Genomic DNA, 43,342 nt, shown 5'->3' with positions numbered 1-43,342 from the left:
GGGAGGAGCGGCTCGCGACGCTGCGGTCCGGCGCCAAGGCCGTCCTCGCCGCCAAGGACGTGCGGCGCTGCGTCCTCGTCCAGCGGGAGCCGGGCGCCGCCGGGTTCGCCAAGACGCTGCACCTGGAGGCGCCCTGGGTGGCGACGACCGTGGTCACCGCCGATCTCGACGACCCGGCGGCCCCGGACCTGGTCGCCGCCGAGGCCGCCGCGACCGACCGGTTCCGCGAGGTGGAGCACGACGGCGGCGTCCGCCGCGAACCCGTCCTCACGCCCGTCGAGCCGAACGGCACCGACCTGCCCCTCGGCCCCGGCGACGTGCTGCTCGTCACCGGCGGCGGCAAGGGCATCTCCGCCGAGTGCGCCCTGGCGCTGGCCCGGGAGAGCGGCACCCGGCTCGTCCTGCTCGGCCGGTCCGCGCCCGACGGGGACGCCGAACTGGCCGCCAACCTCGAACGCATGGCCGCCGCCGGGGTCACCGCCCGCTACCTGCGCGCCGACGTCACCGACGCGGCCCGCGTCGCCGCGGCCGTCGCCGAGGCCGAGGCGGAGCTCGGTCCGGTCACCGCCGTCCTGCACGGCGCGGGCGGCAACGTCCCCAAGCTGCTGGAGGAGCTGACCGACGAGGACTACGCCCGCACGATCGACCCGAAGGTCGCCGGTCTGGAGGCGGTGCTCGCCGCCGTCGACACCGCGCGGCTGCGGCTCGTCGTCACGTTCGGCAGCATGACCGGACGCGCCGGGCTGCGCGGCGAGGCCCACTACGCGGTCGCCAACGAGTGGCAGAGCGACCTGGTCGAACGGCTCGCCGCCGAGCTGCCGCACTGCCGCTTCCGCGCCGTCGAGTGGTCGCTGTGGTCCGGCGTCGGCATGGGCGAGCGGCTCGGCTCGGTCGAGAACCTGTCCCGCGCGGGCGTCACCACCATCACCCCCGACCAGGGCGTGCGGATCCTGCGCGACCTGGTCGCCGACCCCGCCGCCCCGGTCGTCGCCGTCGTCACCGGGCGGTTCGGCGAGATGCCCACCGTGTCGTTCGGCGCGGGCGAGCTGCCGCTGCTGCGCTTCCTGGAACGGCCCCGCGTCAGCTACCCCGGCGTCGAGCTGGTCGCCGACGCCGAGGTGAGCTGGGGCAACGACCCCTACCTCGCCGAGCACGTGTTCGGCGGCGGCACCGAGGCCGTCCTGCCCGGCACCGTCGGCATGGAGATCATGGCGCAGGCCGCGGCGGCGCTGCTCGGCCTCGACCCCGAGGGGGACGCGGCGCCGGTGCTGACCGGCGTGGAGTTCCTGCGGGCGATCGCGGTCCCCGAGGACGCCACGGTCACCGTCCGGGTCGCCGCCCTGCGCACGGCCCCGGGACGCGTCGCCACCGTCGTCCGGTGCAGCACGACCAACTTCCAGGTCGAGCACTTCCGCGCCGTCTGCGAGCCGCCCGCCAAGCCCGAGGAGGCGGGGCTCGTCCGGCCGGAGAACGCGGCGCTGCCGCCCATGGCGATCGACCCGCGGAGCGAGCTGTACGGGCCGATGCTGTTCCACGGCCCGCGGTTCCGGCTGATGGGCGACATCCGCCGCGCCGACGCCATGCACGTCACGGCGCGCCTGCTGCCCGACACCCGGGTGGACTGGTTCGGCCGCTACCTGCCGGGCCGCCTGCTGCTCGGCGACCCGGCGGCCCGCGACGCCTACATGCAGCCGCTCGCGCTGTGCGCCCCGACCGTCCTCGCGATCCCGGCGGGCGTCGACCGGCTCGTCCCCGGCCCGCACGCCGGCGCGACCCCCGCGTTCGTCCACGCCCGCTACCGGCGCGACGACGCCTGCTGGGACATGGAGGTCACCGACGAGGACGGCGCGCTGATCGAGACCTGGGAGGGCTTCCGGACCCGGGTCGTCGAGAAGTTCCCGCTGCCCGGCGGGTGGGTGCCCGCCCTGCTCGGCCCGTACGTCGAGCACGCGCTGGTCGCGTTCGGCCTGGCCGGGCGGGCGGCGCTGGACGGCGACCCGGACGGCGCGTCCCGCCGCGAGGCCGCCGCGCTGGCCGTCCGGCGGCTGCTCGGCGGCGACGTCGAGCTGCGCCACCGCCCGGACGGCAGGCCCGAGACGAGCACCGGCGACACCGTGTCGATCGCCCACGGCGCCGGGATCACCCTGGCGACCACCACGCCCGGCTGCGACCTGGAGACCGTCGCCCACCGGGACCGGGACGTCTGGGCCGGGCTCCTCGGCCCCGACGGGTTCGCGCTCGCCGGGGCGCTCGCCGAGGCCGTGGCGGAGGACTTCGACACGGCCGCGACCCGCGTCTGGACCGCCGCCGAGTCCGCGGTCAAGGCCGGGCTGCCCGCCGGCACCCCGTTCACGCTCGACTCCGTGCACGAGGACGGCTGGGCCGTGCTCGCCGTCGGCGACGCGCGCGTGGCCACCCTCGCGGCCGGGATGCGGGGCGTCGCCGAGCCGGTCGTGCTGGGCGTCCTGACGGGGGCCGCGGAGTGAGGGGCTACGAGTACCGGCACATCGTCACGATCGAGGACACCGACCTGCTCGGCAACGTCAACTACGTCAACTACGTCCGCTGGCAGGGCCGCGCCCGCGAGCTGTGCATGCGGGAGTTCGCGCCGGACGTGGTGGCGGGGTTCGACGACGGCGTCCGCCTGCTGACCGTCAGCTGCCAGTGCGAGTACCTGCGGGAGCTGACCGTCTTCGACGAGGTCGTCGTGCGGATGTTCCTCGGCGAGCTGGGCCAGACGCAGATGACCATGACGTTCGAGTACTGGCGGCAGCGGCCCGAGGGCGAGGAGCTGGTCGCGACCGGAGAGCAGCGCGTCGCCTGCGTCCGGCCCGACGAGCGCGGCCACATGGCGCCCGCCCGGATCCCCGAGTCGATGCGGCGCCTCATGGACGCCGTGTCGGCGGGCCGCCGGTGAAGGGAGAGAGATGAACGGTGTTTCCGCCACGGCCCGCTGGACGGCCGCCGCGCGCGCCGACGAGACCCGCCGCGACGACGCCCTGTTCACCGACGACCTGGCCGCCGACCTCGCCGGCCCGGAGGGCTTCGCGCGGTACGAGCGCTACGCCAACCCCGGCACGACCGAGTTCCTCGCCATCCGCACCCGCTACCTGGACGAGGCCATCGCCTCCACGCCCCTCCCCCAGGTCGTCCTGGTCGCGGCGGGCCTGGACACCCGCTCGGTCCGCCTGACCTGGCCGCCCGGAACGGTCCTGTACGAGCTGGACCACGCCGACCTGATCGACTGGAAGGAGAAGAGGCTCGCCGAACTGGGCGCCCGCCACACCTGCGAGCGGCACGCCATCGGCACGGACCTGACCGGCCCGTGGGACGAGCCGCTCCGCGCCGCGGGATGGGACCCGTCCGCCCCCACCCTGTGGATCGCCGAGGGCCTGCTGTTCTACCTGCCCGAGGAGGACGCCCGGACGCTCCTGGCACGCCTGGCGTCCCTGTCCGCCCCGGGCAGCGTCCTGGCCGGCGACCTGCTGAGCCACCAGTCCATGGTCAGCGAGTTCACCCAGGAGGGCCTGCGCCGCCTCCGCGAGGACGGCTGCCCGTGGCTGTGGGGCACCGACGACCCCGAAGAGGCCCTGACCGGCTTCGGCTGGACGGTGGAGGAGGTCAAGGTCCCCGGCGAGGACGGCGCCGCGTTCGACCGCTGGCCCTGGCCGCCCCTCCCCCGAGGCACCGAGGGCTTGCCCATGAACTTCCTGTTCACGGCCTCGCTCTGAGTCGCACCGGTCCCCCGCCGACCGGCGGCACTCGTGCCCTGCCGGGTCCGGGGGCGAAAAGCGCGATGGAGGAGCGGGGCCCCGCTCCTCCATCGCCTCCGCGCGGCTCTCTCTAGTCGAAGTAAACGATCCGGTTCTCCTTGGTGCTGCAGAGCGGCCCCCAGCCGGCTTCGTACTTGCACGCCTTGACATGGATCTTGATCGACTTCTTGGAGGTGCCGACCTTGTAGGAGTAGTCGGCGGTGTCGCCCTTGCCGTCCCACGTCCCCCAGGCGTTGTAGCCGATGGTGACCACGGCGTTGCGCCCGTCCGCCTTGGTGTCGTAGATCTTCCCCTTCACGTAGTGGCCGTTCTTGCAGTCCTTGGCGTAGATGTTGGCGGCGGCGCCCGTCCCCTTGCCGATGGTCTTCACATACGTCCACTTGCAGGTGTACGCCTCGGCGGCAGCGGGCACCGCCACCGCGCCACCCGCGAGCGCGCCGACGAGAAGTGACCGCTGAACCGACCTCTTGATGCGCATGGTGTCCCTTTCCGGTGTGTTCCGGCCGATGTCCGCGCCCGGTCGCGGCTCAGCGCCCCGGACCGACGCCGACCGCGCATGGCCCGTCCCCCCGACTGCCGAGGCGTGGCGACCTTGGCCGGGCGACCGGCCCCCTCGCGGTCGCCGCGCCCGCCGCCCCGACCGAGTGGTCACCAGAGTCGCGGAGGGTGGTTGGAACCAGGTTGGAAAGTGGAAGGAGCGCAGGTCAGCCGCCCCGCCGGAGGCCGGAACCGCACACGGCACGGGCGAGCACGAGCGGGGATGGTCCTCCCGCGGGCCGCGCGTGGGCCAGGCCGTCGCCGCGGATCGGCTCGCGCCCGGCTCGGAGACACTGGCCTGCGGCGACCACCAGTGGCCTGGGGTGAGAGCCCCTGAGACGGCGGCCGGGTAGCGCCGAGCCCGCCATGGCGACCACTCTTGTGATCAACGCCCTGAAGGCGAACGCGGCCCCAGGTGATCCTGGGGCCGCGTTCGGGGTGGTCAGGAGTCGGTGACTCGGATCAGGCCCTCTTGCATCACCGAGACGACCAGGTCTCCGTCCTGGGTGAAGACCTGGCCTCGGGCGAGGCCGCGGGCTCCGCCGGCGAAGGGGGTGTCCTGGTAGTACAGGAGCCACTCGTCGGCGCGGAACGGCTTGTGGAACCACATCGCGTGGATACGAGTCGATCAAGAAACCGGTCAATGACCTGCAGGAGCGTCACTGCCACGCTTCCAGGTTCCATGGTCGGCACACCATGGGCACACACCCAAGATCATTCCATCATCAAAGGCCGGAGTCTGGAGATGGCCTCTTGGGTCTCTGAAGCACCATTAGCAGCGAGTCGCGCCCTGGGAGGGCCGGCCACACTGCCGAGGAGGGTCTCGTAAACGCTCGACCGATCGGATACCAAGCAAACCCGCGAGACCCATCTGTCATCCTGGTCGAGCTCCTCAGTCGCTTCCAGGCCCTATACCTCCGGGAGTACGGGGCTGCCGTCACGACCGTCCGCAACCCGGCGGACTAGCAATCCCCCAGAAACTCCTCCATACTTGCATTACTTTTGATACATCCATGCAATTGAAGATAAAATGAAACCCCTATTCAAAGTATTCTATTAGGCTTTCGGTAAATCTTTCAAGGTCTGGACTTGGATTTTCATGGAGTCCACGCTCAAGTACTTCCGTCACATAAGCAGGGCCCTTTCGCACATCCAGAGGAAACCAGCGCTCGACTTCACCAACTGGAACAACAAATATTCCGATACTCTTTAGATAATCGAGAATTCGCTCGACCGCAGGCACAGCTGCGCCGACTAGAGCGTGAGTACCTCCACGCTTAATTTCGTCCCATCCACTCCTAATCTTTATAACCTCACGGATAGCGGCCTTTTCTGAGTCGACTACAGGACTTGAATCGGAGCGCGCAAGTATAGGCCTAGTTACGTCCTTCAGGTTCTTAACTATGGGGCCTGCACCGAGTTTCTTGGCGTACTCGATCAGGATAGTCAAGTCTTCTTTTATTTGCGCATAATCACCTTCTGCCGCCTGTACGATATCTTTGACCGCGGTCGCATTATTCAAGACATCAATATCGCCGATCACAACGGAACGAACTCCGAAACCATTCATGTCTTTAAGTGCACGCGCGAGGCGCGCCTTACCTCCGACATGAGTAAAAATCAGATCCAGCTCCGATCTTTTCCTTGGGTAGGCATCCACAACTGCCGAATAGAATCGACAGTCCGTATCCGCCTCACAGATAACAATGCCTCGATGAAAGAGTCCATCAAGCATCCGCGAGTAGCGCATAAGCGGATCAGACCAAAGCTGCTCCACCTTTTCGGGCGCAAGGCTTTTGGGATACCTCACCCCGTCGCCATCCAAGGAAAGGCGGATAATATTAAGACCGCGATCCCTGCGTCCATCAATTATTCCTTGCAGCACATCCGCACTATGAGTCGCAATAATCACCTGAGATTGCTGTGGCGTTTCGTCAACCAAAAGGCGCCCCAAAAGGCGAGCTTGCGGAGGATGCAAGAAAGCCTCCGGCTCATCAATTACAAAAATGCTCTTACGGGAGATAATAGTTTCCATGAGGACGCGCACGAAACTACGTACACCATCTCCCTCCTCCTGAACTTTGGGCAATCTGGCATAGTGCGCCAATGTTTCCTGGGTGGGCGGAATCGTTTCATCACCCTCCACGGGCTTGCCCCGATACAGATAAAGCTCTCTAATGGAGTGTCGATTGAGGCAAACTCCAAAGCCAAAAGCGCGCTCTACAAGTCTCGAAAAACGCAATTCTTCATCTCTGTCATCCCACATATTGTGCAGGGGATGTGCAGGCGATTCGGCCGGGTCACGCGGGGGCGCCGATATTGGATGTTGAGCACGATCGGATGCGCCCAGATAGTTATAGAAATGTCCTGAAATACGCGAAAAACTCCTCTTCCAGCTATTGAGGGCAAGATCGAACTCTATCAAATTATCCGCATTAGACCCCGTGAAAATTCCCGTTTGAGTCATTCCGTTATGGTGGCGAAAAACACGAGCTCGCTCATCAAACCATTGTTTAAATTCGGCATCGCTACCATCAATTTTCAACGATATACCCTGGAGCCATGCGCCATTAAATACAGCTTGCGGATAATTGGCCACAGCATTGACTATCTCTGATAGGAGACGGGTTTTTCCGGCACTATTCGGCCCCACAATTACCGTCACGCCATTAGGAGGGAGCTCAATTGTCTCCCCTGAGGCAAATTGCAAGCTTTCTATGTTGACAGAAATCATTAACGCTCCTTAATCATGTCTACCATATAGCGTTAGGGGATCTAGGGTAGAGTCTACTCTCAAGCAGGATCGCATGTCATGGAAACCGATAAATTAAGCTCTAGGCCATGCATCGAAAATCGAGTGGAGTTCCGACCGGTAGCATCCCTAAGACTCAGGGCGTCCTTGAGGAGGCGTTCCTCGAACTAATCCAGCGACTCCGAGAAGTCGCGGCCGGCTTCTATGACCCTGGACTCCGGCGAACCGCACGTCCGCACCGTCGTCTTCGCCGACTGGGCCCCGCCGAGTTTGTCATTGACGACGCGCATCAGATCATCCACGTCTTCGACGTCCTCTGGTCCGGCTGACCCTGCTACGCACCACGCAGTTGGCTGAACTCCCGCACGACTGGGGCCGCGCTACACCCGAGCCGCATCAGCGATGGCCACCCACGGGACTACACGCTCCAGCGGGACACCCGCCCGTTTGGCGAGTTGGGCAACGCGCACGCCGAGTTCAGCCGACGACGACGTTTTCAGCGCCACCACCGCTACGTCATAGGCGGCATCGCCCTTGACCCCGCGCGGATCAATGAACACAGGTCGCCCCGACCGATCGATGATCAAGTTTCCCGGGGAGGCGTCGCCGTGGCAGAGTCCGTCCCCCGAACCGCTACCAAGGTCAGCCAGCAGTTCCAGAGCATGCTCCCGGTGTCGTTTAGGGGCGACATCCCGTCCAGGGGCGAGGTCGGAGAGTTCGTCGTCCTCAAGGCGGCCGCGAAGCCATTCGGACAGGGTCGGCATCTCCTCCATCGGCGGAGCCGCTCCGACCAGGCGGGACAACAGTTCCCCTACTGCTGCCAACGGAAAGGGATACCCGCCCAAGGTGGTGCCAGGAGTCACCCGTTCCGAAACGGTCCAGGTGCCGACCGGGCTGTCGATGATCTCGTAGATCTTCGGACCGGCGCCTACCTGGGCGAGACTCTGAGCCGCAGCGGCCTGAAACCGCCCCGCTGGGTCAGGGCTGGACCTCAGCACCAGCGCACCTCGTTCGGTCGCGACCTCGACCACGAAGCTGTAGCGCGCCTCGAATACGTTCAGCGGCTCGGCCCCATAACGTGCGCAGATCTCAAGGAGTTCGTCCTCAACCGAGGCAAGCCAAGCCTCGCCTTCCCTCTGCCACCGAGACACCACCGAACGCGCAACAGCGTAAGGAACACGGAACCTCCGCTGCCCGCTCAACGTTGCGAGGCCACGAGCGCGTCGGAAATGGTTTTCATCCCTTCCACCACGGCATCAGCTCCCGCCAACCTCACCCTACGGCTGGTGCTCTTGGCATAGCCGATGCTCATCGCTCCGGCCCGCTGCGCGGCCTCAATATCCGAGACGGAATCACCGACCAGCACGCAGGCTGAGGCCGGAACTCCTGCGTGCCGCGCGCCGTCGAGTACCGGCCCCGGTTCGGGCTTCATCGTCGCCGGGGCCCCAAAGCGGCGGCCCACGACTGCAGAAACGTAGTACGCCAGCCCATGCAGCTTGAGGTAGCGATCAATAGCCTCACCAGAGTTGTTGCTGACGATCACGACTCCCCGGCCGCTTTCAACGGCGGATTCCATGACCTCTTGGACATAGGGGGTCGGAATTGCCGAGTTGGCCGCTTCGCACTCGGCGAGCACTTGCTTCTTCTCTAGAACCTCCAGTAGCTCAGGACAGCGCGCACCAGTCCATCGAAGTAGATCCAGGGGGTCGCGCGTCTCCGAAATCGATTCCGGAAGATCAGCCTTGGCGTTCAGAAGAAACGCTCGCAGCCGATCTGCGATGACATGCGCGGGGTACCCCGCGAACAGGTCGCAGACCGGTCCGTCGAAGTCAAGCAGAACGGCGCGGGACGCTCCAACGATCGCTTCCACGTCGGTCATGCCGAGTACTCCCGGCCGATCGTGTTCCACACCGACTCGTACCAAATTTTGGCCTCTTTCACGAACTGCCGTGCGTTGGATGTATCGGCGTCGTCTCCACTGGAGAAGTGGAAAAGGGTGGCATCTTTGCCCATGAGGTCAAACACCTCTTCCGGCCCGTCACCCAGGCGAATCTGATGCCTCACGACTGGATACAGGCCGTAGAACGCCTCTTCTCCGTTAAGCACGTAAAGCTTGAAAGACGGGGACAGATTGTGCACCCGAATCTCGACACTCGCCGACTCGATGAGCCCAAGATCGGCTATTTCGTGGATCACGTCCACGATCCCGTCGATGGCTCGGCGTGAAATACGGTCGGCACGCGCCCTGATCTTCTGGTTCGCCGCTTCTTCGCCAACTTTGCGCGGCAAAGCCAGCTCCTGGGTCGTATCGCACACCAGGATGCGAACTTTGAGCGACTCCGGTCTCAACCGCCCAGCTCGAACCTTGTCCAGAACTTCGATCAGGGTGTTGTGCAGCGTCTCACCAGAGAATCCGGCGAAGTCGACGGATACATGGGGCCTCTCAAAGGCGGCTTCGATGTGGGGCCGTAGCCCCACGGGGCGTTCGGTCTGCACGCGGACGAACGACCCGCTCCCCTGGCGGCTCACGATCAAACGTTCGGCTTGGAGGTCTCGAAGAGCGGACTTCACCGTCTCCCTCGCGACGCCGTAACGCGCAGCCAGCTCCGGCTGGGAGGGGAGTCGCTCCCCAGGCTTGAGCTTCTTCGTGAGGATCGCAGCTCGAAGTTTGTTTGCGATCTGCTTGGACGGTGTCCGTGGGTCGTCGGGGTCGAGTTCACCGAGGTAGTCGCTCTCCACACTCACCCTTCCAGGGTAGGGGCCTGGCTGGCCAAGCCAGAAGAAAACTTCCCAGGCTTCTTGACTTGGCTAGCTAAGCCAGTCCACGATGCATTCAACTGGCCTAGCTAGCCAAGCTGATCGGCAGTGAACGCCAGTGAGACACAACTGCACGTGGCCCATCTGCGGGAGGACGAACCACGAGGTCTCCGCGACCCGGTCCACGAGCACCACCTTCGTGCGGCGCTTGCGCTGCCCAGGAGGCATCGACCGGTTTCGGTCGGTGCGGCCCGGAGTGCGCAAGACCCCAGCGTCCTCTTGATCCCTGGAGGTGCCTATGCGACACAACGGCCGCCCCCCGATCTACGCCAGCGATCTCCCCATCACCCACCTGGACCTGCGTCCGAAACCCGAGCCGAAGACCAAGGGCCGTCCCCCCGAGGGCCCGGAAGCGCTGATTGTGTGTCCCGACTGCCGTTGGTGGGTGGCGCTCAAACGCCACATGGTCCACCCGCACCGCGACCGGCGCCGCCGTCCCACCGACGGCCGCGTTCCCCGCTGCCCAGGCAGCGGCCAGCGCGTCATCGTCAACCTCTCCTACGACACCTGGCGCGAGCAGCTGGCCCAGGCCGTCGCTGACGCCAGCACCCGCCGCGCGGTCCCGCAGTTCACCAAACCGCGCCCACCGGTTCCGCCCGCCGTGCACCAGATCGCCCGCGCCCGGGAAAAGGCCCTGGCCGCCGCCTCCTGACCCACTCCGTCCAACCCGCCGCCCTGGCCCTGCTGGCCGGTTCCCTTGCGAAGCGCTCCGCCCGACTTCCCCACGGGCGGAGCGCTTCGCACATCCCACCCTCTTCCCCTCCCTTACCTGTGATTTCAAGGAGTTGATCGCCTGATGACTACCCCGTCTGCTTCCCGTGTTCATCGCAAGCCCGGCCGCCCGGTGGGCCGCAAGGCCGACTCGGGTTCGGCCCTTCTCTGGCAGCCCGAGCCCGCCGACTGGCAGCGGCGGCCGTGCCTGGACACCGATCTGGAGCTGTGGTTCGGCCCCGAGGAGGGCCGCACCGAAACCCCCGCCGAGGCCGCTGAGCGGGTGCGGGACGCCCGGGAGCTGTGCTCTTGGTGCCCGGTCCGCGAGTTCTGCCTGGAGACCGAGCTGGCGCTGGGCCCGTTCGACCAGCACGGCATCCGCGCGGGGCTGACCGCCGAGGAGCGCCAGAAGCTAATCCGCCGCCGCGCCCGCCGGGCCGGCCGGTCGGCCGGGACGGAGGCGGCGTGAGCAGCACCTACCGGCCCGCCCTGGACGCTGTTCCCCGGATCACCTCCTGGGAGCGCGTTCCGGCTTACCTGTACACCCGTACCGAGCTGGGCCGCATGACCCCCCTTCCAGCCACATCTCCCTTCACGATCTGGAGATCTGTGATGACCCCTGCCCGCACCCAGCACCCCACGTTTGCCCCGGCCGACGAGCTGGTCACCGGCCACAACCTGGCGACCCTCTGCCAGGTGTTCCGGCTGAACGAGTACGACGACCGCGTCATGGCCAGCGACCGCATCAGCCGCTACGGCTCCTACCTGCGGTCCAACAAGGCCAAGTTCGCCGACGACTGGAACGACAGCAAGACGATCACCACCGACCCGGCCGAGTTCACCGCAGCGGTCTGGCAGGTGGCGTGCGGCCCGATCATGTCCCCGCCCTACCTGGAGTGGCTGCCCGACCGCATCCGCCAGGTGGACACCTACCTCAGCGAGGACGACGGCGCCCTGATCGCCCGCGTCGAGATCGCGGTGCCGCGCCCGCCCGAGCTGCTGGTGCTGCGCGGCTACCGCGAGTGGGACCGGGACGGGGGCTTCGGCGACACCGGCTACTTCACCCCCGAGGACCACCTGCTCAAGCACGGCCCGGCGATGCTCACCAGCACCACCCTGCTGCTGCCCGTCCCCCTCTCCGCGCTCACCCGCCCGGCGGCCGAGCGCGACGACCCCGAGCTGCCCGACACCACCGCCGCCAAGACCGCCGTCTGGCGGCTGGCCGAGTGGCTGGACGAACAGCTGATCGACGTCCTGCAGGCGCTGGACGCCGCCCAGGCGGGCCGCGCGTGAGCCGCCTGGTCAAGATCCGCCTGTCCGGCCAGAGCGACGACGTGGCAGGCGTGATCGACCAGATCACCGCCGGGCTGGACGTCGCCGACGTCTCGGCCCCCTACCCCAACCGACGCGACCCCGGCGTCCGCCGTTACCTCACCGTCGTGGTCCCCGACACCCCCGACCAGTCCCGCCCCTGAGGAGGTCTGAGCCCGAACGCGAACGTGCCCTGGCCGGTGCTGACACACCGGCCAGGGCACTGCCGATCCCATCCAGATAGGCCCTGGAGAGACCGTCATGACCATCATGACCCGACCGGTGCCCCAGCGCACCAAGCCGCCCGACCACCCGACGCCGACCGAGCCGCCCGCGCCGTCGGGTCCGGTCTGCCTGAGCTGTCACGACACCGGGCAGATGTGGAATCCGCCCGCCGGGCCGATCCCGTGCCCGCCGTGCACGCCCCCGCCCGTCCGCTCCGACCGGGTCGCCGGCCGAAGCACCCTCGGGGAGGAGCGGCTGTGATCCATCCGCTGCTCAACGCCGACGGCCTGCCCGACATCGCCCGCATGGGCCAGTGGATCGCCGCCTGCGACCACTGCCCTGCCCGCACCCGCCTGACCGACATCGCCTCCTGGGTGGTCGGCCCGCACCAGAGCCAGGCGGTGTACTGCCCCGACTGCTGGCAGCACCAGGCCGCCCGCCTCATCGACCCGCTGTTCCAGCCGCCCGGCCTGCCCGGCTTCGCCTACGTCCTCACCCAGCAGGCCCGCCGCCTGCCCTACCGCGCCCGCCCGACGGCCCGCCGCCTGGCCCGCGCCCTCACCCGAGCGCTGCCGCGCCCGCTCCGCCACGCGAACTGACCCACCCCACCACTTCACCGGCCCGGTGCCCGCCCCCACGGCGGGCGCCGGACCGGTGCTTTCGTCTGCCCGCTCTCCTCCTGCGAGGTACCCGATGTCCCTGAACTCCGCCCTGCTGTCCGGCGTTCGCCCGATCGACCGCTCGCCCGAGCCCGACGGCCTGGCCCTGGCGCTGCAGGCATTCCGCGCCCAGCGGCACCAGGCCGCCATCACCGACACCGCCGCCCTGACCCGCAAGCTCGCCGAACTCAACATCACCCCGATCTCCACCGGGGACCCCACCGACCACGACGACCCCGACGACAGCGCCGACGGCCTGGACGAGTCGGCCCGCGCCGACCTTGCTGCCGGGCTGGTGGGCGACCCGATGCACATCGAGGCCGACGGCACCGTCTCCACCCTGATCGCCATGCCCGCCTGGGCCACCGGCCCCGACGGCACGGCCACGGCCACCGGCCGCTACGTGTGGGCCTGCGCCCGGCAGGGCTGGCTGTGGCTGCGCGCCTCCGACGCCACCGGCCAGGGCCTGGGCGACGCCGGGCCGCTGGAGACCCTGGCCGACGTCGGCCGCGCCCTGACCCAGGGCCCCACCCACACCCTGTACGGCCACCCGCTCCCGCAGGGCGCGGCCGCGCGCCACTACCCGCTGCTGGAGGAGGCCGTGGCCTCCCACGGCGGCGGCCCGCTGGAGTTGGCCGCCCTGGTCACCTGGTAGCCCCAGGCGGCCGTGATGACCCGCCCAGCTCCGGCCGCTGCCGGTCCCGGCGCGGCCCCGCTGCCCACCCGTTCCGGCCCCTGGCCGGGCGGCGGGCAGCGGGCCCGGTCGCCGTGGCCAGCCCGGTCCTGCCCCCGCTGCGGTGGGCCGCTGGACGGCGGCCCCACCCACTTCTACTGCACCCCCTGTGGCCGCGGCCTACCCGCCGCCGACCTGCCCCCGCTCGAACGCCCACCCTCCCCACGCACGACCCCCAGACAGGAGACACCGTGATCAGCCTGCGCAAACACCACCCCACCAACGAGACCGGTCCACGCCAGCCGGGCGTGACCTACCTGCCGCCCACCGGCCACTCCCTGACCCCGCCGCCCACCAGCCGCCTCGTGGCCCCGCCCCACATCGACGACACCGACGACTGCGAAGCCTGGGCCGCCGACCTGTGGGAGCTGCACGACCAGTCCACCCGCGCCCGCCGCTACCGCGCCGTGGGCCACGTCGCCTTCGCCGCGCTGGTGGCGGTGATCGGCGTGACGCTGGTCAGCGCGCTGCCGCTGCGCGCGGTGTGGGAGCTGCTCACCATCGCCGCGACCCTGTACGGCCTGTACATGGCCGTCACCACGGTGTGGAGCTGGAGCACCCAGCACTACCAGTGGACCCGCACCTGGACCCTGCAGGCCGGGTTCGGCTACCGGCCCCGACGCCGGTGGTACGCGCCCGGCCAGATGGTGCTGCTGGTCACCGGCACCGACGACGAGACCGCCGAAGCCCTGTACGGCGTCGAGGAGATGGCCGACCTGACCGCGCCGGTCCGCGAGGTCGGCGACGTCGCGCACGTGCTGTGGTGGATCACCGACCCCGCCATGGACGAGCCCTGGGTGGTCATCCACCGCGACACCCACCCCGCCCAGGTCGTCCCGCTCGGGCGGCTGGCCCCGCTGACGGGAGCGGTCGAGGGAGACCAGCGATGACCACCCACCGCAACCACGGCCCCGACACCGGTTCCGACCGGCGCGGCGGCCTGACCGGCTACCTGCGCGCCCCGGCCGACTGGTCCAAGGGCGAGGTCTGCATGGTCACCGGCATCGCTGCCGGAGCCACCTGGCTGATCTTCACCCACCTCCTGCACGCCCCCACCGGTGTCAAAGCGATGCTGACCGGCATCGTCGCGCTGCTGACCTTCGCCAACTGCCGTCAGCGACACCTGCGCCGCCACGCCCTGACCGACCACGGGCCCCAGAGGGACACCCGGTCTGCGGACGAGCCAGCCGACGGCCTCCACGAGCCCGGCATCAGCCGCACCAACGACGCCGACGGCGACGCGCCAGCGACCGTGCCCGACCCGCGCCCCCAGCCCTGACCGCCAACCTGCCCGGTGCCCGCTCCTGCCGCTGACCGGCGGGGGCGGGCACCGCGGGGAAGGAGTTCGTCTTGTCCTCCTCCACGACCACCCCCGCCCCGGTCACCGCCCCTGCCACCGCCGCGGTCTCGACCGGCCCGCTGCCGATGCGCCCCAACGCCTTCGCCGATCTGGCCGATCAGGTCGCCCAGGTGCTGGACGAGCACGGGATCGCCGTCTACTTCACCGACGACCGCCAGGCCCTGGACCAGGCGCTGTGGGAGTTCATCCACCCCGACCTGGCCGACTCCGCCGCCAACCCCTACGCCGGGTGCGACGCCATCGCCGGGTGCACCTGTCGCAACGAGTACTGCGCCTGCACCGGATGCGCCGACTGCGACCGCTGCCCCTGCCAGGCCGACCGCGACTGCTCCGATGAGGAAGGCTCCTGATGAAGTTCACCGCTGATGCGGCCGCGTTCTCCGAGGCGGTTGCCTGGACGGCCCGGTTCCTGCCGCAACGCCCGGCCGTGCCGGTGCTGGCCGCCATCCGGCTGCACGCCGACGCCGACACCGACCAGCTCACTCTGGCCGTCTACGACTATGACGTGGCCGCCCAGACCACCCTGGACACCGCCGCCGAGGTCGCCGTGGCCGCGCCGGGCACCGTGCTGGTGTCGGGGCGGCTGCTGGCCAACGTCGCCGGGCAGCTCAAGACCGGCGCCGTCGAGGTCATCGCCGAGGACACCAGGGTCCTGCTGCGGCACGGGCGCGCCGAGTTCACGCTGCTCACCCTCCCGGCGGAGGACTACCCGACCCTGCCGGACATGCCGCCGGCCGTCGGGCAGATCGACGGGGCGTTCTTCGCCCGCGCCACCACCCAGACCGCGGTTGCCGCCGGACACGACACCACCCAACCCCTGGTGTGCGCGGTGCGGCTGGATCTGCACCCCGACAAGCCGCTGCGGCTGTTCGCCACCGACAAGTACCGCATCGCCGTGCGCACCCTGCCCACCTGGCAACCGGTCCTGCAGCCCGCCCCCGACGCAGTCACCGAAGCGGCCCCCGAAGTCCCCGACGACGGCTCCGACAGCGACCAGGCCAGCCAGGCGCGGGTGTCAGCGTTCGTGTTCCGGCCGACGCTGCTGGACATCGCCAAGACCCTGTCCGCCCCCACCTCTCTTACCCTGGGCCTGGCTCTGGACGACAAGGGCAAGCCCACCCTGCTGGGAGTGCAGAACGCGGGCCGTACCGTGGTCACCCGCCTGATGGACAACCCCGGCATGGTGGCTGTCGAACCGCACCTGACCGCCGAGCGCCCCGTGGTCGCCGAGGTCAACACCGCCGCGTTCACCGCCGCCGTGCGGCGCGTGGCCGTGGTCGCCGAACGCAACACCCCCATCCGCCTAACCTTCACCCCCACCATCGGCGACAACGCAGGTGGCGGTGAGGGCGAACTGGTGCTGCAGGCCGGGAACGGAACCGAGACGGCCAGCCGGGACGTCCTGGCGATCCACCTCACCGGCGACCTTCCCGACGGCCCGGCGTGCGTGGCCTTCAACCCCACCTACCTCACCGAAGCCCTCGGCGCGCTGGACCCCGGCGTGTGCCGCCTGGCCTTCGTCCCCGACGCCGTCGGCTACCGCTCGGCGCTGCTGACCGACCGCACCGACGAGGTCGACTACTGGCACGTCCTGATGCCGGTCCGCCTCACCGCTTAGAACCCGCGCCTTCCTCAACGGCCCGGCCCCACCCCTGCCAGCTCGGCGAGGGCGGGGCCGAGCCGTGCTGCGCCAAGGAGCCCGCCATGGACCCCGCCTCCCTGCTCACCACCCTGCAGAGCCACGCCCCGTGGATCACCGCCGCCGTAGCGCTGACCGCAGCGGCGGCGATGGCCGCCACTTGGGGCCTGCGCCGCGCCCGCCGCCGGCCCCTTGAGGCCCCCACGACGCGGACCGCGCCGCGTGCCCGGTTGGAGGACGTCACCACCGTGCTGGCCGCGTGCCTGGCCACCGGCGTGGCCGCCACCGGCATGTGGAAGTTCTTCGGCGACGTCCTGGACCTGAACACCCCGCTGCAGGTGCTGCTGTTCGCCTTCGTCGAAGTCGCCATGGTCACCTCGGCGCTGCGCGCCCGCCGCAACGTCCGCGAGTCCGAGACCCACTCGGCCGGGGTCGACGGGGTCGCGGTGTGGGTGTTCACGCTGTTGTCGGCGGTGCTGTCAGCCAGCGACGCCGACGGCATCCGCCAAGCCCTGATCCGCCTGGCCGCCCCGCTGGTGGCCGCCTGGCTGTGGGAACGCGGCCTGGCCGCCGACCGCCGCCACGCCACCGGACGCTCCGGCCGCATCCACTGGCGGCTCACCCCCGAACGCCTCCTGGTCCGGCTCGGACTCGCCGAGCCGACCGGCCGCACCGCCTCTGACGTCGATGTGCACCGCCGCATCGCCCGCTTGGCCAAGGCCGCCAAACGGGTGCGCATCCTGCGCACCACCGACGCCAAACCCCGAACCCTGCGGCGGGCACTGACCCGGCTGGACAAGGCCATGGACGCCGCCGTCGAACACGCCCACCTGGCCACCAACCCCGCCCGACAGCAGGAACTGCTGGCCCAGATCGCGTTGCTCTACCACGCTGCCGACCTGGCCGACCTGACCGTGGACGCGCCCTGGCACAACGCCCCCGACCTCCCCGCAGCCGTCACTGGACCGGTTCCCCCGGCCACCGAGCGGCCGCGGTCGGAGGAGGAGCTGGTGGCGTTGGGGTTCGAGTCGGCCAAGGTCCAGACCTACCTGGCCGACAAGTTCGGACTGGAGCTGGCCACCGGCGACATCACCGCCGCCATGGCTCACACCCCCGGCTCCGCCCCGGCCGCCGCTCTCCGCTCCCGCCTGGGGCTGGCCGCGGTTCCCGCCGACCAGACCCACTCCGACCAGACCACAGACCAGATCGGTGACCGCGCGGCGGACCAGCGCGCAGACCACCCCGGCGACCACTCCGGTGGCCTGGTCTCAGATCTGGTCCCGCAGGTGGTCGGTGGCGCGTCGGCCTACGTCGAAGCGTCCAGCGGCGGCGGGTCGCAGACCCAAGTCTCAGACCTGCCCACCTCCCGCAGGTCCCGCAAGGGCAGCCGATCGGGGTCCCGCCCCGCCGCCAGGTCCGTCTCCCGGTCGGCCGCCAGGTCCGCGGTGCCGTCCTCAGCTCGGGTGTCGCCGTCCGAACGCCTGGACCAGGCCCGCGAGATCGACGCCCGGTACCGCGATCAGCACGGCCGTCCGATCTCGGCCGAGAAGTTGGCCAAGGCCATGCGTATCGGCAAGGTCCCGGCCCTGGAGCTGGTCCAGCAGATCCGCGCCGACCAGACCACCAGCCCGCAGGCCGACCAGGAGACCAGCCAGAAGGTCAGCCGGCAGGCCACGGCCTGACCCCGCCGCGCGCACTTTCCCCTTTGGTGCCCGCCGACACCACATCCCAGGGATTCGGCCACACGGCCCGAACCCCTAGGGAAGAAAGAAGGTCTTGTGTTCGAGCCGATCAGCACCGGCGTGTCCTGGCCGGTGCCCTGTACTGGTACCTGTCCCTTCGCCTGCCCTACGACCCCGACGACCTGGGAGCCCAGGTGGCCAGCCTGCTGCTGTGCTACGGGGCGCTGGGCCTGGCCTGCGCGTCGTTCTACTACCACCTGCCGCTGCTGGGCTATGGACACTTCGCCCTGAGCGCGGCCGTGTGGACCGGCCAGATGGTGCGCGGCTGGCGAAGCTGAACGCCCTTCCCGCCGCCAGACCGCCAGGCCCCCACCGGGACCGGCACCAACCTCGACGCCGACAGCGGGCCATGCAGCGGCCGGCCACACGCCTGAATCCGTCCCGATCGACCCCGTTCCCCTGGAGCCGCCCCGGCCCGGGGGCTTCTTCTTCCCGGAGGTTCTTATGACCCTGTTCGCCATCCTCACCGGTGGTCTGATCATCTTGATCTGGTCCCGACAGATCAACAACTTCCTGGCCTTCATCCTGATCGGCTGGGGCCTGCTGGCGGCCTCCACGCCGATCGGCGAACCGATGGTGGAGATCCTGCGCGGCCTGTCCGGCCAGCTGGACGGGTGGCTGTCATGACCCACCCCAACCCCGACCCGCGCAGCTCCGGCCAGCCCGACAGCGCCACCCCCAACCGTCCGCCGATCACCGCCCGCGCTCTGGCCGTCCAGATGGTCGGCAACCGACCCTCCTGGGGTGCGGTGGCGATCCTGCTGGCCGTGCCCGGCGCGGCCCCGGCGATCGCCGGGTGGCCGATCTGGGCGGTCGCCGCACCGCTGTGGGGTTCCTGCCTGCTGCTGATGCTGTTCGTCTCCGTCGTCGAGCTGCGTCAGCCGCTGCCCGAGTCGCCTGGCCTGCCCGGCCCGGACGACGCTGACCCTGTGGAGGGGGAGCGATGATCGAGCTGTTGTTCCTGGGCGGCGCGGCGTTCGCCGGGGCCGCCCACGCCACCCGCCAGCGCCGCCCCGCCCCCCACAGGGCGGGCGGGGCCCGGCACAGCCGAGCCGACCGCCCCGACCTGCCCGAGTCGCTGTTGGTCAAGGCGTGGAAGTCGGCCGGGGCCCCGCACACCGAGGAACGCCAGTTGTCCGGGGCGGTCGCCGACCTGAGCGGCCGCGCCATCGGCCACACCGTCCGCGGCGGTGCCCGCAAGGCCCGCAAGGCCAACAAGAAGATCCGCCGCCGCGCCAAACGCAACTGGAAGCAGCGCCAGGCCGACCCCAACCGCCCGTCTGTTATCCGCCGCATCCCCAACACCAGCGCCAACACCACGGGAGGACCCTCGAACACACCCCCACCCCCTGGGCCAGCCAACCCCCAACCAACCCCGCCTCCGACCACACCGCAGGGACAGCCCCGCCCAGGGGCCGCGCCCCGGCCGGGCAACCCACCGCCGCTGTTCGGCGGCACCGTCCCCGCCAACCCGCCAGCCCCGCAGCCGTCCGGCGCTACTCCGACCAAGCCCACCCCGCCGCCCAAGCCGACCTCGCCGAACCGGCCCACGGGTCCGGCTGCGTCGGGGGCGGCGGGAGCTTGGGGTGCGCGGCGGCGGGCACGCGCTCGGGTGTGGGCGGCCGGTCCGCCGATCAACATGGACCCGCCCGAAAGCGATGTCGAGTTCATCGAGACCAGCACCGACCTGCAGCAGTTCCTGCTGGGCATCGCCCATGCGGTGGAGGACTTCACCGACGAGGTGATGATCCGCCGCATGCCCGTCGCCGTCACCAACCCCCTGCTGCTGATCGGCGAGCACATGACCGAAGCCTCCGCTGCTGTGCAGCGCGGCGCAACGGTGTTCGAGGTCATCTTCGAAGAGGCCATCGACCTGGCCGCCGCCGGAATCAAGTTCACCGGCGACAACCCGGCCTGATCGCCAGCATGTTCTCTCCAGCAAGACGCCACCCTTCCGCCGAGCTCTGTGGGTCCGTCTGCGCTATGGAAAGTAGGCGTTAGGCAGCCCATGAGAGGAGGGCAAGCCTTACAGTTCTTACAACTGAACCTTGTAGGTCTTGAGCCTACAAGGTTCAAGAGTGGCAGGCGTCCTCGCCTAGTGGCCAGGACGCCTGCGCGAAGGGCGAGTGCCTGCCTGGGTCAGAAGAGGTGCGTCACCACCTCAGCGACCTGCGCCGCAGCGGCCACGGCCGCTGCGGCAGCAGACACTGCAACCGCCCATACTTCAATGCGGTTCTTCCTCACTCCGATCTCACCTCCCTGCGTGGAGCGCTCGCACACAGGAAGCAGAGGAAGAGCCAACCGGACATAGCAACCGGGGGTATTCGAGCCCTCACGTTCGTGGTATGAGCGAGACTCCTCGAATGGCTTGCCCGGCCCGGCAATTCTGGCCAACATCACGCACCGCACGCAACCGAAACTTGTGGATTCCCCTCATCATGACAGGGCTACAAAGCCTTATTTGATCTTCAATGTTGTACGACTTCTACAATCCACAAGGATCTGCAGGGACGTGTAGAGGCATGCAGCGACATCGCCTTTGTTCGTTAGCACAGCGCTGAAAAAGCATCGAAAACGGACATGATCAAGCTGCTACCTGCAGAGATGACTAGCACACTGCTCGTGAAAATTTGAGGTCGTGGCCATGCGCTCCGATCTAGCGGAGTTCACCGAGGCCGATCAAGGTCCGCTGCCTCACCCAACCAAGTGGCCTGACGGCTGCTTAGAGGCTTTTGGTCTTCACCGCATCGCCACCATGACCAACGGATGAATGGAGGCCCCTGATGGCCCAACCCCTGCCCCGACGCCGTCACGGCCGCTACCAGGTGGTGTTTGAGCCCCCCGAGTCCGACGCCGAGTTCATCTCCACCGCCCTGGGCATCGCCGATCTGCTGGCCGCCTTGGCCGGCCTGGTCGAGGACTACCGCGACGACCTGATCAAGCGGAAGATGCCCGTCCCGGTCACCGCTCAGTTCACTACTGCCGCCGAAGAGCTGCGCGCGGCCGCGGCCAACGCCCGCCACGCTGCGAGCACCTTCGCCGACATCTTCGAAGAGTCCCGCGACATCGCCGCACGCGGCATCCGCATCCTGGGCGGCCGCCCCGCCGCCTGACCCCATCTGCGCCCGTTTCCCCGTTCGTCTTTCCGCGCCGCTGGCCGCCACCGCTCCTTGGTGGTGGCCAGCGGCGTTTCCCCATCCCTTGCGTGAAGGAGTGATCGCTATGCGGCGTTCATCCCGCCGCGGCTTTGGCCGTCCCGCCCCCCGCCAGCTCGGCAGCGTCACCGGAGGCCGCCGGAGCTTCGGCCGCCGCACCGCCGTCTCCGACCCGGCCGACCTGATGCTGCCCACCGCCTACTACGCCGAGCCCCGCCGTCTCCCGGTCGGTCGCTGGGCACAGGTCGCTGCCCGCCGCTACATCGGCTGGGTCCAGCAGTCCCCCGACACCCGCGGCCTAGGCACCGGGCTGGCCGCCCTCTACCCGATGGGGCACCTGGCCCACGAGTACGCCGCCGGTGACGCGCTGCTGCTGGGCGCGTTCGCGCCCCCGGCCGCGCTGGCCGCCTGGGTGGCCACCTACAAGCGCCACGAGTCGCCCCGCTACTCGGCGACGCTGGCCGCCACTGCCGCCGGAGTGCCGATCTGGTTGGCCACTGCTGCCCAGGTCGGCATCGCCAACCTGTCTACCCTGCTGGCCTACACCGCCACCGCCACCGCGACCTGGTCGGCCTACACCTGGTCCGACGTGCTCAAGCACCGCCGCGCCCTGGCCGCCCAGCAAGCCCAGTGGGAGACCATCGCCACCGGCACCGAGCTGGCCGGGTCCCGGCTGGTCAAGACCGAACCCACCCACGTGGGTGTGCGGTTCAAAGTGGATGTCGGTGCTGGGCCTGACGCGCCCTCGGTGTCGCGGCTACTGTCGGGCAACCTGACCGAGGAGATCGCCTGCCTGTACGGGATCGGCGTCAACCAGGTCCGCTTGAACGGACAGGCTTCCAACGCCCGCATCCTGTGGATCACCCTGCAGCTGCGCGACCCCTGGGCCCAGCCGGTCACCCACCCAGCCCTGGCCCCCGCCGCCCCTGCCGAGACGACGGTCACCGCCGCCGGAGGCCCGCTCAACCCCGCCCCGGCGCAGGCCACGCCCACCAAGGGCTGCCGGTCCATCATGGACGGCCCGTTCGTCCTGGGCACCGACCCCGAGACCGGCGAGGACCTGGAGCTGGTGGTCTTCGACAAGGGTGGTGCCCGGCACGTCCAGGTCATCGCCACCAATGGCGGCGGCAAGACCACACTGCTGTCCAACATCGTGGAGCAAGCCAACGAGTGCCGCGACGTGCTGGTGGTCGCGATCGACCTGCGCAAGGGCACCATCCCCCACCTGTGGGACGAGGTCCTAGACGCATCAGCCGGGATCGGTGAACAGGACAAGGCCATCCAGATCCTGCAGTGGCTGGAGACCGTCGCCGAGGAGCGCTCGCGCAAGAACGGCGGCGCCAACCACATCCCCTCGCCCGAGGCCCCGGTCATCATCCTGATCATCGATGAGCAGGCCAAGCTGCTGGGCACCGACTCCGATGTCGCCCACCTGGCCAAGCCGATCGTGGATGGCCTGCACCAGGCCGGCCGCTCGGCCGGTATCCCGGTCATCACCGCCGGGCAGCGCAACGTCCAGCAGCAGACCGGCAGCAAGGAAGGCTCGGCCAACGCTCCCACCAAGATCGTGCTGCGCGTCCTGAACACCTACGAGATGACCAAGGCCCTGGACAACTGGATGACCCTGGGGGTCCCCGACATGTCCACCTACGCCCCCGGCATCGGCGGCGTGGCCCTGCTGGTCAAAGAAGGAGGAGCCTGGCAGGCCGGACGCATCCGCGACCTCAGCGACTTCAAGGCCGTGCGGCACCTGGCTGTCACCCGCGGCCGCCCCGAGGCCCACATCGAACCCGACATCGCCGCCCAGCTCCCGGGATATGCCGAACGGCACCTGGTCACCGCCGGAGGGCTACCCCCGGCTACGTCCGGCGGCACCGACCACCGCTCGACTCCGCCCGCCAAGCCCGAACCCTCCTCCGGACCCTCCTCGGAGCCGACGTCGGGTTCGGCGGCTGGGCCGCCGCGCGGCCGTGACGGCAGCTTCGGCATTGACCCCGACGACGACCAGGCCGTCACCCACGCGGCCGAAGGGTTGGTCGCCGGGATCGAACGGCACCTGGCCGAAATGCCTCAGCCCCGCGACGCCCCCATCCCGTTGGAGAACCTATTCGCTACCCAGGAGGTGTTTAACAACGCCGAGACCAACCCGCCCGAGGTCAACCGCAAGCTGCCGGTGCCCGAGGACATCACCCACTCGGTGCTGTACCTGCTGCAGCAGCGCGGCCCCGACGGCGCCCGCCGAGACGAGATCGTGGCGGCCCTAGGCAAGCCCGAGGGCAGCGTCAAACGCTGGCTGAGGATCATGGTCGATCAGAGGGTGATCGCCCGGCACGGCCAAGGCAAGGCCCTGCGCTACCTGCTTCCCCAGCACAGCTTCGGCGATCACCAAAGGTGATCAATTGGCCGACGCCCTCCCCGCCCAACTGGCTCACCAACCGGCCCACCAACCGGCTCACCACGCCCTCTCGCGCGCGCGTTGAACAGTGCGGATGGGCCGATTGAGCCAGTTCGGTGATCCAGTTGGTGAGCCAGTTCCTGCCCTTCACCCTCAGTCACCACTCACGCGGACGCCGCGCCGGTCCCACTGGCCCGCGCCCCACTCTCACACGCCCTCACCCCTCCTCGGGAGCCCCCATGCCCGACCTACTCCTGCCCCTGGCCATGACCACCATTTCCCCTACCGCCACCACGACCCACACCCTGGCCCCGGCACCCACCACACCCGCTACCACACCCGGAGATCCCGGGCCGCACGAAGCAGCTGGCTCCGGCGGCCTGATCTTCCTACTGCTGATCTTCGGGCTGCTATGGGGGATGGCCTACCTCATCGATGCCTACCGCTACCCGCTGCGCCGGTGCCGTCGCTGCGCCGGCACCGGCCTGCAGCACTCGGCGATGTTCAGCGACGCCATGCGGATCTGCTCCGGCTGCAACGGCACTCGCCGCCAGTTGCGCCCCGGAGCCCGCCGCCCCACCGGGCGCGGACACAACCCCCGCCCCTGATCGCTCCCAACCACCCGATCCGTCAACCCACCCATCTCCGGTCCAGCCCGGACGGCCCTACTCGACGGCCGTCCGGGCTTTTCTTCGCCCCACCACATCCCACCAGCACCACCGGCCAACCCTGCCTCACCGTCGGCCCCACCGCGCGCATCTGGCAGGCGCGCCTGCCGCACTCCTGCCAGATGCGCGCTCCTGATCCAGGCGCGCTCGCGATGGTCTGTCTGGAGTCGCAGACCCAGCACCTAGTCCCCAGCCGTCCGGGCCTGGACGCGCCGATCCTGCTGCCGCTCAGCCCCTGCGTTCCCGCCGAGGCAGTCGCGCTGTGGTAGCTACACGACGCCGTCCAGCCGCCCCCCACCCGACCACTACTGACCGCCGCCGCAGCTGGTGGTCATCGACATGCCCCACGAAAAAGCCGCAGGCCCCCGGGGCAACGGGGGCCTGCGGCTGCACACGCAATCACCAGGAGGGTCGCATATGAGCACACGTGATCACAACGGCGACGACCGCCACCCAGATCCCACCGCCGACGACTCCTCCGCTCCGCCCGCCGCCGCTCCGTCCCCCCAGACCGACTCCGACGACCAGCCCGCCGATCAATCCACCGATCAGTCCGCCGACAGGCGCCGACCGTCCAAGCCCGTCCGCGCCTTGGCCCTGTTGCGCCAGCACCTGCAGTTGCGTCGCAGCGAACACGGCGGCTGGCCCTACGCCCGCACCACCGGCGACGGCAGCGGCCCCGACGGCGGCCGGTTGTTTCGATTCACCACCCCTGGCCGCCGTGAGTTGTACGCCGAGACCCGCCACCTGTGGAACAAGACCTACCCCGGCGAAGACCCACCCGACGACCGCGCGCTGCGGTCAGTGGTGGCCGACCTGGAGCGCGCCGCTCAGGACGCGCCCCTGGACGACGCGGCCGCCACCGTCTGGCTGATCCAGCACGGCGTCACCTTCGCCGCCCCCACCGCCGAAGACCGCGGCCTGGCCAGCGTGCTGGAACTACCGGGCTGCCCGCTGCCCGACGGCTATCGGGTCCCCGAGCCCTACACGATCTCGCCGGACGGGATCTGGATCGCACCCCGCAACCGCGACCCCGAACGCGTCACCTGGGCTCCGTTGGCGGTCACCCAGGTGTTCACCGACCCCGAAGGAGAACAGATGGTCAAACTGGTCTGGCTCAACCGCAGCCGCTGGCAATCGCGGATCATCGAGCGCGGCAAGGCCAAGAGCGGCCGGATGCTGGTCAAGGAACTGGGCAACTTCGGGCTGCCGGTCACCGAGGCCGACGCCAAGGCCGCCGAACGATGGCTGGCCGCCGCCGAGACCGCCAACACCGACGTCATCGACGAGGTCACCATCGCTCGCTCCCTGGGCTGGCAGGCCGACGGCCAGTTCGTCACCGCCTCGGGCACCCCGTATGAGATCCACGGCGTCGACCATCAACTCCAGCGCGCCCTGGAGGCCCACCACCTGCGCGGCACCCTGTCGGGATGGAAGGACGCGATCAAGATCCTGGAGCGCTATCCGCTGGCGACCATGGTCCTGTACGCCGGGCTCGCCGCGCCGCTATTGGAGGTGCTGGGGCTGGGGTCGTTCACCATCAACTACGGCGGCCGCTCCACCTCCGGCAAGACCACCGCCGCCCAGGCCGGGCTGTCGTGCTGGGCCAACCCCGATGAGACCGCCGGGGCCATCACTAGCTGGGCCGCCACCAAGACCGCCTACCAGGCCCGCCTGCACCTGGCCGGGAACGGGGTGCCGGTGTTGTTCGACGACACCCAGACCGCCGAACGCCCCGAGCACGTCTCCCACGCGCTCTACCAGATCACCCAGAACGCCGGGAAAGCCCGCATGGGCGAGTGGAAGTCCTACCGATGGCGCACCATCGTGATCTCCATCGGGGAGCGGTCGGCGCTGTCGTTCGCCACCCACCAGGGCATCTCCGCCCGCGTGCTGGACCTGCAAGGTGCCCCGTTCGGCAACACCCCCGACTCCGGACCCAACGCCCAGAAGTTCCGCGAAGGCGTCACCGCCAACTACGGGCACGCTGGGCCCGCCTTCGTCGGCCACCTGCGCGCCTACGTGGGCGAGCACGGCCCGAGCTGGCTGCACGCCCGCCACGCCGACTACACCGCCGCCCACCGCCAGGACGCCAGTGACCTGGCCCGCCGCCGCGCCCCACTGGTGGCGACCCTGCGGCTGGCTGCCGAGCTGGCCCACACCTGGAACCTGGTTCCCTTCTCCCCGCCCGAGCACCACGTGTGGACGTCGCTGTTTGTGGCCAACGACCCCCGCGACAACCGGGCCGCCTTGGCCCTGGAGGTGGTCGCCGAGTACATCGCCACCAACGCCGAACGCCTCTACCGCTCCGACGGCCACGCCCCCGCCGGCGGATGGATCGGCGTGCGCACCGAGGCCGACGGCGACCCCAACGCCGTGGCGCTGATGCCCGAGAAGGTCCACGAGGCCCTGGAGCGCGCCGGGTACGAGCTAGACGCGGTGCTGCCGACCTGGCGGGAGATGGGCGCGCTGCATGAATACCCGCCCACCTCCAAGCAGACCCCGCGCTACAAGCTGAAACGGCGCATCGCCGGTGCCCAGGTCAAGTGCCTGGTGTTCACCGGCAGGGCCCTGGGAGCCGACGACAGCGAGACCTGACCCCCTGCTTTCGTGCGCGAGAGACGGTATCGGGCAGTACCGCAGTACCACCTAGCGAAACGATCACTATTCATGCAATTCAGTGACTGTTTCGGGGTGGTACTGCTGCTGGTACTGCCTGGTACTGCCCCAGTACCAGGGTCGCGCTCTCGGGCGGCTGGTACTGGGGGCTGGTACTGCCCAGCAGTACCAGCGTTCTCCCAGATCAGTCCATGTTTTCAGGCGGTACTGGCCGTCGCGCGGAGCACATCCTGAAAAACGCGGGGGGTGGGGGATGCATCTTTCCCTCACGCCGCTGTCACCTTCCGCGCCTCACGCGCACCTCTTCCGGGCAGCGCACCCTGATCGCTCGCCGATCCCGCCCGGAAGAAAAGAGGCATCCCCCCTGCCACCTACGCCGCCCCCAGCGGACCTCTTCTTTTCGCACCCGACTGGAAGGAGGACCCCGATGGCCCCACCCCTGAACCTGGCGCTGACGCTGGCCGACCTCGGCTGGCATGTCTTCCCGCTGTCGCCCCGCGACAAGCGGCCCCTGGCCAACTGCCCGACCTGCCGCGACAACCCCACCTGCTCAGGTGACGGCTACGCCGCCTGCCCCTGCATCCCCGCCGGGCAGTGGTGCCACGGCGTCCGCGCCGCCACCACCGCCCCCGAGCGCATCCGCACCTGGTGGCGACGCCAGCCCAACGCCGTCCCCGCCGTCGCCGCCGGGCCATCCGGCCTGGTGCTGATCGACCTGGACGCCCACACCGACCAGCTCCCCGCCGACCCGGCCACCGAGCTGCTGCCCGGCATCCCCCTCACCAACGACCAGATGCCCGGCGGCATCCAGGCGATCCGCACCGGCCGCGACGTTCTGCTGCTGCTGGCCCGGCTGCGCGGCGGCTCCCGCCCCTGGCCCACCGGCCCCGACCACCAGCCCGTCACCGTCACCACCCCTTCCGACGGCCGCCACCTGTGGTACCGCGCCCCCCGCGTCGAGAACGGCCGCCGCCTCCGCCAGGCGCTCGGCGCGCTCGGCTGGCAGATCGACATCAAGGCCGGATGGAGCTACGGCATCGCCCCCGACGCCACCGCCGCCAACGGCCCCTACCAGGTCATCGCCGGTAACACCGCCCACGTCGGCTGTATGCCCGACTGGCTGGCCGACGAAGTCCTGCGCGTCGCCACCGACCGGCCCGTCCCCACACCGGCCCCGGCGCCCGCCGCGCCACCGGCCAGTGGCAGCCGACCGGCCGCCTACCTAACCACCGTCATCGACAACGGCGCCGCCGAGCTGGCCACCCTCACCGACGGCCGCCAACGCGCCCTGTCGGCCCTGGCCTACAAGACCGGCGGCCTCCTGGCCTGGTCCGGGCTGAACCGCGGCGACGTCGAGGATCGTCTCGTCGACGCCGGACTGGCCAGCGGCCTGCCCGAACGCCTCGCCCACCGCATCGTCCACCGCGCCTTGGACAACGGACTGGCCCACCCTCTGCCCGTTCCGCAAGCACGCAAGGTCGGCTGACTAATCCCCCAAAGACGGCCCCGGCGGTGAACCACCAAGAACACCGCGCCGGGGCCGTCACCTCCCCTACAGAGAGGCATCTTCAGCATGACGCCTTCGATCCCGACCGCGCAGTCGAACGCCGACGAGTGGCTCCCGATCGACGAGGTTCTCGCCGAGCTCAAGGACGTTCCCCGCTCTACCTTCAACCGCTGGCGGGCGACCGGACGCGGGCCGAAGTCCCGGCGGCTACCGAACGGCCGTGTCCTGATCCGCCGCTCAGCCCTCAATGAATGGCTGGAAAGCCTGCCTGAGTGATCCCAGAACACCGGGCGTCCACGAGGGGCGCCCGGCCTCCTTCCCCCCGGTTTTCGAGCAGAAAGAGTTCCAGTGCGCATCGGCAACGTCCAGTTCTGGAAGACCCAATGCCGCCCGAACAGGCGAAAGCCCTACCAGGTCCGCTGGGTCGTCGACGGCAAGACGTTCTCGGCCTCCTACCTCACCTCGACGCTGGCTGAGCATTTCCGAAACCAGTTGATCGCAGCGGCCCGGGCTGGAGAGCACTTCGACGTCGACAATGAGGGCCTGCCCGCATCGCTGCGTCCTAAGCCGAAGGCCATGACCTGGTACGAGCTCGGGCGCGTCCACACGGCGATGAAGTGGCCGGAGGCCGCTGGGAACAGCCGGCGCAACCTCGTCTCAGGACACGTGAAGATCACCCTTGCGCTGTTGAGCGACCGCAGTGGAGCACCGAGCGAGCGAAGGCTGCGTGACGCTCTGCGGCACTGGGCGTTCCGTCCCCTCCAAGGGCGTGAAGTCCCCGAGGAGCAAGCTGGCGTCCTGGAGTGGGTCGCAGAACGGTCCCGTCCAGTCACCGACCTGCTGGATCTGGACGCCCTGCGTGCGCTGCTGCATTCCCTGGGCACCAAGGACAACGGCACGCCCGCCAAGGCCAGCACGGCTGCGCGTTATCGCGCCGTCCTGACCAGCGCGCTGAACTACGCCGTCGAGCGCGGCGAGCTGGAATACAACCCCGTGGAACGCCTCGCCTGGCGGCCGGTCACGGTCACGCGCCAAGTAGATCCACGCGTGGTGGCCAGCCCCCGGCAGGTGCGCGAGCTGCTGACCGCCGTGACCTACGTCGGCGTCTGGGACAAGCAGCGCGGGCCGCGTCTCCTGGCGTTCTTCGCCTGCCTGTACTTCGCCGCCCTGCGTCCCGAAGAAGCCGTACAATTGCGGCTCCAGGACTGCAAGCTGCCCGAGGCTGGTCCCGGCCTGATCCAACTTTCGGCGGCCACCACGCGCGCCGGAAGCGCTTGGACCGACGACGGCAGCAAGCACGAGACACGCGGGCTGAAGCACCGGGCCACAGACGACGGTCGCGACGTTCCAATCCCTCCGGAACTCGTTCGGATCCTGCAGTGGCACATCGCCACGTTCGGTACCGCTGACGACGGTCGGCTGTTCCCCGGACCGCACGGCCAAGCCCTGGACTCCACGCGATACCTGGACACCTGGCACAAGGCACGGCGGTTGGCGCTTCCGCCGCACCTGTACAACTCGCCGCTGGCGAAGCGCCCCTATGACCTTCGCCACGCGGCGCTGTCGCTGTGGCTCAACTCCGGAGTCCCAGCCCCGGATGTGGCTCAGCGAGCGGGCAACACCGTCTCGGTCCTCCTCCAGACCTACGCCCGCTGCATCTATGGCCAGGAGGACGCAAACACGCAACGGATCATCGATGCGCTCGGAGATGGCGGCTCTCCGATCTGAGGAAACGGTTCTTTACCGAAACCACCGGACCAGCTCAGGAAGCTCTTTGTCGAAAAGAAGCCACCAGGAAAGGGTGTTCGCGTCAGCACTCAATAGTTTCGTTGCGCAGGAGGAGCCTCAACCGAGAGATGCTTCCGTCATCCAGGCGGGGGGGCGCGCTCCTGCCCCGACACGGAGCACATGGTGGACGCTGAGCCGATCCCCCGCCCAGGCACCTACGTCACTGATCCCGCGTTGGATGGCCGCTGGCGCAATGTCCAAGCGGGCCGATTCCCACCGGCTGGCCGGAAAGCAATCAGAAGGAGCATGCTGGCGGATCCAGCTGGAGATAATCGTCCCGATGGCCCCCACTTGCCGATCTTCATTCAGAAAGACAACGACAAGCCTCCAATCTGGGTCGTCCTGCATAACTTCATACTCATTACGGGACAGATAGATGGTGAGGCGGCCCCTCCGGATAGTGGTCTTGACCTCCAGGTTCAAATGGAGTCCGTCGGCGTGTACAGTAATGTCGTAACCCAGGCCGTCGGCATACTCCGCGACATGCTCAACGGTTATACCTGCAACTTGCCCGATAAGCTTGGCCAGTGTCTCCTCACCGGCTGTGCCAACCTGCTCGCGGGCGGCGGTGTCGACCTTTCCCCAGGCAGTATGTATCACGGCCGCAGTCTGGCGTGGGACTAGCCCCAGGGCCTGTCCCGCTGAGATTGCGTCTTCGGGCAGATCGTCGGGGGTGCTGATCAGCTGATCAGCGTCACGGAGCCATAGCGGGCTGGCGTGCAGGATTGCTGCTTCCATGAGGGCCAGCTCAAGTGGGTTGCAGCGATGGGCCAATGCCCCGTCACTGGTGACGATCCCGACTTCCTTGAGCCAGGCGAGGGCAGCGCCGTACTGCGTGGGCGTGAGGTCGACGAAGTCGGGATGGTTGGCGAACACAGCATGGGCACGTTCTACAGATGAGTGCCGGAGGTGATGGCTCCATCGGCGGGCGGCGCGAAGAATGGGTTCAGCTGGCAGGGAGGACATTTAGGTGTTCCAGCAATGCTGCCATGTCTGCCTGCATCGCGGCGGCGGGTTCTTCATCGAGGTCGGCGAGTTGTCCGACGGCAGGGTCATCTAGAACTGCTTCCATAAACCGGAGCTTAGTTTCAAGCCGTTGCTCAACAACGTCATCAATCGTGTTAGTTGCCGAGAGCACCGTGATGTTAGTGATCGTTCCGGGTTTCAGTCCGAGACGGTGGATGCGGTCGAGGCTCTGCAGGTAGCGCCCTGCAGCGAAGTCCCGGTCAACGTAGACCGCATCGTGGCAGTCCTTATGCAAGCTGACGCCCTCACCGAGGGTAGCGGGGTTGGAGAGCAGGACATGGCAGTCAGGGTCTTTTCGGAACCGCTTAAGCTGATCAACGCGGTCTGATGTGCCGCCATGCACCAAGGCTGGCCGGTAGGGGGTCAGCATGAGTTTCAAGGTGGTGAGGTTGCGGACAAAAGTCGACCACACCAGCGTTTTGCGTCCGGCTTTGGCGTTCGCGTCAACAATCGCCAAGGTTTCCTGGTATTTCGGCGACAGCTCATAGCTAGGGAGATCTTGCAGTAGTTCGTACAGTGAAGCATCGCCTGGCACATCAAGCGGCGGCACTCGGAAGCGCAGTGCTTCATATTTAGTGTCACCCACGGCGAGCAAAGCGGGGCTGGTTGCCGCCATGAGTAGATACATCATGACGCGCCCCAGCGCCTCCAGGCTTTCCTGGGATTCAGGATGGGCTACTTGAGCTGCCCGGACGCTCATCTCGCCGATCAGTGCAGCGTAGATCTCTCGATGAAGATCAGGAAGTTCAATGCGCCGGATTGTGGGCTTGACCTTCGGCAGGCCAAGCTCGCTCTTGGTCGTGCGCGTGAAGAGAGGTCGGAGCACGGTGCTGGCATGGCGCAGATCCCCGTTCCCGATGGCCCGGGTAACAATCCGGCGGCCTTCGCCTGGCCACACGAAACCCAGCAGGCTTTCCAGATCCTTAGCACCGTTGGGGGCGGGTGTGCCGGTCAAAATAAGGCGGCGGTGGGCCCTCGGACCGAGGGCCAGGCACGCAGCTCCGTGAACGCCGTCGGCCCCCTTCTTCATCCGATGCGCCTCGTCTAGGACAAACATCGAGGGTTTAACGGTGAGCCACCGCGCCAGCGACACCTGGTGCTTCACCAGGCCTTCGTAGTTAACAACGATCAACTCGGCAGCTGGGTCGACACGGCAGCGATCTAGCACTTGCACGTGCAAGGGTTTGGAGAAGCAGACCGCGTTCTCCAATTGCCAGCTCTCGTAAGCCGCCTTCGGGGCCACAACCAGAATCCGCTCGACCTGGGCCTGCGCACGCAGTACTTGGAACGTTGCCAGAGCAACGCGGGTTTTTCCGGAGCCGGGCACACTGAAGTTGGCTCCATGGCTCATGCACAGCAACTTGGCGATGTCGCGGAGTTGGAAGGTCGTGAGCGGCTCGGGAGCACACCAGCCGGAGGCGTACAGCACATCATTGATCTCTGCCGGAGACAGGGGCGGCGCCTCCGGCCGCTCGAGCTGCCTGCTAGCAGCCAGCGTGTCCTGGAGACTCGTCTCGACCAGGAGCCTGAGCTCGGGCTGCCACTCCACGTCCTGAGACGGCCACTCTGATAGCTCCCGGAGATTTGCTAGGAGGTCCTCCAGTTCCAGTTCTACTAGGGTCGGCCCCTGGTGCCGGGCCGTGAGAAACCGACCCGAGAGCTTACGCAAATCGCCTGCTCGTTCATCGGGCACACGGAAGAGAACCGCTGTTCCAGAGGGCTGAAGTTCGAGACAGAGAGTGGACATGCACCGGCTTCCTACTCCGCGGTTGCACGCTGCAGCCAGGCCAGGCCGATCCCGGGTTCACTGACACCGCGTGATGCGGCCCGGGCCAGTTGGCTGAGTGTGTCCCGCAAACCGATCAACGCGTCGTCCAGAGCCTCGTTGTCAAGAATGTTCTGGGCGCGGGCCCTGGCAATGTCTGCGATGCATGCACGCAAGGCGTCAGTGGCCTCATCGAGTTTGTCAGGTGCGGCCATCTTTTTCTGTGCCTGACGAGCGTCACGCTCGGCCTGACTAAGACTCTTCTGGATCGCTTCCTTGGCCTCGTTGATAAGCAACGTCGTGCGGGTGGATTCAGCTGGTGACAGCTTTGCTGCGGCGGCAGCCCGGGCCTTGGCTTTGAGTAGCTTGTCCGTGGTGGCCTTGGCGTCTTCAACTCTGGAGTCCTCAGGCAGCATGGTGACGCTGAGTCCTGGAATGCTGACCCCGGCGGACTTAGCCGCAGTAGAAGCAGGCCTGAACTCAGGCGCCAGCTTCGGTTTGAGGTATTTCTCATCAAAGTCATCCACAAGCCAGATGTTGCGGATAGCTGTCTTCGATGCGTCTACCAGCAGAGCCGCCAAGCTGGCCTCTCTGAGTCGCCTGGCAAGGTCAGGATTCTCAGCATGGACTCGCTTGTAACGCTCGTAGATCTCTTTGAGAGACTCCTGGTGCCCCTCGAAGTCCATTCGCCGGAGCCGGACACCGGTACCGTCATCTAGGTCGGCATGACTGCGTTCGATCGCCTCATCAATGAGGGCGAGTGCCCACTGACCTGCCTCGATGGTCTTCTTCTTCTTGCGGAAGGCGGCCGCGGTCGCCTCCAAGGTCCGCCCTTTAGCGAGGAGCTCACTATGAGCGATGATCTCGTTGATGAAGGAGTATTCGCGGCGGAATGTCTTGCGAAGCTGAAGGTTCAACTCCACTGCGTTAATGTCGTCCCATCCCCAGTCCTCAGGGAGGACTGCCACGCGGATGTTAGGCTGCCTGATCTCCTTCAGGGCAGCGCAACGGGTATTTCCATCCACCACGATCCCGCTCGGGGTGATCAACCCCGCCGTGTTCTGCGCATTGACCTTCAGATCGTCCATGAGAGCCAGGAAATCCGGATCCCGAATATCCGGGTTATCCGGTTTTGCCATGAGCAGGGAGTGGAGATAGGCCTGGCTCTGTGAGCTCCAAGGGTCGTCCGCCAGCGCTGCGTCGCGCACGGGATCGTGAGCGCGCTGTGCCCGGATGCGATGCGTCTCAGGGTTGAAGTAGAGCACAGCGACCGGCATATCGATGACCGGAAGATTTCGATCTTGACCGCGCCACTCAACCCGGAAGGTCTCAGGAGTGCCGTCGCCACGGCGTGCCGCGGCAAGGCGGGCCGCAACCAGCTTCTCGTTCTCGTCGGCGCCAGGTGGCCGGGTGGGGCTCATTGATCACCTCTGGCAGGTCAGTGACGTGCACGCACCCATCATGCTAGGCGCTACTGACACTTTGCACCCGATAGTTGCCAATCTTCCCGATGAGGCACTTGCGGCGTTCTCTGCCTGGAAGACACTCCATCCGGCCCGCGCAAAGATCAGGATCTCCCTAACACTGGGGTTGTAGACGCAGGCACGTCTTTGCAAGACCTCCTTTGGCCTGGAACGGGCTGACCGGCGCGACCGAGACTCCATGATCATCAGCAGATCGCCTGCACCAGCGGGGGAGCAGCTCTCAGTGTGGAGGAGCGCTGCTTCTTCAAAGCAGGCTGAGTGGGTCATCGGCAAGAGCTCCGAGAAACGCGTTCTTCCCCCAAAGCAGTGCCCTGTAGCCTCTACGGAGACAGCAGCTCTTCGGCAGGCGCACAGCACAGCCAGTTGAGGTCCTTGGTGTCGGGAATCCCTGCTATCCATGGCTTCATGAGTGTCGCTGCCTCTGTCTCCTCCCGGGTCTCCTTCGCGGGCCTGGGGGCTGCTGACCTGATCGTCGATACCGCCTATGCCGGTGGCTCCAGCGGCCATGCCGGCGATGACCCGATCGCCAAGATGATCCCGGGGGTGGGCAACCAGGGCGGGTTCCGGCACTGCGGCTCCCCGTTCAAGGGCACGGTGCGCCTGTCGGTGCTCTACACCACCGGCGGCGAGGCCGACTGGCCCGACTTCCTGGACCTGCAGACCGGCACCTTCACCTACTTCGGCGACAACCGCACCCCCGGACGGGAGCTGCACGCCACCTCCCGCGGCGGCAACCTGCTGCTGCGCGACACCTTCGCCGCCGCCCACGGGACAGCCGCCGACCGCGCCAAGGTCCCGCCGTTCCTGCTGTTTGAGAAGATCCCCAGCCAGGGGCGCGACGTGCGATTCCGCGGCCTGCTAGTGCCCGGCGGCCCCACCCTGACCGCCGATGATGAGCTGGCTGCGGTGTGGCGGTCCACCGGCGGGCAGCGCTTCCAGAACTACCGGGCCCGCTTCACCGTGCTGGACGAGGCCAGGATCCCCCGTTCCTGGATCTCCCACGTGCTGGGCGGCGGCGACCCGCTGGCCGGGGACTGCCCGCCGACCTGGCGCACCTGGGTGCAAAGCGGAGCCTGCACACCGCTGCTGGCCCCGCCCACCACCGTCATCAGGACAACCGCCGACCAGCTGCCTGACAACCCCCAGGCCACCGCCGTTTTGGAGACGATCCGGAACCACTTCCGCCAGCACCCGCACGGCTTCGAGGCCTGCGCGGTGGCACTGTGGCGGCTGATCGCCCCGGCCACCGGGCGCTGCGATGTGACCCGGCCCAGCCGCGACGGCGGCCGCGATGCGGTCGGCGAGTACATCCTGGGCCCGCCCGCCGACCGCATCGCCATCGACTTTGCACTGGAGGCCAAGTGCTACGCCGCCACCAACGGGGTGGGGGTACGCGATGTCTCCCGGCTGATCTCCCGGCTGCGCCACCGCAACTTCGGCGTCTTCATCACCACCTCCTACTTCGCCAAGCAGGTCCAGGAAGAGGTCCGCGAAGACGGACACCCCATCGCCCTGGTCTGCGGCCGCGACATCACCGACACCCTCCACCAGCACGGCTACAAGACCGTCGCCGACATCCAAGCCTGGCTAGACAAGAACTTTCCTCCTCTATAGCCGCCCGGCGACCGTTAGAGGGAGACGGCCTCAGCGTGTACAGCAGATAAAGACCACAACGACAGCAGTTCTTTGTGGGCCTCAGGGTTCGTGTAGGCGGTTGGGCGAGGGCACAACCTCAGTCGAGCGCGATCATGGATCGCTCACGACATCGAGCCCCGTTACCACATCTCGCTGTGGTGCTGCTCGCCGGCGAAACCTTCACTGAGATCAATGGACACAGCACAAGGGAGTACACCCCCAGTCGACATATGGTCTAGACCATTGCCGAAGACTGGCTCGCGCCTGGCTCGGAACCACCGGCCTGCGGCGACCACCAGTGGCCTGGAGTGAGCGCCACTGAGACGGCGGCCGGGCAGTGCCGAGCCCGCCATGGCGGTCACTTTTGTGATCAACGCCCTGCACGCGAACGCGGCCCCAGGTGATCCTTGGGCCGCGTTCGCGCTGGTCAGGAGTCGGTGACTCGGATCAGGCCCTCCTGCATGACCGAGACGACCAGGTCTCCGTCCTGGGTGAAGACCTGGCCTCGGGCGAGGCCGCGGGCTCCGCCGGCGAAGGGGGTGTCCTGGTAGTAGAGGAGCCACTCGTCGGCGCGGAACGGCTTGTGGAACCACATCGCGTGGTCCAGGCTGGCGCCCATCGTCCGGTTGTCGCCCCAGGCCAGGCCGTGGTTCAGGAGGACCGTGTCCAGCAGGGTCATGTCCGAGGCGTACGTCATCAGGCAGACGTGCAGCAGGGGGTCGTCGGGGAGGTCGCCGTCGACCTTCAGCCAGACCTTGGACTCGGGGGTCGTCAGCTTCGGGTCCTTGGCCGCCTCCCAGGTCAGGGGGGTCGCGTGGCGGACGTCGAAGGGGCGGCGGTTGACGAACTCGGTGGCGAAGCGCTCGCCGAACAGCGGGGTCAGGCGGTCCAGGGCCGGGGGCAGGGTCTCCGGGGCCGGGGCCTCGGGCATCGGGGCGTGGTGGGCCGGGCCGTCCTCGGTGATCTGGAACGACGCCGACAGGCTGAAGATGGCCTTGCCGTGCTGGATCGCCAGGACGCGGCGGGTGGTGAAGGAGCGGCCGTCGCGGACGCGGTCGACCGTGTAGACGATCGGGACCGACGGGTCGCCGGGGCGGATGAAGTAGGCGTGGAGCGAGTGGACGGAGCGGTCCACCGGGACGGTGCGGCCCGCGGCGACGAGGGCCTGGCCCGCGACCTGGCCGCCGAAGACCCGCTGTTGGCGGTCCTCGGGGCTGCGGCCCCGGAAGATGTCGTTCTCGATCTGTTCCAGGTCGAGGATGTCCAGCAGTGCTTTCAGTGACTCCTTCACGCCGATCAGTCTCCCAAATCGCGGGGTGTGGCCGGTGTCTCACCCCCCGCCGCAGAGGGACAGCACCGCCTCGCCGTACTTGTCGAGCTTGACCTTGCCGACGCCGGGGATCTGGGCCAGCTCCTCCAGGGTGGCGGGGTCGCGTTCGGCGATGGCCTGGAGGGTCGCGTCGGTGAAGACCACGTAGGCCGGGATCTTCTGGTCGGCGGCCGTCTCGGTGCGCCACTCCTTCAGGCGGAGCAGGAGGTCCTCGTTGAACGCGGCGGGGCAGTCCTCGCAGCGGCCCAGCTTGCGTTCCACGGGGGCGGTGAGGGGGCGGCCGCAGACCCGGCAGGGCTGGGGGCCGCTCTTGGTGGTGCGGCGCTTGGTGCGGTCGGCGCGGGCCGGAGTGTGGGTGGTGACCTTGGTCGTCACGCCCTCCAGGAAGCGGGAGGGGCGGCGGAAGCGCGGCCCGCCCGGGGAACGCGCGAGCGCCCAGGACAGGGACAGGTGCTCGCGGGCGCGGGTGATGCCCACGTAGAACAGGCGGCGCTCCTCCTCAGCCTGGTCGGGCGTCTCGGCGTAGATGATCGGGAGGGTGCCCTCGACCAGGCCGACGAGGAACACCGCGTCCCACTCCAGGCCCTTGGCGGCGTGCAGGGAGGCCAGGGTCACGCCCTCCAGGGGCGGGGCGTGCTGGGCGGCGGCGCGTTCCTCCAGCTCGGTGACGAAGTCGGGGAGGTCGGCGGCCGGGTTGTCCGCGGCCATGTCCTCGGCCAGCTGGGCCAGGGCGGCCAGCGACTCCCAGCGGGCGCGGGCGGCGCCCGCGCCCTCGGGCGGGTCGTTGGTGAAGCCCGCGCCCAGCAGGACGTGGCGGACCTTCTGGATCAGGCCCATGCCCTCGGTCTCGGCGTCGGTGCCCCGGGTCGCGGCGCGGAGGCGGATCACCGCCTCGCGGACCTCGGGGCGCTCGAAGAAGCGCTCGGCGCCGCGCAGGACGTAGGGGACCCCGGCGGCGGACAGGGCCTGCTCGTAGGTCTCGGACTGGGCGTTGATGCGGAACAGGACCGCGATCTCGCGGGCCGGGACGCCCTCGTCGATCAGCTTGCGGCAGCGGCGGGCCACGTCGTCGGCCTCGGCCACCTCGTCGTCGTACTCGTTGTAGACCGGCTCGGGGCCGTCCTCGCGCTGGGCGGTCAGTTCGAGCCGGTGGCGGCGGGCCGTCTCGCCGCGCGCCTGGCCGATCACGGTGTTGGCCAGGCGCACCACCTGCGGCGTCGAGCGGTAGTCCCGCACCAGCTTGATCACCTTGGCGTCCGGGAACGCCTGCGGGAAGTCCAGCAGGTAGGACGGGGTCGCCCCGGTGAACGAGTAGATCGTCTGGTTGGGGTCGCCGACGACGCACAGCTCCTTGCGGCCGCCCAGCCAGGTGTCCAGCAGCAGCCGCTGGAGCGGGTTGACGTCCTGGAACTCGTCGACCACGAAGTACCGGTACTGGTCGTGGACCTGCCGCGCCACCTCGGGGTGCTCCAGCAGGACCGCGACCGTCAGCTCCAGCATCCCCTCGAAGTCGAGCAGGTTGCGTTCGCGGCGGAGCTGCTCGTAGACCGCGTAGACGTGGGCGATGTCGGTCACGTCGGCGGGCGGCTTGCGGCCGGTGGTCTTCACCGCCGCGGCGTAGTCCTCGGGGCGGCGCTGGGTGACCTTCGCCCACTCGATCTCGCTCGCGACGTCGCGCAGCTCGGTGCGGCCGAGCGACAGCCCGACCGAACGGGCCGCGTCCGCCACCACCGGCAGCTTCGACTCGATGATCTTCGGGGGGTCGCCGCCGACCACCTTCGGCCAGAAGTAGGACAGCTGGCGCAGCGCGGCGGCGTGGAACGTCCGCGCCTGCACCCCGGGCGCGCCGAGCTGCCGCAGCCGCCCGCGCAGCTCCCCGGCGGCGCGGGTGGTGAACGTCACGGCCAGCACCTGCTGCGGCGCGACGACCCCGGTCAGCGTCGCGTAGGCGATCCGGTGCGTGATCGCGCGCGTCTTGCCCGTCCCGGCCCCGGCCAGCACGCAGACCGGGCCCCGCACCGCCTCGGCGACGGCCCGCTGTTCCGGATCGAGCCCCGCCAGCACCCCCTCAGCGTCCATCCCCCCATCCTGGCAGTCCCGGCCGACCGAATCGGCCATCCACTCCAGGTTGTGGATAACCTCGGAATGCGGACGGAGCCCCGAGTGTTCTTCTGTTCGCTGCTTACCCCGTATCCGTATGAGGGAGACGACGCACCGATGGCGACGCCGACCACCGGCCAGGCGCCCGGCCACACCGGCCGGCTGACGATGTACACCACCACCTGGTGCGGTTTCTGCCGCCGGCTCAAGAGCCAGCTGGCGCGCGACGGCATCCAGATGAACGAGGTCGACATCGAGCGCGACCCCGCCGCCGCGACCTACGTGATGAGCGTCAACGGCGGCAACCAGACCGTGCCGACCGTGATCGTCGAGACCCCGGACGCCGGGCAGGTCGTGCTGACCAACCCCAGCGCCAAGGAGGTCAAGCGCCTGCTCGGCGTCTGACCCCCCGACCGCGACGAGGGCCCGCCGCGTGCGGGCCCTCGTCGCGTTCTCACCGGAACTCCGCCTGCCGCGGCAGCGGGCCGCCGTACCAGCGCGTGATCATCTGGGCGGCGATCGACAGCGGGCCGGGCGACACCAGGTCCCCGCGCTCCACCGCCTCCCGCAGCTCGTCGCGCGAGTACCAGGCGGCGTCGCGGATCTCCTCGGGGTCGGGCCGCAGCTCCTGCCCGGACGCGGCCCGCGCGAAGTACCCGACCATCAGGCTCTGCGGCAGCGGCCACGGCTGGCTGCCCACGTACCGGATGTCGTGGACGCGGACGCCGACCTCCTCGAACACCTCGCGCTCCACGGCCTGCTCCAGCGACTCCCCCGGCTCGACGAACCCGGCCAGGATCGACCGCCGGTCCTGCGGCCACTGCGGGCCGCGCGCCAGCAGGACGCGGTCGTCGTCGTCCCGCACCAGCATGATCACGGCGGGGTCGACGCGCGGGAAGTGCTGGCTGTCGTCGCGCGTGCACACCCGCACGTGCCCGGCCGACGCGATCTCCGTCGGCGCGCCGCACCGGGGGCAGAAGCGGTGCGTGTCGTGCCAGTTCCGCAACGCGACCGCGTGCGCCATCAGCCCCGACTCCAGGTCGTCGAGCAGCGCGCCGACCCGGCGCAGGTCGGCGGGCTCGGCGCCCTCGACGGTCGGCGGCGGCGCGGCCACCGCGAAGTGGGCGACGCCGCGTTCGTCCACGCCCAGCAGGTAACGCTCGCCCTCGGGCGCCCGCGCGGGAGGGACGAACGCCAGGCGCGGCGTCGGGTCGAACGCCACCGGCGCCCGTCCCCCCTCGACGACCAGCACCCGGGAACGCTGGTCCGCCCAGCGGCGCGCCACCCAGGCGTCGTCGCGGCGGCGGTCGGCGACCCGGTCGTGGGTGCCGCGCGCCAGGGCCAGCCATTCGAGAGGGGTCTCGGACACGGTTCTCCTCGGTGCTCTCCTCGGTGGGGCGCTCGTCAGCGAAGGGCGGTGGCGAGCTCGTCCCACAGGTAGGCGGCGGCCTCCGCGGCCTTGAGCAGCAGCGGCATCTCCACCTTCTCGTTCGGGGCATGGATGCGGTCCTCGTCGAGGCCGACCGCCACGAAGATCAGCGGGGCCTCCAGGATGTCGGCCAGGTCCGCCTCGGGACCGCTGCCGCCCTCGCGGGTGAACAGGATCTCCTTGCCGAACGCCCGCTCCATCGCGCGCCGCGCGGCCTTCACCCCGGCCGAGTCGATCGGCGAGAAGCACGGCCGCACGCCGCCGCCGGGGACGCGGACCTCGGCCCGGATCCCCTCGGGGGTGTTGGCGGCGACCCACTGCCGGAACGCCTCCTGCACCTTCACCGGCTCCTGCCCCGCCACCAGCCGGAACGACAGCTTCGCGTGCGCCTCGCGCGGCACGATCGTCTTGCCGCCGGGGCCGGTGTGCCCGCCCCACATGCCGTTGACCTCGGCGGTCGGCCGCGCCCAGACCCGCTCCAGGGTGGAGTACCCGGCCTCGCCGTAGGCGGCGCGGCTGTCCCCGGCGGTCCGCAGCCAGGCCGCCTCGTCGAACGGCAGCCGGGCGAACAGCTCCCGCTCCTCGTCGGTCAGCGGCACCACGTCGTCGTAGAAGCCCGGCAGCGTGACGCGGCCCCGCTCGTCGTGCAGGCGCGCCAGCAGCTCGGCCATGGCGTGCAGCGGGTTCGGCACCGCGCCGCCGAACGACCCCGAGTGCAGGTCGGTGGACGGCCCGTACAGCGACACCTCGGCCTCGGTCAGGCCGCGCATGCCGGTGCACATCGACGGGACGTCGGCCGACCACATGGTGGTGTCGCTGATCACGATCGCGTCGCAGGCGAGCCGGTCGCGGCGCTCCCGCAGCAGGTCGGCGAAGTGGACCGAGCCGGACTCCTCCTCGCCCTCCACCAGCAGCTTGATCGTCACCGGCGGGGCTCCCGATCCCGCCGCCGCCATGCCCGCCCGCACCCCGAGGGTGTGGAAGAACACCTGCCCCTTGTCGTCGGAGGCGCCGCGCGCGTAGAGGCTGTCGCCCCTCTCGGTGGGGGTGAACGGGTCGGTGTCCCACTCCTCCAGCGGCTCGACCGGCTGCACGTCGTGGTGCCCGTAGACGACGACCGACGGCGCGTCCGGGTCCTCGGCGGGCCACTCGGCGAACACTGCGGGCAGCCCGGGGCCGTCCGGCGTCCCGGTCGGCCAGACCTCGACGGTCGGCCAGCCGAGCCCCCGCAGGTGGGCGGCCAGCCACTCGGCCGAGCGCCCGACGTCCGCGTGGTGCGCGGGGTCGCCGGAGATCGACGGGATCGCCAGCCACTGCTTGAGGTCGGCGAAGAACTGCTCCCGGTTCGCCTGGATGTAGGCGGATACGTCCATTGACATGCTCCTTTGCATGGCGTTCATCTGGCACCTTAGGGGATGGACCGCGACAGCCCGGGAGGGGCGTTGATCCTGATAGACCCGCCACTGTGGCCCGCACGGGGCCGCGTGTGGTCGCACATGGTGAGCGACGAGTCGTTCGCGGAGCTGCACGCGTTCGCCGAACATGTGGGACTGCCGCCGCGCGCCTTCGACCGCGACCACTACGACGTCCCCGAGGAGCTCTACGCGAAGGCCGTCGCGCTCGGCGCGCACGAGGTGGGCTGCCAGGAGCTGCTGCTCAGGCTGACGAAGGCGGGGCTGCGCCGCCGCAAGGCGGCCGGGCGGCGCGGCGCGGTCAGGCGTTGAGGAGCATCAGCTCGGTCCCGATGTTGCGGCGGGCGCGCTCCTCGAAGCGCTCCCGCGCCGTCGGCGTGTGGAACAGCGCGGGCAGCGCGAGCAGGCCGTTCAGGACCTCGGCGCGGCCCGCCCGGAAGAACTCGTCGGGGACGAACGCGTACTCCTCCCGCACGGCGGCGGCGTAGGCGGCGTACCGCTCCGGGTCGGAGCCCAGGACCGCCAGGTCCGCGTCGCACAGCACCTGCCCGTTGCGGTCGCCGGCGTCCGGGGCGTGCGTGGCGGTCAGCTCCACCAGCCGCACCACCTCGGCGACCGTGCCCTCGGACAGGTCGGTGTCGGCGAGCATCCGGCCCGCCAGGCGGGCGCTGCGCTCCTCGTTGTCGGCGCGTTCGGGATCGTAGACCGCGTCGTGGAACCAGGCCGCCAGCCGGACCGCGTCGGCGTCGTCGGCCCATCCGGCCAGCTCG

Annotated in this window: 42 protein-coding genes and 1 pseudogene (1 of these 43 cut by a window edge); 29 read left to right on the top strand and 14 right to left on the bottom strand. The window is 69.0% G+C overall.

Annotated elements, in window-relative coordinates:
- The 3 genes from AKI01S_RS05605 to AKI01S_RS05595 all read left to right on the top strand — a co-directional run.
- On the top strand, positions 1-2,486 hold a 2,486-nt coding region (locus tag AKI01S_RS05605; protein ID WP_157419676.1), incomplete at its 5' end, for an SDR family oxidoreductase.
- Positions 2,483-2,917, top strand: coding sequence for an acyl-CoA thioesterase (locus AKI01S_RS05600; protein ID WP_067812669.1), 435 nt, complete (start codon positions 2,483-2,485; stop codon positions 2,915-2,917). The genes AKI01S_RS05605 and AKI01S_RS05600, both read left to right, overlap by 4 nt.
- Before the next feature lie 10 nt (positions 2,918-2,927).
- A complete protein-coding gene (locus AKI01S_RS05595; RefSeq protein ID WP_067812668.1) occupies positions 2,928-3,731 on the top strand; it encodes a class I SAM-dependent methyltransferase in 804 nt (267 codons plus the stop codon).
- 112 nt (positions 3,732-3,843) lie between these two features.
- Here AKI01S_RS05595 and AKI01S_RS05590 read toward each other — a convergent pair whose 3' ends face one another.
- The 6 genes and pseudogenes from AKI01S_RS05590 to AKI01S_RS05575 form a co-directional block, all read right to left on the bottom strand.
- Positions 3,844-4,251, bottom strand: a complete 408-nt coding sequence (locus tag AKI01S_RS05590; RefSeq protein WP_067812667.1) for a hypothetical protein — start codon at positions 4,249-4,251, stop codon at positions 3,844-3,846.
- A 501-nt stretch (positions 4,252-4,752) separates the two neighbouring features.
- A pseudogene (locus AKI01S_RS48820) lies at positions 4,753-4,926 on the bottom strand (acyl-CoA thioesterase); the annotation flags it as partial.
- 423 nt (positions 4,927-5,349) lie between these two features.
- Positions 5,350-7,044, bottom strand: coding sequence for an ATP-dependent nuclease (locus tag AKI01S_RS48815; protein WP_083998957.1), 1,695 nt, complete (start codon positions 7,042-7,044; stop codon positions 5,350-5,352).
- Between the two features lie 398 nt (positions 7,045-7,442).
- The gene (locus AKI01S_RS05585; protein ID WP_067812666.1) at positions 7,443-8,264 is read right to left on the bottom strand and encodes a phosphotransferase; all 822 of its coding nucleotides are present in this window, start codon (positions 8,262-8,264) and stop codon (positions 7,443-7,445) included.
- The gene (locus AKI01S_RS05580) at positions 8,261-8,941 is read right to left on the bottom strand and encodes an HAD family hydrolase (protein ID WP_067812665.1); all 681 of its coding nucleotides are present in this window, start codon (positions 8,939-8,941) and stop codon (positions 8,261-8,263) included. The genes AKI01S_RS05585 and AKI01S_RS05580 overlap by 4 nt, the downstream gene beginning before the upstream one ends.
- On the bottom strand, positions 8,938-9,807 hold the full coding sequence (locus AKI01S_RS05575) for a GntR family transcriptional regulator (protein WP_067812664.1): 870 nt from the start codon (positions 9,805-9,807) through the stop codon (positions 8,938-8,940). The genes AKI01S_RS05580 and AKI01S_RS05575 overlap by 4 nt, the downstream gene beginning before the upstream one ends.
- Positions 9,808-10,117: 310 nt before the next feature.
- On the opposite strand from AKI01S_RS05575, the gene AKI01S_RS05570 reads away from it, so the two are divergent.
- The 23 genes from AKI01S_RS05570 (at position 10,118) to AKI01S_RS05470 (ending at position 30,331) form a co-directional block, all read left to right on the top strand.
- Complete coding sequence (locus tag AKI01S_RS05570) at positions 10,118-10,531, top strand: hypothetical protein (RefSeq protein ID WP_067812663.1); 414 nt, start codon at positions 10,118-10,120, stop codon at positions 10,529-10,531.
- Between the two features lie 144 nt (positions 10,532-10,675).
- The gene (locus AKI01S_RS05565) at positions 10,676-11,059 is read left to right on the top strand and encodes a WhiB family transcriptional regulator (RefSeq protein ID WP_083998941.1); all 384 of its coding nucleotides are present in this window, start codon (positions 10,676-10,678) and stop codon (positions 11,057-11,059) included.
- Positions 11,056-11,883, top strand: a complete 828-nt coding sequence (locus AKI01S_RS05560; protein ID WP_157419675.1) for a hypothetical protein — start codon at positions 11,056-11,058, stop codon at positions 11,881-11,883. Before AKI01S_RS05565 ends, AKI01S_RS05560 begins: the two co-directional genes overlap by 4 nt.
- On the top strand, positions 11,880-12,065 hold the full coding sequence (locus tag AKI01S_RS05555) for a hypothetical protein (protein ID WP_067812660.1): 186 nt from the start codon (positions 11,880-11,882) through the stop codon (positions 12,063-12,065). Before AKI01S_RS05560 ends, AKI01S_RS05555 begins: the two co-directional genes overlap by 4 nt.
- Before the next feature lie 106 nt (positions 12,066-12,171).
- Positions 12,172-12,387 (top strand): hypothetical protein, encoded by a 216-nt coding sequence (locus AKI01S_RS05550; RefSeq protein ID WP_157419674.1) that lies wholly within the window; start codon positions 12,172-12,174, stop codon positions 12,385-12,387.
- Positions 12,384-12,725, top strand: coding sequence for a hypothetical protein (locus AKI01S_RS05545; protein WP_067812658.1), 342 nt, complete (start codon positions 12,384-12,386; stop codon positions 12,723-12,725). The genes AKI01S_RS05550 and AKI01S_RS05545 overlap by 4 nt, the downstream gene beginning before the upstream one ends.
- A 94-nt stretch (positions 12,726-12,819) precedes the next feature.
- Positions 12,820-13,440 carry a hypothetical protein gene (locus tag AKI01S_RS05540; protein WP_067812657.1) on the top strand — a complete coding sequence of 207 codons (621 nt, stop codon included), beginning with the start codon at positions 12,820-12,822 and terminating at the stop codon, positions 13,438-13,440.
- 269 nt (positions 13,441-13,709) lie between these two features.
- Complete coding sequence (locus tag AKI01S_RS05535; RefSeq protein WP_067812656.1) at positions 13,710-14,408, top strand: hypothetical protein; 699 nt, start codon at positions 13,710-13,712, stop codon at positions 14,406-14,408.
- Positions 14,405-14,797 (top strand): hypothetical protein, encoded by a 393-nt coding sequence (locus tag AKI01S_RS05530; RefSeq protein WP_067812655.1) that lies wholly within the window; start codon positions 14,405-14,407, stop codon positions 14,795-14,797. The genes AKI01S_RS05535 and AKI01S_RS05530 overlap by 4 nt, the downstream gene beginning before the upstream one ends.
- 71 nt (positions 14,798-14,868) lie before the next feature.
- Entirely contained in the window at positions 14,869-15,228 is a 360-nt protein-coding gene (locus tag AKI01S_RS05525) for a hypothetical protein (RefSeq protein ID WP_067812654.1), read from the top strand.
- Positions 15,228-16,496 carry a DNA polymerase III subunit beta gene (locus AKI01S_RS05520; protein WP_067812653.1) on the top strand — a complete coding sequence of 423 codons (1,269 nt, stop codon included), beginning with the start codon at positions 15,228-15,230 and terminating at the stop codon, positions 16,494-16,496. Before AKI01S_RS05525 ends, AKI01S_RS05520 begins: the two co-directional genes overlap by 1 nt.
- Before the next feature lie 86 nt (positions 16,497-16,582).
- On the top strand, positions 16,583-18,199 hold the full coding sequence (locus tag AKI01S_RS05515; RefSeq protein ID WP_067812652.1) for a hypothetical protein: 1,617 nt from the start codon (positions 16,583-16,585) through the stop codon (positions 18,197-18,199).
- Between the two features lie 194 nt (positions 18,200-18,393).
- Complete coding sequence (locus AKI01S_RS50195) at positions 18,394-18,537, top strand: hypothetical protein (protein WP_157419673.1); 144 nt, start codon at positions 18,394-18,396, stop codon at positions 18,535-18,537.
- A 166-nt stretch (positions 18,538-18,703) separates the two neighbouring features.
- The gene (locus tag AKI01S_RS05510) at positions 18,704-18,886 is read left to right on the top strand and encodes a hypothetical protein (RefSeq protein WP_067812651.1); all 183 of its coding nucleotides are present in this window, start codon (positions 18,704-18,706) and stop codon (positions 18,884-18,886) included.
- Positions 18,883-19,206 (top strand): hypothetical protein, encoded by a 324-nt coding sequence (locus AKI01S_RS05505; protein ID WP_067812650.1) that lies wholly within the window; start codon positions 18,883-18,885, stop codon positions 19,204-19,206. The genes AKI01S_RS05510 and AKI01S_RS05505 overlap by 4 nt, the downstream gene beginning before the upstream one ends.
- Positions 19,203-20,177: a hypothetical protein gene (locus AKI01S_RS48810; protein WP_083998939.1), complete on the top strand. Its 975-nt coding sequence runs from the start codon at positions 19,203-19,205 to the stop codon at positions 20,175-20,177. Before AKI01S_RS05505 ends, AKI01S_RS48810 begins: the two co-directional genes overlap by 4 nt.
- A gap of 865 nt (positions 20,178-21,042) precedes the next feature.
- Positions 21,043-21,372: a hypothetical protein gene (locus AKI01S_RS05495; RefSeq protein ID WP_067812648.1), complete on the top strand. Its 330-nt coding sequence runs from the start codon at positions 21,043-21,045 to the stop codon at positions 21,370-21,372.
- A 109-nt stretch (positions 21,373-21,481) separates the two neighbouring features.
- Positions 21,482-23,809: a type IV secretory system conjugative DNA transfer family protein gene (locus AKI01S_RS05490; protein ID WP_067812647.1), complete on the top strand. Its 2,328-nt coding sequence runs from the start codon at positions 21,482-21,484 to the stop codon at positions 23,807-23,809.
- A gap of 239 nt (positions 23,810-24,048) precedes the next feature.
- On the top strand, positions 24,049-24,417 hold the full coding sequence (locus AKI01S_RS05485; RefSeq protein WP_067812646.1) for a hypothetical protein: 369 nt from the start codon (positions 24,049-24,051) through the stop codon (positions 24,415-24,417).
- A gap of 477 nt (positions 24,418-24,894) precedes the next feature.
- The gene (locus AKI01S_RS05480; RefSeq protein WP_067812645.1) at positions 24,895-27,075 is read left to right on the top strand and encodes a DUF927 domain-containing protein; all 2,181 of its coding nucleotides are present in this window, start codon (positions 24,895-24,897) and stop codon (positions 27,073-27,075) included.
- Positions 27,076-27,523: 448 nt separating this feature from the next.
- The gene (locus AKI01S_RS05475) at positions 27,524-28,582 is read left to right on the top strand and encodes a bifunctional DNA primase/polymerase (protein ID WP_067812644.1); all 1,059 of its coding nucleotides are present in this window, start codon (positions 27,524-27,526) and stop codon (positions 28,580-28,582) included.
- Positions 28,583-28,669: 87 nt separating this feature from the next.
- Positions 28,670-28,879 carry a helix-turn-helix transcriptional regulator gene (locus AKI01S_RS48805; RefSeq protein WP_083998935.1) on the top strand — a complete coding sequence of 70 codons (210 nt, stop codon included), beginning with the start codon at positions 28,670-28,672 and terminating at the stop codon, positions 28,877-28,879.
- A 72-nt stretch (positions 28,880-28,951) separates the two neighbouring features.
- Positions 28,952-30,331: a tyrosine-type recombinase/integrase gene (locus tag AKI01S_RS05470; RefSeq protein WP_067812643.1), complete on the top strand. Its 1,380-nt coding sequence runs from the start codon at positions 28,952-28,954 to the stop codon at positions 30,329-30,331.
- Positions 30,332-30,448: 117 nt separating this feature from the next.
- Here AKI01S_RS05470 and AKI01S_RS05465 read toward each other — a convergent pair whose 3' ends face one another.
- The 3 genes from AKI01S_RS05465 to AKI01S_RS05455 all read right to left on the bottom strand — a co-directional run bounded on the left by AKI01S_RS05465 (position 30,449) and on the right by AKI01S_RS05455 (position 34,603).
- A complete protein-coding gene (locus tag AKI01S_RS05465; protein ID WP_067812642.1) occupies positions 30,449-31,267 on the bottom strand; it encodes a protein NO VEIN domain-containing protein in 819 nt (272 codons plus the stop codon).
- 70 nt (positions 31,268-31,337) lie between these two features.
- On the bottom strand, positions 31,338-33,164 hold the full coding sequence (locus AKI01S_RS05460; RefSeq protein WP_067812641.1) for a DEAD/DEAH box helicase: 1,827 nt from the start codon (positions 33,162-33,164) through the stop codon (positions 31,338-31,340).
- Between the two features lie 11 nt (positions 33,165-33,175).
- A complete protein-coding gene (locus AKI01S_RS05455; protein WP_067812640.1) occupies positions 33,176-34,603 on the bottom strand; it encodes a hypothetical protein in 1,428 nt (475 codons plus the stop codon).
- A gap of 468 nt (positions 34,604-35,071) precedes the next feature.
- On the opposite strand from AKI01S_RS05455, the gene AKI01S_RS05450 reads away from it, so the two are divergent.
- Positions 35,072-36,280, top strand: coding sequence for a restriction endonuclease (locus tag AKI01S_RS05450; protein ID WP_067812639.1), 1,209 nt, complete (start codon positions 35,072-35,074; stop codon positions 36,278-36,280).
- A 448-nt stretch (positions 36,281-36,728) separates the two neighbouring features.
- Here AKI01S_RS05450 and tesB read toward each other — a convergent pair whose 3' ends face one another.
- Both tesB and AKI01S_RS05440 read right to left on the bottom strand, forming a co-directional pair.
- On the bottom strand, positions 36,729-37,592 hold the full coding sequence (tesB, locus tag AKI01S_RS05445; protein ID WP_067812638.1) for an acyl-CoA thioesterase II: 864 nt from the start codon (positions 37,590-37,592) through the stop codon (positions 36,729-36,731).
- 39 nt (positions 37,593-37,631) lie between these two features.
- Positions 37,632-39,710: an ATP-dependent DNA helicase UvrD2 gene (locus AKI01S_RS05440; RefSeq protein ID WP_067812637.1), complete on the bottom strand. Its 2,079-nt coding sequence runs from the start codon at positions 39,708-39,710 to the stop codon at positions 37,632-37,634.
- 138 nt (positions 39,711-39,848) lie between these two features.
- On the opposite strand from AKI01S_RS05440, the gene AKI01S_RS05435 reads away from it, so the two are divergent.
- Positions 39,849-40,136 carry a glutaredoxin domain-containing protein gene (locus tag AKI01S_RS05435; RefSeq protein ID WP_067812636.1) on the top strand — a complete coding sequence of 96 codons (288 nt, stop codon included), beginning with the start codon at positions 39,849-39,851 and terminating at the stop codon, positions 40,134-40,136.
- Between the two features lie 49 nt (positions 40,137-40,185).
- Here AKI01S_RS05435 and nudC read toward each other — a convergent pair whose 3' ends face one another.
- Both nudC and AKI01S_RS05425 read right to left on the bottom strand, forming a co-directional pair.
- Positions 40,186-41,100 carry an NAD(+) diphosphatase gene (gene nudC / locus AKI01S_RS05430; protein WP_067812635.1) on the bottom strand — a complete coding sequence of 305 codons (915 nt, stop codon included), beginning with the start codon at positions 41,098-41,100 and terminating at the stop codon, positions 40,186-40,188.
- A 35-nt stretch (positions 41,101-41,135) separates the two neighbouring features.
- Positions 41,136-42,533, bottom strand: coding sequence for a dipeptidase (locus tag AKI01S_RS05425; protein WP_067812634.1), 1,398 nt, complete (start codon positions 42,531-42,533; stop codon positions 41,136-41,138).
- Positions 42,534-42,602: 69 nt separating this feature from the next.
- Between AKI01S_RS05425 and AKI01S_RS05420 the strand changes: the two genes are divergently transcribed.
- Positions 42,603-42,884, top strand: a complete 282-nt coding sequence (locus AKI01S_RS05420; protein WP_245681487.1) for a DUF4031 domain-containing protein — start codon at positions 42,603-42,605, stop codon at positions 42,882-42,884.
- On the opposite strand, the gene AKI01S_RS05415 is transcribed toward AKI01S_RS05420, so the two are convergent.
- Positions 42,874-43,342: the 3' portion of an HD domain-containing protein gene (locus tag AKI01S_RS05415; protein WP_067812632.1), read on the bottom strand. It continues 140 nt past the right edge of the window; only the last 469 of its 609 coding nucleotides appear in the window; its start codon lies off the right edge, out of view — the gene reads right to left on this strand; its stop codon occupies positions 42,874-42,876. The genes AKI01S_RS05420 and AKI01S_RS05415 overlap by 11 nt on opposite strands.

The sequence above is a fragment of the Actinomadura kijaniata NBRC 14229 genome, from assembly GCF_001552175.1.
In the GTDB taxonomy this organism is placed as follows: Bacteria; Actinomycetota; Actinomycetes; order Streptosporangiales; family Streptosporangiaceae; genus Spirillospora; species Spirillospora kijaniata.
The sequence above is the reverse complement of the archived record's forward strand: the minus strand, read 5'-3'. Positions and strand labels throughout refer to the sequence as shown.

Coding starts and splice junctions, on each gene's coding strand:
- AKI01S_RS05505 (WP_067812650.1), top strand. CDS start 18,883: ATGACCCACCCCAACCCCGACCCGCGCAGCTCCGGCCAGCCCGACAGC.
- AKI01S_RS48815 (WP_083998957.1), bottom strand. CDS start 7,044: ATGATTTCTGTCAACATAGAAAGCTTGCAATTTGCCTCAGGGGAGACA.
- AKI01S_RS48810 (WP_083998939.1), top strand. CDS start 19,203: ATGATCGAGCTGTTGTTCCTGGGCGGCGCGGCGTTCGCCGGGGCCGCC.
- AKI01S_RS05450 (WP_067812639.1), top strand. CDS start 35,072: ATGAGTGTCGCTGCCTCTGTCTCCTCCCGGGTCTCCTTCGCGGGCCTG.
- AKI01S_RS05540 (WP_067812657.1), top strand. CDS start 12,820: ATGTCCCTGAACTCCGCCCTGCTGTCCGGCGTTCGCCCGATCGACCGC.
- AKI01S_RS05425 (WP_067812634.1), bottom strand. CDS start 42,533: ATGGACGTATCCGCCTACATCCAGGCGAACCGGGAGCAGTTCTTCGCC.
- AKI01S_RS05530 (WP_067812655.1), top strand. CDS start 14,405: ATGACCACCCACCGCAACCACGGCCCCGACACCGGTTCCGACCGGCGC.
- AKI01S_RS05510 (WP_067812651.1), top strand. CDS start 18,704: ATGACCCTGTTCGCCATCCTCACCGGTGGTCTGATCATCTTGATCTGG.
- AKI01S_RS05570 (WP_067812663.1), top strand. CDS start 10,118: ATGCGACACAACGGCCGCCCCCCGATCTACGCCAGCGATCTCCCCATC.
- AKI01S_RS05520 (WP_067812653.1), top strand. CDS start 15,228: ATGAAGTTCACCGCTGATGCGGCCGCGTTCTCCGAGGCGGTTGCCTGG.
- AKI01S_RS05460 (WP_067812641.1), bottom strand. CDS start 33,164: ATGTCCACTCTCTGTCTCGAACTTCAGCCCTCTGGAACAGCGGTTCTC.
- AKI01S_RS05475 (WP_067812644.1), top strand. CDS start 27,524: ATGGCCCCACCCCTGAACCTGGCGCTGACGCTGGCCGACCTCGGCTGG.
- AKI01S_RS05485 (WP_067812646.1), top strand. CDS start 24,049: ATGCCCGACCTACTCCTGCCCCTGGCCATGACCACCATTTCCCCTACC.
- AKI01S_RS05580 (WP_067812665.1), bottom strand. CDS start 8,941: ATGACCGACGTGGAAGCGATCGTTGGAGCGTCCCGCGCCGTTCTGCTT.
- AKI01S_RS05455 (WP_067812640.1), bottom strand. CDS start 34,603: ATGAGCCCCACCCGGCCACCTGGCGCCGACGAGAACGAGAAGCTGGTT.
- AKI01S_RS05440 (WP_067812637.1), bottom strand. CDS start 39,710: ATGGACGCTGAGGGGGTGCTGGCGGGGCTCGATCCGGAACAGCGGGCC.
- AKI01S_RS05515 (WP_067812652.1), top strand. CDS start 16,583: ATGGACCCCGCCTCCCTGCTCACCACCCTGCAGAGCCACGCCCCGTGG.
- AKI01S_RS05495 (WP_067812648.1), top strand. CDS start 21,043: ATGGCCCAACCCCTGCCCCGACGCCGTCACGGCCGCTACCAGGTGGTG.
- AKI01S_RS05490 (WP_067812647.1), top strand. CDS start 21,482: ATGCGGCGTTCATCCCGCCGCGGCTTTGGCCGTCCCGCCCCCCGCCAG.
- AKI01S_RS05480 (WP_067812645.1), top strand. CDS start 24,895: ATGAGCACACGTGATCACAACGGCGACGACCGCCACCCAGATCCCACC.
- AKI01S_RS48805 (WP_083998935.1), top strand. CDS start 28,670: ATGACGCCTTCGATCCCGACCGCGCAGTCGAACGCCGACGAGTGGCTC.
- AKI01S_RS05435 (WP_067812636.1), top strand. CDS start 39,849: ATGGCGACGCCGACCACCGGCCAGGCGCCCGGCCACACCGGCCGGCTG.
- AKI01S_RS05595 (WP_067812668.1), top strand. CDS start 2,928: ATGAACGGTGTTTCCGCCACGGCCCGCTGGACGGCCGCCGCGCGCGCC.
- AKI01S_RS05550 (WP_157419674.1), top strand. CDS start 12,172: ATGACCCGACCGGTGCCCCAGCGCACCAAGCCGCCCGACCACCCGACG.
- AKI01S_RS05565 (WP_083998941.1), top strand. CDS start 10,676: ATGACTACCCCGTCTGCTTCCCGTGTTCATCGCAAGCCCGGCCGCCCG.
- AKI01S_RS05590 (WP_067812667.1), bottom strand. CDS start 4,251: ATGCGCATCAAGAGGTCGGTTCAGCGGTCACTTCTCGTCGGCGCGCTC.